The sequence below is a fragment of the Chryseobacterium sp. Leaf394 genome, from assembly GCF_001424105.1.
In the GTDB taxonomy this organism is placed as follows: Bacteria; Bacteroidota; Bacteroidia; order Flavobacteriales; family Weeksellaceae; genus Chryseobacterium.
The window spans coordinates 2,061,442-2,119,112 of sequence record NZ_LMQH01000011.1; the positions used below are offsets into that span (position 1 = coordinate 2,061,442).

At 32.7% G+C, this 57,671-nt stretch carries 40 protein-coding genes and 1 pseudogene; 16 read left to right on the forward strand and 25 right to left on the reverse strand.

Annotation, left to right across the window (positions count from 1 at the left end):
* Positions 1-1,016 precede the first annotated feature (1,016 nt).
* The 12 genes from ASG21_RS14125 to ASG21_RS14175 all read right to left on the reverse strand — a co-directional run bounded on the left by ASG21_RS14125 (position 1,017) and on the right by ASG21_RS14175 (position 19,616).
* Positions 1,017-1,301 (reverse strand): hypothetical protein, encoded by a 285-nt coding sequence (locus tag ASG21_RS14125; protein WP_056081393.1) that lies wholly within the window; start codon positions 1,299-1,301, stop codon positions 1,017-1,019.
* A 681-nt stretch (positions 1,302-1,982) separates the two neighbouring features.
* Positions 1,983-2,342, reverse strand: coding sequence for an immunity 22 family protein (locus ASG21_RS14130; RefSeq protein WP_056081397.1), 360 nt, complete (start codon positions 2,340-2,342; stop codon positions 1,983-1,985).
* A gap of 22 nt (positions 2,343-2,364) precedes the next feature.
* Positions 2,365-2,985: a hypothetical protein gene (locus ASG21_RS14135; RefSeq protein ID WP_056081400.1), complete on the reverse strand. Its 621-nt coding sequence runs from the start codon at positions 2,983-2,985 to the stop codon at positions 2,365-2,367.
* An 11-nt stretch (positions 2,986-2,996) separates the two neighbouring features.
* The gene (locus ASG21_RS14140; protein ID WP_056081403.1) at positions 2,997-4,775 is read right to left on the reverse strand and encodes a hypothetical protein; all 1,779 of its coding nucleotides are present in this window, start codon (positions 4,773-4,775) and stop codon (positions 2,997-2,999) included.
* 118 nt (positions 4,776-4,893) lie between these two features.
* Positions 4,894-9,003: a hypothetical protein gene (locus ASG21_RS20085; RefSeq protein WP_128414307.1), complete on the reverse strand. Its 4,110-nt coding sequence runs from the start codon at positions 9,001-9,003 to the stop codon at positions 4,894-4,896.
* A 415-nt stretch (positions 9,004-9,418) separates the two neighbouring features.
* A complete protein-coding gene (locus ASG21_RS14150) occupies positions 9,419-12,049 on the reverse strand; it encodes a hypothetical protein (protein WP_056081406.1) in 2,631 nt (876 codons plus the stop codon).
* 484 nt (positions 12,050-12,533) lie between these two features.
* Positions 12,534-13,571, reverse strand: a complete 1,038-nt coding sequence (locus ASG21_RS14155; RefSeq protein WP_056081409.1) for a patatin-like phospholipase family protein — start codon at positions 13,569-13,571, stop codon at positions 12,534-12,536.
* Positions 13,572-13,656: 85 nt separating this feature from the next.
* Positions 13,657-14,157, reverse strand: coding sequence for a M15 family metallopeptidase (locus tag ASG21_RS14160; protein WP_056081414.1), 501 nt, complete (start codon positions 14,155-14,157; stop codon positions 13,657-13,659).
* A gap of 730 nt (positions 14,158-14,887) precedes the next feature.
* Positions 14,888-15,904, reverse strand: coding sequence for a nucleotidyl transferase AbiEii/AbiGii toxin family protein (locus tag ASG21_RS14165; protein ID WP_056081415.1), 1,017 nt, complete (start codon positions 15,902-15,904; stop codon positions 14,888-14,890).
* A complete protein-coding gene (locus ASG21_RS14170) occupies positions 15,894-16,583 on the reverse strand; it encodes a DUF6088 family protein (RefSeq protein WP_241773499.1) in 690 nt (229 codons plus the stop codon). Before ASG21_RS14170 ends, ASG21_RS14165 begins: the two co-directional genes overlap by 11 nt.
* Positions 16,584-16,757: 174 nt before the next feature.
* A complete protein-coding gene (locus tag ASG21_RS20625) occupies positions 16,758-17,645 on the reverse strand; it encodes a hypothetical protein (RefSeq protein WP_241773500.1) in 888 nt (295 codons plus the stop codon).
* Positions 17,646-17,732: 87 nt separating this feature from the next.
* Positions 17,733-19,616: a DEAD/DEAH box helicase gene (locus ASG21_RS14175; protein ID WP_241773501.1), complete on the reverse strand. Its 1,884-nt coding sequence runs from the start codon at positions 19,614-19,616 to the stop codon at positions 17,733-17,735.
* A gap of 1,483 nt (positions 19,617-21,099) precedes the next feature.
* On the opposite strand from ASG21_RS14175, the gene ASG21_RS14180 reads away from it, so the two are divergent.
* The 3 genes from ASG21_RS14180 (at position 21,100) to ASG21_RS14190 (ending at position 23,286) form a co-directional block, all read left to right on the forward strand.
* Positions 21,100-21,696: a hypothetical protein gene (locus ASG21_RS14180; protein ID WP_056081418.1), complete on the forward strand. Its 597-nt coding sequence runs from the start codon at positions 21,100-21,102 to the stop codon at positions 21,694-21,696.
* A 4-nt stretch (positions 21,697-21,700) separates the two neighbouring features.
* Positions 21,701-22,033 carry a hypothetical protein gene (locus tag ASG21_RS14185; RefSeq protein ID WP_056081421.1) on the forward strand — a complete coding sequence of 111 codons (333 nt, stop codon included), beginning with the start codon at positions 21,701-21,703 and terminating at the stop codon, positions 22,031-22,033.
* A gap of 71 nt (positions 22,034-22,104) precedes the next feature.
* Entirely contained in the window at positions 22,105-23,286 is a 1,182-nt protein-coding gene (locus ASG21_RS14190) for a DUF3883 domain-containing protein (RefSeq protein ID WP_056081425.1), read from the forward strand.
* Between the two features lie 458 nt (positions 23,287-23,744).
* Here the strand turns inward: ASG21_RS14190 and ASG21_RS14195 are convergent, their stop codons facing one another.
* From ASG21_RS14195 to ASG21_RS14205, 3 genes are all read right to left on the reverse strand, one after another.
* On the reverse strand, positions 23,745-25,319 hold the full coding sequence (locus tag ASG21_RS14195) for a hypothetical protein (RefSeq protein ID WP_056081428.1): 1,575 nt from the start codon (positions 25,317-25,319) through the stop codon (positions 23,745-23,747).
* Positions 25,319-25,963 carry a hypothetical protein gene (locus ASG21_RS14200; RefSeq protein WP_056081431.1) on the reverse strand — a complete coding sequence of 215 codons (645 nt, stop codon included), beginning with the start codon at positions 25,961-25,963 and terminating at the stop codon, positions 25,319-25,321. The genes ASG21_RS14195 and ASG21_RS14200 overlap by 1 nt, the downstream gene beginning before the upstream one ends.
* Positions 25,964-26,051: 88 nt before the next feature.
* Entirely contained in the window at positions 26,052-26,585 is a 534-nt protein-coding gene (locus ASG21_RS14205; protein ID WP_056081434.1) for a hypothetical protein, read from the reverse strand.
* A 178-nt stretch (positions 26,586-26,763) separates the two neighbouring features.
* On the opposite strand from ASG21_RS14205, the gene ASG21_RS14210 reads away from it, so the two are divergent.
* From ASG21_RS14210 to ASG21_RS14235, 6 genes are all read left to right on the forward strand, one after another.
* Complete coding sequence (locus tag ASG21_RS14210; RefSeq protein ID WP_056082434.1) at positions 26,764-27,168, forward strand: helix-turn-helix transcriptional regulator; 405 nt, start codon at positions 26,764-26,766, stop codon at positions 27,166-27,168.
* Between the two features lie 214 nt (positions 27,169-27,382).
* Positions 27,383-30,397 (forward strand): DNA methyltransferase, encoded by a 3,015-nt coding sequence (locus ASG21_RS14215; protein WP_056081437.1) that lies wholly within the window; start codon positions 27,383-27,385, stop codon positions 30,395-30,397.
* Complete coding sequence (locus tag ASG21_RS14220; RefSeq protein WP_128414308.1) at positions 30,378-31,097, forward strand: hypothetical protein; 720 nt, start codon at positions 30,378-30,380, stop codon at positions 31,095-31,097. Before ASG21_RS14215 ends, ASG21_RS14220 begins: the two co-directional genes overlap by 20 nt.
* Positions 31,098-31,529: 432 nt before the next feature.
* Positions 31,530-34,796 carry a helicase-related protein gene (locus ASG21_RS14225; RefSeq protein WP_056081444.1) on the forward strand — a complete coding sequence of 1,089 codons (3,267 nt, stop codon included), beginning with the start codon at positions 31,530-31,532 and terminating at the stop codon, positions 34,794-34,796.
* Between the two features lie 7 nt (positions 34,797-34,803).
* On the forward strand, positions 34,804-38,475 hold the full coding sequence (locus tag ASG21_RS14230; RefSeq protein WP_056081447.1) for an N-6 DNA methylase: 3,672 nt from the start codon (positions 34,804-34,806) through the stop codon (positions 38,473-38,475).
* Positions 38,475-40,340: an ATP-binding protein gene (locus tag ASG21_RS14235; RefSeq protein WP_056081449.1), complete on the forward strand. Its 1,866-nt coding sequence runs from the start codon at positions 38,475-38,477 to the stop codon at positions 40,338-40,340. The genes ASG21_RS14230 and ASG21_RS14235 overlap by 1 nt, the downstream gene beginning before the upstream one ends.
* Before the next feature lie 161 nt (positions 40,341-40,501).
* Here the strand turns inward: ASG21_RS14235 and ASG21_RS14240 are convergent, their stop codons facing one another.
* The 9 genes and pseudogenes from ASG21_RS14240 to mnmE form a co-directional block, all read right to left on the reverse strand.
* A complete protein-coding gene (locus ASG21_RS14240; RefSeq protein ID WP_056081453.1) occupies positions 40,502-41,650 on the reverse strand; it encodes a hypothetical protein in 1,149 nt (382 codons plus the stop codon).
* 276 nt (positions 41,651-41,926) lie between these two features.
* Positions 41,927-42,922: a toprim domain-containing protein gene (locus ASG21_RS14245; protein WP_082482427.1), complete on the reverse strand. Its 996-nt coding sequence runs from the start codon at positions 42,920-42,922 to the stop codon at positions 41,927-41,929.
* 216 nt (positions 42,923-43,138) lie between these two features.
* Positions 43,139-44,299, reverse strand: a complete 1,161-nt coding sequence (locus ASG21_RS14250) for a VapE domain-containing protein (protein ID WP_056081460.1) — start codon at positions 44,297-44,299, stop codon at positions 43,139-43,141.
* Between the two features lie 102 nt (positions 44,300-44,401).
* A complete protein-coding gene (locus tag ASG21_RS14255; protein ID WP_056081462.1) occupies positions 44,402-44,683 on the reverse strand; it encodes an excisionase family DNA-binding protein in 282 nt (93 codons plus the stop codon).
* Positions 44,684-44,807: 124 nt separating this feature from the next.
* On the reverse strand, positions 44,808-45,608 hold the full coding sequence (locus ASG21_RS14260; RefSeq protein WP_056081465.1) for a hypothetical protein: 801 nt from the start codon (positions 45,606-45,608) through the stop codon (positions 44,808-44,810).
* Positions 45,609-45,699: 91 nt separating this feature from the next.
* The gene (locus ASG21_RS14265) at positions 45,700-46,962 is read right to left on the reverse strand and encodes a type II toxin-antitoxin system HipA family toxin (protein ID WP_056081467.1); all 1,263 of its coding nucleotides are present in this window, start codon (positions 46,960-46,962) and stop codon (positions 45,700-45,702) included.
* A gap of 2 nt (positions 46,963-46,964) precedes the next feature.
* The gene (locus tag ASG21_RS14270) at positions 46,965-47,231 is read right to left on the reverse strand and encodes a helix-turn-helix transcriptional regulator (protein WP_056081470.1); all 267 of its coding nucleotides are present in this window, start codon (positions 47,229-47,231) and stop codon (positions 46,965-46,967) included.
* Between the two features lie 187 nt (positions 47,232-47,418).
* Complete coding sequence (locus ASG21_RS14275; protein ID WP_056081473.1) at positions 47,419-48,558, reverse strand: site-specific integrase; 1,140 nt, start codon at positions 48,556-48,558, stop codon at positions 47,419-47,421.
* Between the two features lie 184 nt (positions 48,559-48,742).
* Positions 48,743-50,152, reverse strand: a pseudogene (mnmE, locus tag ASG21_RS14280) (tRNA uridine-5-carboxymethylaminomethyl(34) synthesis GTPase MnmE); the annotation flags it as partial.
* Positions 50,153-50,558: 406 nt separating this feature from the next.
* Here mnmE and ASG21_RS14285 point away from each other — a divergent pair.
* From ASG21_RS14285 to ASG21_RS14300, 4 genes are all read left to right on the forward strand, one after another.
* Positions 50,559-51,125, forward strand: coding sequence for a hypothetical protein (locus ASG21_RS14285; RefSeq protein WP_056081480.1), 567 nt, complete (start codon positions 50,559-50,561; stop codon positions 51,123-51,125).
* A gap of 46 nt (positions 51,126-51,171) precedes the next feature.
* Entirely contained in the window at positions 51,172-51,609 is a 438-nt protein-coding gene (locus ASG21_RS14290; RefSeq protein ID WP_056081483.1) for a hypothetical protein, read from the forward strand.
* Positions 51,610-51,692: 83 nt separating this feature from the next.
* Complete coding sequence (locus tag ASG21_RS14295) at positions 51,693-51,932, forward strand: hypothetical protein (RefSeq protein ID WP_056081486.1); 240 nt, start codon at positions 51,693-51,695, stop codon at positions 51,930-51,932.
* 247 nt (positions 51,933-52,179) lie between these two features.
* A complete protein-coding gene (locus ASG21_RS14300) occupies positions 52,180-53,184 on the forward strand; it encodes a hypothetical protein (RefSeq protein WP_056081490.1) in 1,005 nt (334 codons plus the stop codon).
* A gap of 233 nt (positions 53,185-53,417) precedes the next feature.
* On the opposite strand, the gene ASG21_RS14305 is transcribed toward ASG21_RS14300, so the two are convergent.
* Positions 53,418-55,187 carry an aminopeptidase P family protein gene (locus tag ASG21_RS14305; protein ID WP_056081493.1) on the reverse strand — a complete coding sequence of 590 codons (1,770 nt, stop codon included), beginning with the start codon at positions 55,185-55,187 and terminating at the stop codon, positions 53,418-53,420.
* A 331-nt stretch (positions 55,188-55,518) separates the two neighbouring features.
* Between ASG21_RS14305 and ASG21_RS14310 the strand changes: the two genes are divergently transcribed.
* From ASG21_RS14310 to ASG21_RS14320, 3 genes are all read left to right on the forward strand, one after another.
* Entirely contained in the window at positions 55,519-55,956 is a 438-nt protein-coding gene (locus ASG21_RS14310) for a DUF6526 family protein (protein WP_056081495.1), read from the forward strand.
* Positions 55,957-56,081: 125 nt separating this feature from the next.
* Positions 56,082-56,249, forward strand: coding sequence for a hypothetical protein (locus tag ASG21_RS14315; RefSeq protein ID WP_056081497.1), 168 nt, complete (start codon positions 56,082-56,084; stop codon positions 56,247-56,249).
* 9 nt (positions 56,250-56,258) lie between these two features.
* A complete protein-coding gene (locus tag ASG21_RS14320) occupies positions 56,259-57,362 on the forward strand; it encodes a DNA topoisomerase IB (protein WP_056081499.1) in 1,104 nt (367 codons plus the stop codon).
* Positions 57,363-57,671: the final 309 nt, after the last annotated feature.

A 57,671-nucleotide genomic window follows, 5' to 3' on the forward strand; every position in this document is an offset into this window, starting at 1 on the left:
GTACGGATAGAATAGCTTTGTACGCCTGCATCCTGAAACTCGAAAGAGGTTAGAAGATAGTCTTCAAGCTGAGAATAATCTGCCGGAGTGGTTTCTAATTTTTTAATTATTAGGGCATATCTTGCCAGGTAAAAATCTTTTTTCATTCTGATATTTGTTTTTTGGTCTGCAATCTTATTGCTAAAATTTACTACCACAAATATATTGGCTTAATGCGACAAAACATGTCGTGTTTTATTTTTTTGGGTAAGTTTCGGAATATATTATTAAGCTTTCAAAAAATTGCCTTTGTATTTCTTTCTGCTCAATGCATCATGGCAGCCTACAACAGCAAAACTTATGAAATATAATCCTTCGGGATTATGGAATCTATAGTTTCTACTCATCTTTATGTTTTTTATATGGACAAATAAAATTGCAGTTTTAGAAAACTTTGTCAAAAGAAAAAGCCACAATGTAGAATCGTATGGCGGCAGGGGTATCCCTATTATCTATTCAACATAAAATTCATAAATAACACAAATGCCTGCTATTACTCACACTTTTGGCTGGTTTACTATTTATTTTTCAGCCATTTATCATAAACTTCTAAATAGCTAAAAATAGCTTTAGCAACAGGTTCATAAGTACCATCAAAAGGAATAGGAACATATTCATCATAACAATAATCCTCATACATTATATCATTGTCTTCCTCTCGAGAGATATTTTTTCAATCACTTTAGTTTTGCCGATTACTGCAGTACTAGCATTTTTGAAAAGCATCCAATTGGTTACTCTGCTGGATTAAATCTTTCAATATATTGAGGAATGCTTGAATTTATTACACTTAATAGAAATGTTTTCTCGTTTATTATTGATTTGCTAAAATTAATGCATGAAATTGAACCTATAGGAAGTAAATAATACCCATTATAATAAGGATCTATCTTAGTTGCATGTCTACCGAGAATCCTAAGACATTGTTTAAGCCTTCAATAAATTTACTTAAATTATTTACCCCTCTTTATTCTGCATCATTTTCTGTTCTTAATATTTTTACTTATATCACAGTTTTTATTTTTTAATGTATTAACTTTTACTTCGATATTGAAATTCATATAAAGCATACTACTTTCAGATAAATTGTATTTTTTCATAAATTCATCAGAAATATCCCATTTACTAGCTTTTAGCTGTTTCACTTTAAAATATTGTCCTTTTCCTATGATTCTTCCACTCATGGCTTCGTAGCCCGCCTGTGTCATTACGGTTTTCCCCCGGCTGCCGAATTCTTTCGTGTGGTCATTCTTAAAAATCAATTATTCTAAAAACTACAACATTATTCAAAAGAACTTTTCATCAGAATAATCTATTGCACTGCTGTATCTGTAATCTTCCGCCCGAAAAACCAAACCCGCTTCTACAGGATTTGATGTACATAAATTATTTTTTGATTAATGACATGATTGCTCCAAAGTTCTATAGGTTTGTTATCATGTCTCCAGAATTGATATTGGTTCATATTAGAACTTTTTGAGCCTTCTTTCAGAAAAAAGTCGAATAGAAATTCTTTTCTGCTTCTTTAGGATTTTCTTTGATTGCTTTTACAATTTCTCTGCTCGTAAATCTTTTTAAATCACCAATCAAAAGTTCAGGTTATTGGCCGTCTACACTTCGGAAAACTAAATATATATGGCTTGACATAATACACCATGCATGTATTTAAAACCTTTATTTTTTTGCCAAAATCTTAAACTTTCGAGAAAAATATCTTTGTATTCATTTCGGATAAATGCAATCCAGCCAGCCTACAACTGCAAACTTATGAAATTTAATCCTTCGGGATTATGGAATTTGTAATTTCTACTCATCTTTATGTTTTTTTGTAAAGATAAATAAAATTGCACTTTTAGAAAATTTTGTTAAAAGAAAAAGCCACACGAAGGGATTCTAAAAATAAACGGCAACTTTTGATTGCCGTTGGATTTATAAATTAGAAATTATTTTTTTTTGTAAGAAAAGAACCCTATGAACCTGACATTGTCTTTAAAAATTATTTTTTTATCAAATTCAAAATCATATAGTAAAATGATTGAATTGTCTTCTTTAAAATCATCATTATTTAGATTGTTTAAAAAACTTTCAGCGTAAGAAGCATTATTTAACAGGTTTATCTTTATTTTTTCATTAAAGTAAGCAGATTCTTGAAATTGATTATCAATATAATCAATATTAAAATCTTCCATAAATTTAGAGCTTGAATCCCCTTCTTCATCATATATTTCCTTAATATAGGAACGAAAGTTTTCCTCATTCTCAAAATTTCCTACCCAAATTGATACAATATTTTCTTTTTCCATATATAAATATTTAAATTGTTTATTAATCAAAAAATCCTTTTGGCAAGGATTCCGCTCCTCCTTCAAGCCTACGATTAGACCAATTAATTAGCTTCTTCTTAAAAGACTTAAAGTCTTTAGAACTATCAATTAATTCTAAAATCTCATTATGTGCTGTTGTTGAGCCAAGTCCACCATGAACTCCTGGAGGATTTTTAAAAATAACATGTTCAATTTTTGTCCTTAAATTTTTAATTTCTACCATCGAAACGTTCCATTTTTTAAATGTATCTGCTCGTGAAACCATAAGCCATTCATGAAGTCCTCCAGGGTGTCTTATTCTATTTTGTATAGCTTGTCGTAGCTTTTTTTCACCCCATAACTTTAAAAAATTTTCTAAAGAAATTTCATCAAACCATTTTGTAAAAAATTTTATTCCTGAAACTTTATTGCCATTTTTGATATGACTTAACTCATCTAAATAATCATCCAAAGATTTTAGAGCCTTTTTTGCTTCCTTTTCAATCTTTTCAATATATTTTTCTAAATCTTTTTCAGGAATACCTTCTACAATCTTTACATCATTTCTTAGAATTGAACATACTTTTTTGCCGTCGTCTACTATTTTGGTGTCTAATTTAATACAATTCAATATATTTCCCATAATATTTGTTTTTAATTAATTGGGCACATATTAAAAACACCGTTTTCATATTTGGTAGGATGAAGGCCTATTTTCTCAAAGTATTCTCTCACTTTTAGGCTGAAGAATTCTTCATAAATATCTTTTACAAAGTTCTTTACTTTTCCGCCAACCATAAAGATATCATCTATCCAGCGACTTAATTGCTCAAACAGTGCTTTAGAGCCTTCTTTCAGCTTCTTAATCATAAAGCGTATAAACTCTAAACCTATTACCATAACATCTCCGGCAGTTTTTATTACTTTACCGATAGAAGCAGTAAGATTTCGCAATGGGTTTTTCATAAAACCGGCTACACCTTCTATAAGCTTTACAACGTCTGCCGCTCCACCTGTAAGAAGTGTCTCTACTATAATGTCAATGATCAGCCCTACAATATATCCGAAGTAGTAAAACACTTCTTCTATAGTAATTTCTATTTCAGTAGTGCTTTTCTTAATTCCCATAAACACCTTATGGGCAAGTTGTGCCTGAAAAGTAATCGCCTGAAAAAAGAAATCTACCACATCAAAGTTTCGGATTCCTTCTACTACGCCTTCTACTATCTCCATGAAATATTCCGCATAAAGCATAGGGTCACTTTTTATTTTTTTAACTATTCCTTTTGCTCTGAAGAAAAAGCCTATAATAGAAAACAGCCCTGCCACTACATCTACCAAACTATTGTAAATTCCGCACAAAAAAGCATTTGCTGAGGTATAACTTCTGTAGATAATGGTCTGCAAGCTTGGTATATTATCTGTAAGAAACGTTTTGAGATCACTCACTTTTCCAAAAAATGCAACAAGCTCACTGCTCACAACATTATATAAAGATAATGGAAGATAGGGTTTAGCTTCAGCAACCGTTCTCAATATGGTGGCTTTTTTATCTTCCAGCAAACCAAAAAGTCCGTTAATTGCTTCTGCTACTACCTTTTGTCCGTCATCATAATTTTTCGGTGGACTTGCAGAAGCTTTATGTTCATAAAAAGGTTTCAATTCATTCCATATTTCCTGCGGTATCAGTATGGGACTAAACTTACCTTCCTTAGGCTTTGGATTCCATCCTGTTTCTTCTACTTTTATACTTTCTATCGCTTTGGTGACCGTGTTTCCAAAGAAATCTGCAGCACCATCATATAGCTTTTGTGTGAATTTATCTCCAAAAAAATCAAAAACATCAGTAATGGGTGCACTAACAACCTTGAGCAACCAAGCCCAAAATGTTTTTTTATTACCAATTAAACCTTTTTTCAAAAGATTTTTCATATCATCAGGCGAAATAGTAACACTGTGTTTTCTTACAAAATTCAGAATATCTGCAAAAGGAACTTTAGAAGAGTCTGATAAATCCTTTCCGGCTCTTATATGCATTACTGTATGAAAGTTATACTCGTCATCAATTTCTAAAAATAAAACTATTGTTTTTTCTTGTGGTTCAGTAAGCTCCTGAAATCTTTGCAAAAGAAATATTCCGTCCTTACTTGTAAAAAGTTTCACCTTAATATCACCGAAGACTTGTGTGAAGTGGTGATACATTAATACTTCATCTATCTCTATTTCTTTAATAGGGTCTGTTTCATCTGTGTACACTTCATAGTTTTCCGATTTGACAACAGGTTTTCCACCAAAATAGGTGTCTGCCATTTCCTGAGTTGAGTATTGCTTAAATACAAACCCGCCGTCTGGTTTAGAAATCCCTAGATCTTTCCATTTTGCTTTTGAAAAAGCATCAAATGACGGTCTTTCATCTATTATATTTGTTTCCATTTTAATTGTTTTTTAGTCATTAATATTCTCATTTTTTGGTATCAGATTACAGGGCAGCACTTTCACATGCTGCCCGATAAGCTCAGGTTTTTATCCTGTTTAAATACTAAGTTTCAGATTAGACTAAAAATTTGCTTAATGGAGCCTGATTTTTATACTCGTCGTAAGAAAGAGCCTGTTCGTTTTTATCCAAGACTTTTGAAAGTCCAAAATCAAGATGTGGTGAAGTTATTTTTACGTAAGTATCTGCATCTGTAGAGAATGCGAGCATTTTTTCTAAAGGATCTGCATCCACTTCTGCAAACTCAAAGTTTTTGATAAGCCTTGCGTCTACTTTAAAGGTAATACCATTTTCATCTGTAGAATAAGCTTCTACACCTTCAATTTTTGAAATTTCTTCAGCAAGAGCTTTATAAAATTTCACTGAGGAATCTGTATCTGCCCAGCTTGATGAGTAATCTATGTCAATGTTGTTTCCAAGGCACTGATACTTTCTCGGGAAGAGATTATTATCTCTCAGGTCTTTTACTGTAGTGTAAGACACATCATCCATCTCATTAAAACTAATTTGCACCCATTTGTCAGATGACTGACCAATCTGGTTATTGTTGAGCGCAAAATTGCTTCCGCACATTTCTCCCAGCTGATCATCAAACTTCACTCCCGGTTCACAATTGCAAGGCAAAGCTTTTTCAACTTTCAGACCGATAGAATCTGCCTGAAGAATGGTAAGTGCAGTTGGGATTTTTTCTCTCCATGGTTCTCCTTCTTTTGTACCTTCTGCAGATCGAAGTTCGTCTACAATTGATAGGAACAATTCATCATCAATTACCGGTACTTCTCCGCCGTTCCAGATCTGACCTGTAGAAAGATAATGTCTTACAGCTTCTTCAAATCCCGGTCTTACCGTAACAATTACTCTTGCCATACCAGACTGCATAAATGCTCGGAAGGTAGGGTCATTGTCTTCAAACTGATAAAGATCCGGCCATGATTTGTCTTCTCCCCAGTAGAAAGGATACAGGTAATAACTCATAATATCCCACTCAAAAGCCTGTTCCATGAATTTTACAAACGCTGCATACTGATCCAGTTTTTCATCTACTTTGATACTGGTATTCAAGAAAGTTTCTGCCGAACCATTATTGGTTTTATATCTCTTTTTACCAAAAGTAAGTTCAACATTAGGATCCTGATCCAGCATATAAGAAATACAGTTTTTTCTTAAGATGGTATTCTCAATTTTTCTGTAGAAACCAGGGTTTGAACCTTTAATCTGTACTCCCAAAGCTTTTGCTTCTGCTATAGCCTGATTATATTTTTCAAGTTCGATCTCGTAGGCTTCGATGATCTTGTTGAAAGTTTTCTGAAGCCATGCGTTTTTAGCTTCTTGGGTAAGTTGGCATTTTACACTTACGTTCAAATCTAAAATGTGAAGATTGGTAAAACCAACCGAAACAGGGAATTCATCTTTGAACTCTTCAACAGCCATAAAGCCAGTATTTCTTTCCGTGGTATTAGTATATTCATAAAACCTAGTAGCATTTCCCATACTTATAAAAATTGCAGATCCCCAACCAGTATTTCCTCCAGGTCCAGCACAAGATAATGATGCACAAGCTGCAATGGTTTTATACCCTTCCGAAATATTTATCATACCAGATTTTGATTGAGCCTGATTATGATCATTACTTGCAAATTCGAAAGCTTTTCCTAAATAAATTACTTCTTTTGGTTTTTCATCTGCTTCGATGTTGAATTTTCCAGCCCAGTATTTTAGAACTGTTTCACCCAAAATACCTTCCAGTGAAGCGCTATTTTCCATTTTATGAAGATCTGCTGTTCTAGGATCTATAGGTTTCACGATAGTATTTTCGGAACTTTTAGATGTCATTCCTAATTTGTGAAGTTTTGCAGGCTCAGGAATCATGAATTCAAACATCATACGTTTACCATAGTTAAAGATTTGGTTCTTTACCACTTTATCTATCCATCTGTACACACCAACTACATGACTGCTTCCTTTGGTATTATCAAAACCATGCTTATTATTTTCTTCGTATTCTTCAAGAATTTTGTCAATACGTTCTTCTTTCACTTTAGTTACGATTCTATCTAAAGCTCTTGCAGTAATATCTTTTGCTTCAGTCACTGCTTGCCTGTTGCTTTCCTCTTTTGAGTTGTGAGTTGCATAACTGGCATTGGCGTTTGCAGAAAATCCGGCATCACCGATTTTCCAATTTGCTATCACTCCTGCATTTGCTGCAAAATCTTTTGCTTCCTGCATGATTTTAGAAATCTCGTTCTGCATTTCATGTCTTTCGGTAGAAGAAGTATCTGTAAGCTTCTCTTTCTCTGTTTCAGAAGATGAAGTTGTTTGAGATTCACTTCGCTTTAATCTTCTCGTTGCACGCTCCTTGTATTCACGAGCCATGATGTTTTCAATATGCGCTACATCACCCTCAACATAGCAATAGGTGCTTTGTTCAACTTTACGGTAATCTGCAATACCAATGTTTTTCATGCCGAAGCCTGAAGGGATAAAGAAACCGTCGATCCCTTCATTGGGTAAAGTAGGCACTTCTGGATTTTCAGGGTTCTCAGGTTCTGTAATTTCAGTCTCTCTTGCTACTAATAGTGCATTTCCTTTAAAGTGTGGACTTTTGGTTAGTCTGTCTAAATCAGTAGGGTCTTTTATGAGTGTAACATTTAAAAGATAGGTATTTCCGTCATCTAAAGTAATTTCTCCCTGTAAAGCAAATCCTCCTGTAGATGCAGTTTGAGAAACCAAAATTTTAGGAACATCAAATAGTAAAGTGGTGCCGCTTCCTGTATTGGAAATGCTACTGGAAGTAAAGTCAGCTCCATTAACTGTAATTTTATAATTTCCACTTATAATTTGATTTGTATTTGACAATACAAAGAGAAGGCTCCACTCTGTTGAACTTCGTGAGTATGTTCTTACACTGAATGGGATTTGTCCTAATGGATAGTTTGGAAGATTATTAACAGGAATTACTACACCACCGATATTAGTTGAAACCTGCGTAGGCAAAAATGTATTATTTAACACAGTCTGCTGTAAGAGCTGATTATTTTGCGTGATATTCTGATAAAGTTCATCAAAAGTTGTGATACCTGATAATGCAGCGGTAACAGACGGAGCATTGAATAATCTGCATAATGCATTTTTTTGTTCCGTACTCAATGTTCGTTCAATTGCTGCCGGATCGATTTCTAGAACTTTATTTTCAAATACGAACTCGGGAATTTCAGTCTCAGGATAGCTAATATTCAGAATGTCTTCTTTCAGTCTGTGGAGTTCCATTTCAAGCTCTGCATTAGCATAGAATTTTTCAGGGTCTGCGACGCTGAGCTGGCTGAGATAATTGATTCTTGTTTCGAAGATCTGTTTTCTGTTTTCTGCTGATGCAGTCTCTTTCTGCATTTGTTTTAATGCGGGTTTCGTTTCTGCTTCATATTTTCTGTATGCTGTTTTGTATGCATCATCAGCATTTTTTCTGAATACTTTTTCCATCTTCTGTAAAGAGGTCATCAGATTTTCATTGTCCTGAAGATCAAGATGAGCTTCTGCAGACTTCATCGCACTGCTGTTGAAAGCTGTTTTCTGTGTAATGTTTGAACCAATTCCCGCAGTTGCAGCACCTTTTACTTTAAACAGTTCTTTAGGCAATACAACTTTTGCTTTTTTCATGTCGTTGAAGTTCTGCTCCGTGCCATCGTAATTTTCTAGAATATGATTCAAATGCAAAAACTGCATAATGGTTTCTTTTGCATAAAAATCTTTCTGCGTTACTACCTGATAAACCAAGTTGTCCCAGATATCTGTAAGAGTTGTCAAATTCAGAAGAGGATTTCCTGCTGATTTATAGGCATCTACCTTTTGGTCAAATTCTTCTTTTGTAGCGGTTGACTTATTTCTGGCTACCCAAACTGCAAGATGATAGAATTTTTGTGGCATAAGATCCTTCAAGGAGTCTTCGGAGTAAATTTCTAAACTGTAACCTGATGCAGGATTATCAATTTTTTTTGAAATGACAGATAATGTTTTATCGGTCGGCAGTTTATCATCATAAATGCTTTCATCTGCAGCTGCCTGAGGTCTGAAGATAAATCTCTTATCTTTGTTTTGAGGATCAGATAATTGTGGGTTACGCATGGTCGCAAATCTGAAAAGTGTTTGCGAAGAGTTGTTGTTTGCTGTCATTGTTTTTGTAGGTTTTTAAGATTAAAATTTTTTGGAAGTTCTTTTTAGTAGAATGGTTTCCCGGTTAAGTCTTATTTTTTTTAGTGGTATCAGACTATCGATATCCACCTCATTTTTTATTACTCATATACTAATTTTTTTGACATAGCTCTGGCTGTTCAGCATTCTGTGAATGATAAATTTTGAATATTTCAGTAAGTTTTTTGGATTCTTTTCCGACTTTATTTATATTTCAAAAGTAGTACTGAAAAGCGACAGAACTTGACGTGTTTTATTTTTTTAAAAAAGGTTAAGTGATTTCAATAGAATTTTACCGAAACAAAATTTACCATTTTGCAATAATGTAACGGACTAAAACTTTTATTATATGAAACAAAATTTAAAGCATTGATAATTTAAAGAAATTTTTAGTTTTTTACATATACAATACGACTTCTCCACCAGGTCTTGTTATTATGATCTCGGCATTTTCATTCATGTAGAAAGCCACAACAGAATTTCCTCCAATCGAATAATGGCTTCCCCCATTTATCTTCACACCATAGCTTTCTGAGCGCAAGTTTCGAAATGTCAAAGTTTCTTTTGGCCTTAAGTTTGAGAAATTTAAGCCTATGGAGTGATCTCCTTTTAAAGTTACATTGTAAAACAGAGATTCAGATTTTAAAATATAATCTGATGCACTACCAATTTCATAAATAATGTCAGAAACTAAATTCTCAACATTGTTGTTATTCCAATTATCAATATCCGTTTGGGCGATTGCATTTACAGGATGTGCTTTTGTAATAAAATTGTCGGATGACCAGGTTTGTGTTGCTAAAAATCTATATCCGTCTGTACTATGATAGAAATATGGAGCTTCATTCGAATTACCACTTGTAAAACCTATACCTGCAGCATTTTCAATATTATTGACTTTTAAATCTGGGTTGAAATTTCCATTGTGCCAAACTTGCATCCATGAACTGTTATTTCTTCTAAAAGCCAGGTTATCACCTCCATGTTGAATTGCTAATTGAGCATATTCATTGTCTGTATATTTGAAGTGTAAAACACTTGCATATTCGTAAGGAAGTGTCCCCAAAGAGTTAAATCCCAGATAGTACATCCCTGTTGATCTTTGGCTATTTACATTCCCTATTTGTGGTAAATTTGTACCTAGACCATATTGTTTATAATCTTCTAAATCAGATTTTTTCCAATAGTTAATTAAATCTTTACTTGTAGTATTTTTATTAATATCAACCCAAGGTCTTACAGTTGTTGGATTTACTGTTTGACCATAAGGTGATGTATACCCATTAGGATAAAGAACAAGTGGTGTATTTTCATTAACATCAAACCAATATTTTGAACCTCCTCTAACCCATACTATAGATTCAGAACTTTCGCCAATTTTACTATATCCAATTGCAAAACCATAACTCCAAGATTGTTGCTGAAAATTACAAACTGTAAAATTATCTGTACCTCCCCAGCCATTTCCATAGTCTTCAAACTCATAATAACACCAAAATCCACCATGATGTGTTGAATATAATGGTACCCCCATTGAACCATCTAAATTTCTGTAAACTTTTATTTTTGATGCATAGCTGGTTTGAAGTTTAATAGGAACTGGATAGTAGGTATCCTGACTTAATCCTGTTGCATCGATAAGTTCAACCTTACCAAATATTCTTCCTGATATTCGAGAATCACTACCAGCATTGATTGAAGACTCCGCTGTAATATTTTTAGGAAAATGAGTATTTCCATTTTCATCAAGAATAGTTGCGGTTCTTACAATACTATTAAACTCACCTGAGTATTGACGCGCATAAATAGGTTCATTTCCGTCATCACCTGTCGCAATTTCCAAATACCCTTGGTTTGAACCTGTTGAATTACCATAAACTCGCCAATAATCATTATCACCAATTACTCCTTTAATTCCTCCACTATTGTTTGCGAAGTTGATACTACCAGTCATGGTATCACCAGACTTGCTCAGCTTATAACTTAAATCGTTCTGTGTGGCTGGATTTAAATTCCCATCGTGCCAAATAGTTTTCCATGCTTCCCATCCTCCGTTTCCCGAACCCCTATCAGAACCTCTAAATTTCATTCCTTCTCCATGGCGTCCTATACTTAATTGCTGTCTGCCATCCGCCGAATTCATATTTAGGGTAGTCGTATAATGAAATCCGGAATTAGGAGTTTCCTGCCTGTATATACCTGATTTTGAAATAGAATCTAAGTCATCCGTACGTTTTAAATCTCCGAACTTATTATTCCAATTATCAATAGCAGTCTGAGGAAGAATATGTTCATCCCAAATTCTACCTTTTCCAAATCCCGCTCGATGATGATAAAGACTGTTATTACCCGATTCAATAATCACATCATTCACTGAAGGATTTCCTATGTACAGCTGACTTTGGTTGGCTGCATTAAAAACCAGACCTCCGTCCATCACGGGTGATGTTAATACACTTCCTAAAAAACGATTCTTTGCAACAACACTTTCAGCTGTTAATGAAGCTGCTTCTGAACCATCGGCATTTCTAAAAAGAAAAGTCTTACCATCGTAACTAAGTTGTGATGCATTATTACTTTTAATAAATGTAATTGAAGGATCATAGCCATCTCTTGAACCAATCCACAAATTATTATTGGTATATCTATTTCCTCCTTTTGTGATAAATGTTTTTTTACCATTTACATCTTGATTAGTCCTTAAATCCATCGTAAATTCTAGCGAGTTTATTTGAATATAGCCCGATCCACTCCATCTATACTGAGTATTATCTGTTGTGATAATATAAATTTTTCCTTTCTCTCCTGAGGATGGTAGACTCTGAAATAAATCAACTTCTATAACATCATCTACATAGCTCGGTAATTGACTTGAAGGTACTGTACCATTTACAAGATCTGCTTTTTTTTTCCAGACAGATTCCGGCTGTCCAAAATCTCTGTTTTTATGCCAGAAAGAAACCATAGTTTCCCAAAAAGAAGAGCCTCTGTCGCTAAGATTGTTATTATTATTTTCTTCTGTATTCATTAATTCATATTTTTGTTGCAGGTTTTTAAGATTAAAATTTTGAAGTCTCTTTTTAGTAGAGTTTCTTCAGGTTTTAGCCTTATTTTTTAGGGTGGTTTCCGGCTTCGGATTTCCACCTTAATTTTTAATGTGCATGATATTTTGTTTAATTTTTGACATAATTCTGGCTGTTCAGCATTTTGTGAATGGTGAATTCAAAGGCGATCAGAAAGGTTTTTTGAAATCTTTTTTGTGCTTTGTTTATACTTCAAAGGTATAGCTGAAAGGCGACAGAACTTGACGTGTTTTATTTTTTAAATTTATTTTCATCTTTTTCCTGAATCAATCGATTGATAGTTGGATAGCATTTTTAGTTATTTGTGATGGTTTTATTTTTCAAATCTAATGCATTAAAGCGACAGAATTTGACGTGTTTTAAATAATTAATTCTTTTTCTCCAATATAAGTTAATTCACTTATATTTGATATTTATAAGCTTTTTCGCTTATATTTTATTTCGGATTAATTTTTGAACAATCTGATTTAAGTTTTCACGGTTATCGTCAATATAGCACATGCCTGCCTGGATCAGGTTTTCAATATTGGATCTCCTTACATTATCCATTGCAGAAGAAGCATTTTTGAGTGAAGGATTTATTCTTAAATAATTCTTCTGGTTTCTCTGACCTAAAGTCTGAAACATCTGCGTAAGCTGATAATCTACGGTCTCTGCATTGGCAGAAAGAAGAATGTCAATAATAGGATTGATCCAACCGATTTTCCCTGACTTCTGCATTTTTTTATATGAGTAAGGTTTTGACTCGATTCCAGTTCCTACTGAAACAATAATCATATCATTAACTGTAGGATAATTGGCCTTCTGATGGTTTTTCAAAACTTCCGCAAAAGGAATTTTTCGGGCTTCAGCATAAGCACATAAAGCAGGATTGTTGGCAAACATTCCTCCGTCAATCAGACTGAAAATCTGCCCGTACATTGATTTGATCTGAGCCGGACTGAAATAAGTGGGCGCAGCCGAAGTAGCCCTGCAAATATCTTTGACATAAAAATTGTCTGCATTGATGTTGGCATTATAGGAGTTGAATAATTTGGCTCTTCTGTTTTCAATGTCGTAGCTCGTGATGAGACAAGGTTTTATAAATTCTTTCAGTTCCAGATTCCCAAAGAAGTCATTCAGATTTTTTTTGAGAGACTCCTCAGATATTTTTTCATTTAAAAGTCCGAAAGGATTTACAAGTCTTTCCCAAAATGAAACCTGAAAAATATCTCCTCCTTTCTCAGCATACAATTCCAAACCTTTCTGAATGGAGTATTTTGCTTTCCGGTGTTTATCAGGACATAATATTATTGAGGCTATTAAAGCTCCTGTGCTGCTTCCGGCAATCAGATCAAAATAATCTCCGAGCTTTGCATCTGGTTTATCGTGTATCTGTAACTGTTCTTCTATATAGCGTAGAATAATGCAGGTAATAATCCCCCTGATTCCGCCGCCGTCTAAACTTAATATTGCGATCTTTTTCATTGCTTTTTTCTTTGGTAAAGCAAATGTAGATGGGGCAGGCGACAGAACTTGACGTGTTAAAAATAATATGAAACAGGAATGATAATTAAGCAATAATATAGCCTTCTTTATCTCTTTTTAACTTCGCAAGGGTTCTCCAACTTGTTTTGATTAAACCTTGTTTTGTGGTAATAGCCTTTTTCTCAAAATGTGGAAGATCTTTAAATGTTTTCCAATTTCCGCCCCAGTCCCAGCCGTATTTTGCAAAGATTTTTACACACTCATACCAATCTGCAACTTTATCATTGTCCCAATCTTTTACGGTATCCCAGCTTGCTGTTTTTTCATCGATGATCATACAGATGTCAACGGCTAATCCATAATTGTGAATACTTTGTCCGGCTTTGGCGTTGGTTACTTTTTTCCCGGAAGTAATTCTTCCGATAGCATACAGTTTTTCCTGTTCTTCAAAACTACGAAGTCCCTGAGTAATTCTGACCTTAGCTTTTCCCGTTAATGCGTCATCGCATTCTTTGATAATCATTTTTACTTCTTCCCTAACTATAGGATGAAGTTTTTCAATTCTTTGTAATGTTACTTTGTCCATAAATTTTTATTTATGGCGCAAAAATAGAGGACGGCGGCGACAGAACTTGACGTGTTATTTATAATAATTTTTCAGAAATATATTTTATTAAATGTAAATTAAAAAAGCTTATTTTCTGGCAAATAACAATTTAAAATATTCTTAATACATCTAATAATTTTTTGATTTCGTTCAATTCGGAAAATTCAAAGCAGATGAAAATTGATAGTAAATTCTGTCGAAAAACTCAAAGCATAATTGAGCCAAATTTTCTAAACAGAAAATCCTGACTGAATCTTAATGGAAGAAAAACACCCGCATCAATTTCGGATTACATCCTGAAAATATCGACACGATACAGTACCTATAGAAGTCTTTATTGATGGTAGTTTAAGCAAATCGAGGTATACAAAAGTGGTACACGATTAAGATGCTGCAATATCTTTTTTTTCTAAATATTCACCAGAATATCGTCATCGCAAACACCGATGAATAAAGGGTTTTAACTATTTTAGAGGTGAAATAAAAATAGCATTTGTACTACTCCTGTACATCTTTAACCTTGTAACATGCAGTAAATTAATTATTTCACATTTCCCGACTGCACCGATAATAATTGATACATTTCGCCTGTACACCTCAATTTTAATTTATTTTTCGAATATAGTTTTAAGACCTTAAAATTCGTATTAAGTCATGTAAAAGTTTTGCGTGCTTTTTCTTAAGATCATCATTTTCCTGAGGAAATTCTTTACCCCTCAAAAACCACCCATTCCAATTTATTAATTTCGGACTTTAGTTTTTCTAGCGTTTTAATGATTTCAGAAAAATCAGGTCGGTGGTCGCTGTACAACATTTCTGATTTCATGGTTTCATAGTCTTCTTGCCATTCCTTAATAATTGTATTCGGAGGAATTGGATTTATTGTTTGAGGATTGTGTAGTAAATAATCAACACCAGCAACTTTCGTAAATTCGATTCTGTGATGAACAATAGTTTTGTATAAATCCTCATCTTGTAGTGCCTTATCTTTAAACTCAGAATGATAAAGAGAATAAATATCATATAAATGTCTACTCAGACGATTTACTCTAATTTTATCACTTGGTTTCTGAAATTCTTCATGTAATAAGAATATTTTCTCCAAAAAAGTTCTCTCAGGATTGACAGAGGGCACGAGAAACTCATCATTTGCAAAATCTAGATCTTTGTATTCCTGATCAACAAAAGAAGAAATTAAACAATCAGAAAAAGGTTCTTTTAGTGATCTGCAACCTATTTCAATTTGTACTCGGGGATTTAAATATCCTTTAGTTTCAATGATTGAAGGATAGTAAATATTAATGATTCGTGGATCTTGGTCTGATGACTGAAAATCTTCTAAGGTAAATGTAACACCTTCGGCAATGCCTTTTTCTTCAAAACATTTCTGTAGCTTCGGATAAAACTCTTCAGATACGAATTTTCCTGATTTCTTTCGAAGATTAGTCTTTCTTTTGGTTATTTCAGTAAAACCCAAAAATTCTCTATCGATAGCCAAATCAATATCTTCGGAAAACCTTTGAATTAAATTCCACGACTTACTTAATGAAGTACCACCTTTAAAAACTAAATATTTAGCTTCGTCCATTTTAAATACTATAGATAAACTTTGCGTAACCCACCAGTCTTTTTCAACAGCAAAAGGTGTAATCCCTTTCTTTTCTGCAACTTGATTGAATGCATTAATTCTTGTTTTTTCCGGTAAGTTTAGAAATTTATTTTTCATTTGATTTAGTCAAAGCTTTACGCATTATTACTCTGATCCATTCAGGAGCTAATTTAATGTCATGTTCTAAACGGTATAGCTCTTCATTTTTCAAGTGATTTAAGACCGTTTGAATTTCATCATTTGTTACATTATCTTTTCCTATTTCTCGTAGAGCCTGAATTACTATACCACTAATGTTTCCAATTACAGCTAAATTTTTGGGGCTTGCTTTTTTAAAAACAATATTTCGATTACCTACTTTAACAGTTCTAGCTGATCCGTCTGTATGATAAACCAGATTCATTGGTACTTGTGACGTCAATCCGAGTTTATTAAGAGCTAACGTACCTGTCGGAATAATTCGAGCTTTGTCCCTCTTTCTTATAGATTCTGCAATCTTTTCTGCCGTTGGCAAAATCTCACCTAAATGAGGGTCCTGCTCTAAAATAGAAAAGATACCTCTTGCAACTCTATAAATTCTCTTTTCGTTAACCAAGCGCTCCAATGCCTTGGAAACAGCTTTGTAGTTACCAAAAGATAGAAAATCTTCAATATAAAAAAGCGAACCCCTCTTGGCTTTTTTTATCTTATCAAGTATTTTATTATCAATACTTTCCATTGTTTTACGGTGTATTTTTGTCGCAAATTTAGCAAATATTTGCGACAAAATAGCGATAGATTTGCTATTCTGCTCCATACCCTTTAAATTTGTATCAAATTTAAAGGGTATGGATAGTAAAATCGCCCTTCATTTTTGGGGCTTTCTCATAGAGTATCTTTTACTTCGCGCTTATCCAACAGTACGCACAATCTAAAATTTTCTCTAAAACTAGTAATGAAAGTTGATTTATAGTATTATTACAAACTACAGCTAATTTAGCCGTTCCTCCAACAGCCCTTTCCAAATTGAAAACCCCTTATTACTGCCCGAATAATCGTGTATAACCCTTGAAAAGTTAATTGGAATGGTTTCCAAATAAGCTTGTCTTCCTTTTTCTTTTATAATATTGAGTTCTTTATCGATTTGTTTTATGGTGTCTATCAATGCGGATTTGCTTTTTTCTGAATGCCAAATATAGGTTGCTTCTTCGGTATCTAAAGTTTCTAAAACGATGTGATAGCTTTGAGTTCCTGCTAACAAAAAGACAAATGAGAAAGGCTGTAAAACAAACCGTAATTTCATTATACTTCGTTCGTGTCTGTCAGCTAAAAACTGAATATGTTGTGAATGTTTATATTGCTTTCCTTTTAACAAATCGTCCAGAACATTCTCAGGGTTCGTATAAAAATTTTGATTATTTGTAACTTCATTTGTTGTAAGAATATTTTGTTTTAATATAGGAATTTGACAAATGAAGTTTTTATTCAGAAATTGAAACTTTACGCTATCAATAAATTCTTTATTGATGTTTTCAATATCGGCAGAAGTCGCCATTTGTGATAAGATTACTCCATTTTCTACCTCTGCATAAATTTCAATATTAATAGATTTTGATTTTAAAATCTTAATAAAATAAGGTTTAAGAACTTCAAATTCCGGTCTAAATTCTTCATTTTCAATTTCAAAATCAAATCTTTGGCTGCTTTCTTTATCATTGTATTCAAAACCAACATTACCGTATCTGAAATCCAAATCTTCTATTGCAATTTTGATTTGTTTAGTAATAATTAAACTTTGTCTTTCAGTAATAAATTCGGTTGGTTCGTCAAATAAGCTTGTGTGTTTGGTTATTTGACGATAATAACTGTTCCGTTTCAAAAACATTTTGTTCAGATAATCAATTTTGATGTCCCGATAATCGTAAATAGTAGGATTGATTTCCGAACGTTGCACTCGACCAATGTATTAAATTAATTTGCCTTTGAATGAAAACGGATATACTAAAAATAGAGAACTGATATTGGATAAATCCGAACCTTCGCCAAAATATTGTCCTGTAGTAATTAAAACTTGAAAATTGCCTTGCTGTAAGGTTTGCCATTTGGATTTCCTGTTATTTTCGGAATCATCCCCGCTTAAAGTAATAATTTCATAAGATTGCTTCAAGAAAAGATAAAGCGTATCAATATGCTCTTTCCTTTCAGTGATAATGACGATTCGTTTTCCTTTGGAAAGTTCCGTTATTATATCATTTAGAATAAGCTTGTTACGTTCTGAATCGTGAATCAAAATTTTTGAAAAAGCTTCAAAATTGTCTGTTTTTGAATTAAATGGCACATCCAAATCGGTAGTTTTGATAATGATTTGAGCGTGTTTGAAATTTTCGATTTCATTGCTTGTAACCTCTGAAATCACATCACCCAAATAAGCAGAAATAAGTTTGTCGTCATTGTATTTTCTGAATGGTGTCGCCGTCAAACCATACAAATGAAATGTTTCCAGTTTTTCAATCGTATTTCGAAAAGTTTCTGCAGGAATGTGATGACATTCATCTACTAGAATTGTTCCGAATAGATTTTGGATTTGTTCTATTTGTTTTGGTAAACTCTGAACCGTAGCAATAGTCACTTGCTTTCCAATCTTAGCTTTTCCTTGACCAATAATACCGATTTCGTGTTTAGAAATTCCGAGAAATGCCTGAACTCGTTCCTGCCATTGTTCCAACAACTGTTTGCGATGTACAATTATTAAAGCTGGTTGTTTTCTATCCGTAAGAATTTTTAAACCCATAATTGTTTTACCCGAACCGGGTGGAGCAACAATAACTCCAAAATCCTTTTTTGAGACGGTTTCTAAAACTTTATCTTGATGATTTCTCAATGTTGCATTGAATGTGAATTCAATTTCTTCTTTCAGTCTTCTATGGTCTTGAAAATCAAAATCCAAATTTTGTTCTTTGCAAAATCGAAGCAATTTCCCGATAAAGCCTCGGGGAATGATGATTTCATTTTCTGTTTCCTCGACGAGCTTAAAATAACGTTCCGTTCCAAAAGTGTTTTTACCTGATTTTTTCTTGATAAAGAATTCTGAATTGGCAAAATTCAACTCTTCTTTGAGAAAATTTATTAATGGAGTTGTCAAGCCATCTCTTTGAATACGGATATTTTTTTGGAGTGTTATTGATAGTTTTCCGTTATCGCTTTTAAAAATTGGTGAATTTTGTGTTGTTGAAATTTCCTGAAATAAATTATCCAAAACATCAATGCAACCTCTTTGAATTTCATTTAGAAATTGCCATTGATTTGAATAAGGTTCAAAGGTTTCCAGATTAATGAAACAACTACTTCCGTTTTCCATTGCAGGTTTGAAAAATGGTAATGCAATCAAATTACCCAAACCTTTCCCTGAAAGAAAATCCTGATTAGGAAATAATCGGTCAAAACTGGAACTTTTATCAAACATTGAAAAAGCTCCCGATTCTTCTAAAATTGAAATAAAAACTTTTCTACTTCGGATTGCAGGATATGGTCTGTCAAAAAATATCCAAACGTGTCCGCCATTTCCCGAACGTGAACGTTCCAAATATGCAGGAATATTTTTTTCTTTGCAAGAGTTTAAGAAACTGATGGCTTCCTCTCTCCAATTGTGTTTATCAAAATCAGCGACCAAAAAATAAGAAGTATTGTCTTGCAACAAAGGATAAACACCAATTTGTTGAATGCCATCTAAATGTTTTTGAATTTCATTATCGGTAAGTGGTGAAAAATTTTTGTGCGGATAATTTGAAAAAGTACCGCCATTTATTTTATGTGCACGATAATGATATGGGTCGTATTGATATGCAGGCATATAACCAGACTTTCCTGATTTTTCCCAACGAACGGCAAAAACGTCCTTTCTTCCTTGAAATTAGGAACGGACAGTGTTTATTTGCACGTTAGGATTATTATTCATAAAAGTTTAAATAATATACACTTTTAAAAGCTTCTGAAATGATTTTGACTCTCCAATTCTTTTTTTGTTGTACATTCAACAAAATGTAATTGTTACCATTAACAAAAAACGAATCAGGTGTACCTTTACTTGTTATCTCTTTGCCAATAACGGCACCGGGCGAACCGATAAATTTTATTCCCTTCTAAATGCAACATTTTTTAGATATAGCATTTTAATTGAGAGATTATAAAATTATGAAAAGAAAGCCATACATCAAGATAATTTCCCTACGATTTTTCAACTAAACAATTTCTTCAAAAAATTGGGATAGAGTTTTTATATTCGCTGAAATCTTGTGCGCCGCCCGATACAGTATCTATAGAAGTATTTATTGATGGTGGTTTATGTAGATCGAGGTGTACAAAAGTAGTACACGATTAAGATGCTGCAACATCTTTTTTTTCTACTTTTCCGCACGAATCTCGTCACGTTAAGCAAGTGTAAAACAGAGCTTTACAATTTTTAAGGATAAAATTCAAATGCACATTTGTACTACTTTTGTACAACTCCAGCCTTATAAGATTCTGTAAATTAGACAATTAGTATTTCCCGACTGCCACAGTGATAATTGATAGATTTCGCCTGTACACCTCAAAATTTTATCTAATTTTAAGGACGAAAATAATGTAAAATTCTAGTAAGTATAGCTCAAATTTTATAGTAAATGGTTTAATAAATGACGAACTATCAAACATGCTTGAGGTTAAATTCTATAACCAAAATTCACTCCTATAATTATTTCTCTGCTTACTATTTTCATTTTCTAGCTCCTCGTTTTTTAATGTAATTTCCCTCTGTTTTTAAGACATTATCAAATAACACAATAGTATTATTTAATGTAAAAATATAGTGATAAATAACATTATTATATTACAAATATGGAAAGTCTTGAAATATGGATAGTGCAAAAATAAAACAGATGATGAAATACTAAATATAATCATATCTATGAGTATATAAAAATAATTATTTTCCGTGCGTGTAGCAACAATAAATCTTGAAAGATTTTATACTATTAAGAACCTAATTACGAAAAACACTTTATTCGCAGTTGGAAAAACGCGGTACAATCGCAGAATAATTTTTAAACAATATATTTTAAACACTATTATAAACCAGTTCTCAGTCCTCCAACTCCACTTAAAACCATGTAAACTACTGATTTACAGGGTTTTTATTTTTAGGTGCTAGATTAAGTGCTAATCTTTTTAAAAAAAAAAATTATCTTATTAATATTGTAAATAAAGTTCAAAATAGGAAATTAAATACTACTTTCGTTTAAGGTAAATACTTACAAATTTACTTTCAAATTTTTTCACCTTTTAAATCCCTATTGATGAAAAGCTCCAACTTAAAAGCTGATGCACTAGAACAAATTCAGAATTCGCCACTACTAAAGGAATATTTTTCAATAGCGGAAAGTGATTTCGAGAAACTAAACGGCTGGACAATTATAGGAATACAATTAGTTGAAGCAAAAACATCACTTGAACTTTGTGAGAAAATAAAAGAATGGAAAAACCTTTCTCAGATAGAAGAAATTGTATTATCTAATGGAATATTCAAAAATTTCATTTTAAATTATAGTAAATGCTTTTCTAGTTCTGGTAAAAATAGAATTTCATTGGATGCAAATGATATTTATTCTCAAAAGTTGGATTTAAAAAAAATACATACAGAAATTCTTGAAATTAGAAATAAATATGTAGCTCATAATGATGATGAAAATGGTTATGACATCGCACTCGCATTAACTGCAGAAAATCAAAAAGAGATTAAACTTGCTCAGACGTACACTCTTTTAATTCCATATGGAAGTTTTAATCTTTTTAAAGAAACAATTGAATATTCTGAAAAGAAAATTATACTAAAAGTTAATAAGATTGCAGATAAACTAGAAAAAAAAATTGGAAAAAAAATAATATTTAGCTAAAAAAATGGCAGGACAAAGTTTTAACTTAACAATAGATAGTAATATTCTAACATTGAACTCTCCTAAAGCATCAGTTGGGGGGCCATATAAAGTTGTATATAAAAACATAGATGAAAGATGGGTAATTGTGGCAATGGACTGGGAGTTAGAACCTCGTTTAGCAATAAGATGGTTTTGGGGAAATGGCGGTAATCCGTTTTCAAGTGGAAACCCTACGTGGCTTGTGATACCAAGTTCGCTATCTAACTCAATATTAAATGGGTTACCGTTAGATTTTAAATTTCATTCTAGATTAGTAGATTTTTTAGCTGGAAGAATAACAGGAAGTCAAATATGAAAATTGCAACTGCTTCGACTCTAAAACAGTTATGCTAACCAAGAAAGCATTGATAAATTAAAAAAATATAAATGAACAGTAAGAAGGTTAAGGAAATTATTACATGCTACAAAAGACACTTCGGAGATATTCATAACGAAGAGATCTATAAGTGGCGTGCTGTTAAATGCTTCCAAGAAAATTGGAATATTGACGCTTACGACTTTTTAATAATGTTCGATAAATCATTTTCCAGTACTAAAAATTTACTCGACTCTGGGAAATACTTTCCCAAACGAATGCTGCATGAATATGCTAAAAGAGAACCGGAAATTATTAGACAGTTGTTCAAAAACCTGTATAATGAAGATGAAGACCTAATATATAGAGTAAGTACTTTTAAGAGTCAAATCATTGCACTTCATAACAATCTTAAAATAAAAGTACCTAACAATTACCAAGATCATAGAGCAATTTTAGTCTACTTGTGTTTGCGTTATCCTGATATATACTACCTTTTCAAGTTTAAAATGTTTAAGGATTTTGCTCACCTTGTTGACTATCCATTTAGACCTAAGTCCAATGACATTCAAACAGTTTTAGAATACTTATCACTTTGCGATATCATAAGAGCAGAAGTGATAAAGGATAAAGATTTACTACAATTACACAATACTAGGATTAAGGATAGAGAATATGCAGATACTAGTTATCATATACTTACACAAGACATAATATATGCTGCTGTTAAGCACATTGACAAATTTGAAAGTAGAGAGCTACAAGAGCCAGCATCAAGTAGATTAGTAAAAGTAGATAAAACTATTATACCTAAGTCTGATAAAGCTATTTTAAAGGGCACATTTACAAATTATATTGAAAATGAAAAAGAGAAAAAAAGGATTGGAAATTTGGGAGAGCTTCTAGTCTTACAATTTGAACAAGAAAAACTCAATTCACTAAAAATAAAGAAAGAGCCAATTCACATATCAAAATCACAAGGTGACGGACTTGGATATGATATTCTATCGTTTGACGAGAATGGCAATGAAATTTTTATTGAAGTTAAAACAACTGTACGCGGTATCAATACACCTTTCTATATTACTAGAAACGAATTGGAGAAAAGTACACAGCAGAGTGATAATTTTTTACTTTACCGACTTTATGAATTTGACGACAAAGAAAACAAAGCAAAATATTATGAAAAGCGAGGAAACTTGCTTGATTTATGTGTAAATCCAATTCTATATCGTATAGTCTTAGAGGAATAAACAATTTCCAAGAATACGAAATTTTTTGAATTCAGAGCCATCATCTTTACTCATATAATAAAATAATTCTCTATTTATCCCTTACTATGTATCAACTTACCCCCTTCTTAAATAATCTTGTAAACTAATTATCAAAGTATTTTAGAATAACACTCTCTGTAAGAAAATAGAGAAATTCCATAATTAATTCTGCCTCCTCTTTGGTGACAATCACACCTTCGCTTTTAAAGTGCTCGAGCACCTCCTCTATCGGTATTTTTTTTATTTCTTTTAATTGAGACATATAATTGGATATTTGAGTTTTGAATTAAAAAATGCTACGATCATCAGCATGCATTATATTTTGAATTTTTTTGTTAATAATAGACCGAGAAGTAACTTTCAATGAATTTTTGATGATTTAAAACTTTTAAAATGTCTTACTGATGATTTCATTTTGAATAGTTTTGTTTTTTCAGTCAATTTTCCTGTAAATTTTGCATTAGTTTTTCGACAATCACTTTCATTTGAGCCACCTCTTCTTTTTTCAAATGCGTGATATGATGATGAAGAACCATGTGGTACTCTAAATACGGAAAAAACTTAGTCCAGAATTCTTCAAATAGGTAATTGTATTTTCGCAATTCAGGATTTGCAAACTCACATAGTCGCCACAAACTATAATTGGATAAATAATTCGGCATATAGTAAAGCTTTGCATATATATATGTTCTGCAAAATGAAAGAAAAAACAGTGTAAAAAAATATGGTAGACCCTGATAGTTTTCTTTCTCATCTTCAGATAGTACAAGGAATTGTTCAGAAAATTTCCTGGTCGCTTCAAAGTAATAGTCAAGATCGGCATAGGTATGATTATGTGGATATTGCCAATGAGGCTCCGGATGAAACGGATGAGATTGGTAAATTTTATTTTTGCTTTGAATACCATTTGCAAAGAAACTTTGATAAAAGTACAGATTCTTCTGAATCCAATATCGGTCGTGGCTGATCAAAACAAAATCAGACTGATTACCAGTGTGACTTTTAAGTGACTGTGTTATGGATTTCAATTTTTCATTACCAATATTAAGACCAAGCAACAGTAAGTAATAAGTTGCATTACTACCATAAACAGCTTTGTGAAAGATATAGATTTCTTCTACTTCGATGGACTTTACAATTGCTTCCACAGCCATATCTAGAACCTCATCTTTATCGTTAGCCTCTTCCGCTTCATTAATTTCCTTTTCAGAATAACCTATTTTTATCATTTTCTTTAAATGATGCAAACGTTTTTCAATCATTCCAGAAAGACTATCCTCAGCTATACGGAACGCTTCGAACATTTCACTTTTAAAAAACAGATCATCTTTCGACGCTTCTCTCGCTTTTCTAATTAAATGAATAAGGTAATACTCGCTTCGGCTTTGACAGACAAAATGGCTTTGTATTTCTGGAATATGTTTTGAAAGATTCCTTATTCTTTCGTTCAGATTTTCTGAATTGCAACTATTTCCAGTGTATAATTCTTCCAAGTATCCGAGATCATATTTGAAAACATTTTCATAAGTCAACAAGGCACTTATTGATGATTCGTCCGTGACAAATCCTCTGACCTGTGCTAATAATAGATCGTGATCGTGAAACAGAGAATCTTTATAGTCCTCAAACTTATTACTGAATTTTTTCCAATTCCTTTTAATAGTCAATGGTTTTCCATAATCAATATTTTGATAAAAAATTGCTGATGGTCTACAATACAGTTCAATGAAAGGATCTCCAAGAGAAAATCTGTGGCGGATTTGTGAAGAATAAAACACACAGACTTTGACTTTGTACTCTTTGAAAGCTTTATCTACCCACTTTTTTCGCATTAACTCATCAACATCGTTTTTGTGTTCCACAACAATTATGAGATGAGCGCAGCCTGAATCATCAGTTTGGTTAAAGAATATCTGAATTATAAGATAATGTTGTCTAAAAAGTTGATTGATTGAACTATCTATAAATTCGTGACCAATCTGTGTAAATTGAAATTGATTTGAAGTTTTCATTATAATGATTTTTTGATATTGTGATTTTCATCATTAAAATAAAAATAAACAGATTCTAAGAATAATCGCATCACTGCAAACCATGCCATCAGATCGATGTGTTCATTCAACTCTCCATCATTCTCAAGATGAAGAATGTCTTCGTTTGAAAAATTCTCGCTTGCTATTTTTTGCTGAAATGCCGTATAGTATTCAACACCTACTATAGAAATTATGCTATAAAGCAAATATTCTAAAAGATCATCTAACACAATAGAGCTTATAATATATTCAATTACTGATACAGCAATATTGTCTTCTGGTATGTCGCTTAGTGGAATCATTCTTCCTTCATTATCAAAAAGTTCTGAGCTGAAGGCGATTAGTGCCAGTTGGCAGGACATTATTGCTGCTGTCTTGGTGTCAAGCCTGCTTGCATTCAGCACTTCAATGTGTCCATAGAGAAGATCTTTGAGGTCATAATTCTGTATGAAATCTTCATAATGGTTTAAAAGTCTGTCGATCTCGGGATTTTCTAATTTTTGAATTAGTTTGAATATCCAGTCTATCAGTTCTTGTCTCTGCCGTTTCTCCAAAAGTATTGGAAAAGTAATTTGCGTTTGATCAATATTTTTGATCAAACGGCTTTCTGTTTTCTTTTTCATATCATTTTTTTTATTTAGATAAAGTTGGGAAAGCACGAAAGCCTATTCAAGTTTGAAAGTGTATAAATTATTCTAAAGAGTTAATATTTTACTTTTTGATCTTTTCAATCCCACGTTCACGAATGATTTGTGCGGCATCCAGCATTTTGTTTAGGTGGATAAAAAGGGTGATGATATTAGCTTCCGGTTCATCTGAATATGCTCCTAAAGAGAAGTAAACAATTTGTGTATTGAAATACTCAAACTCCTGCAAGGTAAATTCTTTAAAAGCGTTCTGGAAAACAAGAAATGGATCGTCATACTCGTCATTGGAAAGTGAGCCCTGTAATAATCTGGATGTATATTCTGGAGGATCATTCAATTTCCATCTTTTTGCTTTGAATTGTAATACATAACTTGCCCTAATAAATGAGCGCATACAGAGGTAATAATGAAAGATGAGCGAAGGATCATCCTTCATCAGTACTTCGCATTTCGTTGAATAGTTTATCACATCATTTAGTCTTTCTCTTACAGCGGACAGAAAATCCATTTGAAAAAATGCATCTATCAGTGTCAGACAAGAATGCTTTTGATGGCTGTCCCAGAACTCAGCTTCAAAATCTATTTTTTTCTTTTTCATAATATTTAAAGTTTTATCTTGATACGAATTACCGTTATCCCAAGTGGATAATCAATACAGAAATTGAATATTACATCTACTGAAATGGATATTTTACAGGATAATTTTTTAACTTTACATTTCAGACGATTTAATAGAAATGGCTTTATCTTTAGGCCTTCAAAATTTGATAACCGCTATGGAACAAAAAATACATCAGGGACGAAATGTAAAACGCTTTAGAGAAATGCTAGGCATCAAACAGGAAGCTTTAGCTTTTGATTTGGGTGATGAATGGAATCAGAAGAAAATTTCTTTGCTTGAACAAAAGGAAGAAATAGATGAAAATTTGCTCAAGGCAATATCTCAGGCTTTGAGGATTCCTATTGAAGCTTTCCAAAATTTTGATGAAGAGCAGGCAATCAATATTATTTCAAATACATTTGATAATTGTCAACAACCAGCCTCTGTATTTTACAATTCTACAGTAAATCAAATCGACCAATTTGTGAAGCTTCACGAAGAAAAGATTGCTTTATACGAAAGGATGCTGAAAGAAAAAGATGAAATGATGGATCGGCTTGAAAAACTTATCAATAAATAAAAATATAAGTAATTCGGGATAATTACTTTTTCATAGGGAAGGCTCAATCAACTTGGTTGAGCCTTTTAGTTGAAAACACGATTTGTTATTGTACAAATTTAAAATTTTGATAAATCCCTGACTAAAACTTTTTATAAAGGATTTCATTCAAATTTTCAGTAACTTTACCATTCTTAATTAACAACCCCTAAAGGTTATAAAAATAACATTATCAATGACTTATGTAGACTTCTTTACTAATTTAGGCTTTGACTTCAATTCTGATTTGAAGCTTAAACATATTAATATTGATAGAGAATCTACCTTATCTCAAAAACTTAAAAATTCTGTTTTTTTTTATAAGAATCCAAACAATACCAATACCTCATTCTATCTAATAACATCTTCATTAGGAACGCTAGAACTTGTAGAATTTAGAAAATATGTCTGGAATAGAAATGATGCAGATATTATTTTCTACTATCCTCCTGAAGCTGAAAAAGTTAAAATGCTTTATGCAAAATATTCTCCTAAAATTTCGAATAGAGATAGTGTTTTAGAGGTCTTTTCAACTACTCAGAAAGATGCAGATACTATTGAAAAGATTAGACACTGGCAATTTGATAGTGGAGTTTTTTGGTTAAATTATCATTCGTTTATTAATAAAACCAAATATAAAGGAATTGATAAAGAATTGGTTACTACTTTGGAAGCACTCAAAGTGCAATTGAGCAAATTGTTAATACTATCGATTTCCGATGAGAAGATAAGAAACAATGTGGTTCAGGCGTTAATTGACAGAACTCTTTACATCAAATATTTAGAAGATAATCATATCATTAACTCATATTTTTTCAGTTATTACTTTAACGACGGAGCGCTCAATTATGAAAAATTATTAGTAAATAGTTCCAATAGGGATATTAACAAGTTATATAGAATCATTCACGAAATATTTAACAATGCACTTTTTGATCAGCCCACGATTGATGATAAATATTTAACAAGTGATGTACGCATACTTATAGCTAACTCATTTAATCATAATGTAATTACAGGTCAATTAAGGTTATTTGATTTCAGGTTTGATGTTTTACCCGTTGAATTTATTAGTTATATTTACGAAGTCTTTCTCTCAGAAAAGCAAAAAGAAAACGGTATATACTACACTCCGAAAAAATTAGCACAATTAATTGTAGACGATGTCATCATTGAAGATAAAATAGGTCCAATTTTAGACCCGTCGAGCGGCTCAGGAATGTTCTTAACAGTGGGATTCCAAAGGCTTTTGGAAATTGCTCAAAAGCAAGGCTTAGAACCTGAAAATAATATTGATAAGATCAGGTTTAGAACACGACTTCTGTCAGATAATATATTTGGAATCGAAATAGAACCTACGGCTCAACGTTTCACACTCTTTTCCCTTTCTTTACAAATTTTTGAAGGAATTAATCCTTCCGATATAAAGCATTTTATTGCTGATGAATTAGTGCAGAAAAACGAGATAAACTTATTTAATGAGTTTAATTTTTATAAAAATATTATTCGTCAAAATGCTTTAGACATAGAGAATAAAGTTTTTGAGTCCATAAAATTCAAATATATTATAGGTAATCCCCCATTTGTAAGAAAAGGGATTAGTGATGATGCAAAAAATTTCACCAATCAATATGAATTGATTATTTCCGATAAAAAAATATCTGCGAAAGATGTTATTGATGGATATCAAATTTCACAATGTTTTCTATTAAAAATTAAAGAATGGAGCGACGAAAACACCAGATTAGGTTTTATTTCAAACAGTTCTAATTTTTATAATGAAGCACAAAAATTCCAAAAATTCTTTTATTCAAATTATGGGATTGAAAAAATATATGAATTATCAAGAGTAAAAAAAATATTATTTGAGAATGCAGATGAAAGCGTTGTTGCTATAATCTTCACGAATGTTATACAAAATAATATCATTAATTACTATCCTGTAGATAAGGGTGTGTTCTCTGAAAGTCCTTTTGAATTATTAATAATACAAGAAGACAAGATTATTAAAATCGACCAAAAAAGATTATTTAGTGATCATAAACAAATACGCTTGAGAGATTTTCTTGTCAGCAATATTTACGACAATGAGTTGGTTCTAAATATCAAAAATAATTCAAGAGTTAAAAATTTTTACTCATCAATAGGTAGAGGATTTCAAATATGGGGTGAAACTGCAAGAAAAAAAGAATACAATTTATCACAGAAAAACTGGAACAAACTAACTAAAGAACAGAAAGATGAATATTTGAAAATTTTTATTGATAAATACTTTAGTAGTACAAAAACAGATTTTTATAATAAACCATACATAAAGCCTTCGAACCTTAAGCCATTTTTAAAAATAGATCCGAATAAGTTTATCAGTTCTTTAGAAAATTTTGAAAGACCCATCAGCAATTCTGATATTTACATTGGAGATAAGTTGATGTTTTCCCGAATAGGAAGTAACTTAAATTGCGTATATTCTAAAGATACAGATTATTTTGATTTTTCAATTTACACAATAAAGCTAAAAGAGCCACACTTATATTACCTATTCGTTGCTATTTTGAATTCTTATGTGATACGTTTTTATTTAGATTTCTACCTTCGAAAGAGAATGTTTGATTCATTTTCTCGGATTGGAAATGATGATATACTTAATATCCCTATCCCCAATAACCTAAATGAGAATATTGTAAATCAAATATCCATAATTAGTGAAAATTTAGCAAATCATAAATGTACCTATTCTGAGAAAGAAGATGAGTTAAATAATTTAGTTTATGATTTATTTGAACTTTCATACTGGGAAAGACAACGAATCAAAGATTACTTTATTCCAAAATCAAGGATTGGACGAAAAAAAAACGCATTAGATTGTTACAAGATTACCCTAAATGAAGTAATTGAATTTTATTTTGAAACCCATATAAAGATAGAGGAAGCATCTGCAGGATTTAATTTAATTGTAGTAAAAATATCATTTGGCAATAGTTCCACCAGCCCTGATATTAATAAAACAAAAAAGTTTTTACTTAACGAGATTTTTGAGCAAAATCCCGAAGCAAACTTTTTAGCAAGTCAAGAAAAGATTTTTGGAAAAGATTGTGTATATATAGTAAAAGAAGATATTAATAAAAACTGGACAGAAACAAAGGCCTTCGAAGATGGACAAGATATTTTAAAAAACTTAATACCTAATGAGAATGAAGAGAGATTACATTAGGAATAAGAAGCCTACCACATTACCATTCGACACTCGCCAATTAAAAACCTTAGATGATGAGTTTTGGAAAAAATGGGCTTTTTACTATTTGCTTGACTTTTATAAAAATTATGACAGGAATGAGTTAAAGTCAATAATAGAAGAAGAAACTAAAAAGCAGTATCCAAGAACTGAAAGAGAAATTGCAAAATTTCTACGCTTAAAATTAAAAGCAAACAGACAATTTGGTTTAAATTTCTCAGTGAAGGGTGAGGAAACTAATGATGAGGACGTTGAAGGAAACTATGACATTACAATCCACAATACATATTGGAAAAGTCAAGATTTCTATTTTGAATGCAAAAATCTTGATGGCAGTCAAGATTTAATTAATAAGTATGTTTGCTACAATACTTACAAGAAAAACAAAAAAAATGAGAATATTTTTGACGGAGGTGTCTTACGTTATTTTAATGGAAAATATGCGCAAAATCTAGTTTTTGGCGGTATGATTGGTTTTTTGATACTTGGTGATAAAGCTGAAATTAAACTTAATCTGTTGGCAAAATTAAATGAAAAACTAACAACTTCTCCAGATGGAGATCTAATAAAAATCAATGACAATTCTATTGATGGCAACAGCTTTACGTTTGATAGCGTTCATAGAAGGTTAAACGATGAATTCACCTTACACCACCTGCTTTTTGATTTTTCCGTATAGTAATTTATGTTAAATAATTCTAAAAGGTATATCAATATTTAACATCCTAAATTAGATATGTATTCTGCATCTATTTACAAAATTCTAAATCTAATTACACAAAATATACTATGTATTTTTGTACTGTTAGGTTCAAAACTATTGTTAGTTTTGGAATGCAAAAGGTTTCTTAGTTTGAGAATGCAATCAATAGGTAGCAAAATATGTATTTATTATATTTGCCATTATAGGTAAATTATAGCAGATGATTTTGACTAAACTATGAAAGATTACAATCAAAAAGGAAGTAACTGAAAAACAAAATCCTCAACTTGACAAAATTTAAAATAAAACATAAAAAATAAAGATTTCTAACAGACTACTAAATAATGGATGTTTTGAAAGAAGAAAAATATCTGATTAAAGTCTGATAAATATTAAGATAAAATAATAATGTCAACTAAATTTTTTACAAACGAAAATGATAATACCCTACTAAGCAAAATTGAGGGGATATTTAAGCATAGAAATATCCATTTTTTCGATGCTTTAGTTGGATATTTTCGTGCATCGGGATATTTTCGTATACGAAATTTTGTCGAAAAAGCAGATGAGATTAGAATATTGGTTGGAATTAATGTTGACAATCTCATATTTGAAGCCAATAAAAAAGGTTTGTTATTTGTCGAAGATCCCACAAAAAGTAGAGATGATTTTTTTGAACAAATAAAGAAAAATATACAAGAAGCAGAATATGACAAAGAAGTGGAAGATGGAATGTTTGGATTTATTACCGACTTAGCTAGAGGCAAAATCAAAATAAAAGTGCACCCTAAACAAAACCTTCATGCCAAAATCTATATTTTTAGAGAGAAAGAAAAGCATAATCACGGGTACGGTTCAGTTATTACAGGATCTAGCAATTTAACTGATAATGGGCTGTCAAGAAATTTTGAGTTCAACGTGGAGTTAAGGGATAACACCGATATAGACTTTGCAACTTATACTTTTGATAAACTGTGGAATGAAAGCACTGAAATAGGTCAAGAATTCGTTGAGAAACTAAAAAACGAAACCTTTCTAAATGATGAGTTCACTCCATTCGAAGTTTATATGAAATTCCTAATTGAATATTTTGGTAAAAACATCGACTTTGACCCAAACTCAATTCAGGATTTGCCACAAGGATTTAAAAAGTTATCTTATCAAGTAGACGCTGTAGCTGACGGATACAATAAAATGATGAAACATCGTGGTTTCTTTCTGTCAGATGTGGTTGGACTAGGAAAAACAATTGTTGCTACATTGATAGCGAAAAAATTTTTCTATTCTAACGGCTTTCCTTCTTATCTATCTCAGACTCTAATTATATGCCCTCCTGCACTAAAAGAGAACTGGGATGATACATTATCCAAGTTTGGTATACATAATTACAAGATCCTTACTTCTGGCAGTTTGCATAAATTAACCAAATACCAAGATTATGATTTAATTGTTGTGGACGAAGCTCATAAATTTAGAAGTGATAGTGCGGAAATGTATTTTCACTTACAAAATATTTGCAAATCAAATACACGTAAGATATTGCAGGACGGCACATCTGAACAAAAAAGAGTCATTTTAATTTCTGCTACCCCACTAAATAATCGACCTGAGGATATAGCTAACCTAGTATATTTGTTTCAAGACGCTAAAAACTCAACATTAGAAGTAGGTAATTTACAACACTTCTTCCGTGGACAAATTGATGAATACAAAAAATTGAAAGCAGAAGTAGATATTCAAAAATTAACCATAGGCGTAAAATTAATTTATGAGAAGATAAGGATAAAAGTAATCGAGCCACTAATGGTACGCCGCACAAGAACTGACTTATCTGAAAACGAAGAATATGCAAAAGATTTAAAAGAACAAGGGGTAATATTTCCAGCGGTAAATAAACCAGAAAAAATATTCTACCAATTAGATGAGCATTTAGATAGTATTTATGATAAAACTATTTTATATTTAAGTCATCCAACAAAAGGTCTTACTTATAATCGTTATCAAGCTATAAAATTTTTAAAACCACATAAGAAATCAAAATATCCGAAAGCCGATCATACATCAACACAATTAGCATTTATAATGAAAACGATGTTGGTGAAGCGTATTGACAGTAGTTTCTACGCTTTCAAGCAATCATTAAAACGTTTTTCAGTCGCAACCAATGCTATGGTACAAATGTTTGAGAACGACAGAATATATATTGCACCGAATATAAGTGTTAACGATTACATCAACGAAGGAAAAGAAGAGGAACTAATAACTTTATTAACCAATTTAGCAGACACTGATCCAACCATTGAAATTTGTAATGCTGATGATTTTGAACCACACTTTTTTAAAGGATTAAAAGCTGATAAAGTTTTATTAGATGAATTAATGGGTTATTGGTCAAGTATTATCCAAGATCCAAAACTGGATGAATTTAAAAAGTATCTTGAAACTACTTTGCTTAATAAATCCATTAACAAAGAAGGAAAACTAGTAATTTTTTCCGAAAGTAAAGAAACAACTTCTTACCTATCAGAAGAACTTAAGAAGTCAGGATTTGATAAAATTTTAGTGGTTGATAGTAAAACTCGAAAAGATAGATTTCCTATTGTAAAAGCAAATTTCGATGCCAATATTCCTTTGTCAGACCAAAAGGATGATTATAATATTGTCATTAGTACAGAAGTATTAGCAGAAGGCGTTAATATGCACCGTGCTAATATAATTTTAAATTATGACACACCTTGGAACAGTACTCGATTAATGCAACGTATTGGCCGTGTTAACCGGATTGGCTCGATGGCAGATAACATTTACATATACAATTTCTTTCCCACAGCAAAAGTTAATAAAGATATTGAATTAGAGAAGAAAGCGATTATGAAGCTACAAGCTTTCCACAGTGCAATGGGCGAAGATAGTCAAATTTATTCTCAAGACGAGGTAACAGAAAGCTTTGGTTTGTTTGATAAATCCATAAACGAAGAGAAGGATGAAAAATTAAGAATTTTATTAGAATTGCGAAGATTCAAAAGAGATAATATTAGCTTATTCAAAAAAATAAAGAATATGCCAATGAAGGCAAGAGTAGGTAGAAAAAATTCTACACTTACAGGAGCAACTATTACTTTCATTCGAAACGAGAAAAGAGATGCCTTTCTGCTTGTAGATGATAATGGAACTGTAGAAGAATTAACTTTTTTACAAGCTGAGCGGAAATATTATGCTAATGTGACAGAGAAAAGTATTCCGCTCAACCACCGCCACCATGAGCAAGTAAAAATTGCAATTCAGCTATTTACAAATAGGATTGAAGAAGAAAAAAACAGAGAACGAAAAATAGATACTACACAAGGTCCTAATGAAAAAAAAGCATTGGCTTTTTTAGATGCCTTAACAAATGTAGAGACAGCTAATCATAATGAAAGAGAGTTGCTGCAAAATGCTAAGACCGCGATTCGGTTAGGTAAATTTCAACATTTGCAACGAGATATAAATAAAGTAGCAAAAACCCTAAAGACGACACCACTAATACCTACAATATTATTGGAGGAAGTTATAAAAGTATTGAACAAGTATCCGCTTACCTTAATAGTGGATGAAAACATTCAAGTTATTCAACCTGTCTTTAATTTGAAAGAGTTTAAGCCGGAAATTATAATTAGCGAAAGTTTTAATAACTAATAATAAAATGCAGGAACGAGAAATTAAAAATATTCTTAGTAGTAGTTATGACTTTGAAAAATGGCATAAAGTTATTGACTATGTTTTTCCCAAAGTGAACTTTGAAAGATTAATTGTTCAATTGGATGATAATTCCGATAAAACCAAATATATTCATCAAAAAGGAACTATAGAACTCACGGATGGTAAAAAAATAATTATATTAGAAGTAGGTATAAAGAAAGAAAATAATATTGCAAGAAGTAAAGTTGGATTTCATAATCTGACTTCAAAGTATATAGATCAGGCAAATAATCACGGCATCCTTGTTTTTTATGTCTCAGAAGATAAATCTCACCCAAATTACAGGCTTTCTTTTATCTGCAAACAATCGAAATTTAAAGAAGATGGAAGTTTTGAGGAGTTCAAAACAAATCCAAAACGATATACATACCTTTTGGGCATTAATGAAATATGTACCACAGCAGCTAAAAGATTAAAAGAACTCTCAACAAAAAAAGATGGTTTTGATTTTAAACTGGAAGATGTAATTGAAGCTTTCTCCGTAGAAAAGCTTAACGATGAGTTTTTTCGCAGATACAAAGAACAATTTCATATATTTAGTAATTATCTTATTGAAGATGAAAAAATTAGATATGGTGTTTTTGGTATCAATAAATATGAGAAACAGGAGGATCGAATAGATAATGAACTTCCTATCCGGGATTTTACGAAAAGACTTTTGGGAAGATTAGTGTTCTTATATTTTTTGCAACGTAAGGGATGGATGGGTGTATCTGCTAAAACTACAGGAAATGAAATGATTTGGAAAGATGGGTACAAAGATTTTGTATATCGTCTTTTTAAAGAAGCTAAATATCCAGAAAAATTTCATAGCAAATATCTGTCAGCACTATTTTACGAAACACTTAATAATGAAAATAGAGAAGGCTTCGTTTTTCTGATTGATGGTAACACACCTTTTATTGACGGCATAAAGAGATGTGTTCCATATCTCAATGGTGGACTTTTTGAAAATAATTTTCTGAAAGGCAATAAAGTAGACTTTCCAACAAATTTATTTAAAAGTCTTTTTGAGTTTTTAGAACAGTATAATTTTACAATTGATGAAAATAGTCCTGAAGATCACGAAGTAGGTATAGACCCTGAAATGTTAGGACATATTTTTGAGAATCTTTTGGAAGATAATCGTGATAAGGGAGCTTATTACACACCTAAAGAGGTTGTACATTACATGAGCCAACAAAGCATTATTGCGTATTTAAATCATAAATTAAATTCAAATTCCAATGATATAGAAATATTTATCAAAGAGAATAAGATATCAAACTACATCAAAAAACATATTACCGATCTAAATATTTTATTAAGAGAAGTAAAAGTTTGTGACCCAGCTATCGGTTCAGGAGCCTTTCCTATGGGAATATTAAAGGTTATTTATAGTGCCTTACAAATACTGCACAATATTGTCGATGATCCAGAAAATTTTGACGAAGCACAAACTAAACGTGATATTATTCAAAATAGCATTTATGGTGTAGATTTAGAAAGAGGGGCTGTAGATATTGCCCGTTTACGCTTTTGGCTAGCTTTGGTAGTAGACGAAGACGAGCCACAGCCACTACCAAATTTGGATTATAAAATTGTAAGCGGCAACTCATTGATACATCGCTACAGCATTGATATTGAATTAAATGAAGCCTTTAAACAATTTAACAAAAAAGTTAAATCAAAAGATTATGATAATCAAAAAATAAAAGATTTGCTAAATAATCGAAACGTTGATTTAGGTTTTTACAAGGAGATAGTCAATGATTTTCTAAACGTTTCGTCTACTGAAAACAAGGAAGTATTCAGAGAGTTAATTTCCGAAATAAAAGATGCGTTTAAAACTACTTTTTCTAATAAAGAAAAAGATAAGCTAGCAATAGCAAAAGGTGCAGTTGAAAAATTGAAAGCAATTAATTTATTTGGGAAAATCTCAGGTACGAAATCTCAGATTGTAGATGCCGAAAAGAAATATCAAAAATTACTCAATGAAAGAAATAAAATTTTTTCAGAAAAAATTTATAAAAATGCTTTCGAATGGCGATTTGAATTTCCAAATCTTTTAAATGATGAAGGATGGTTCACAGGATTCGATATAGTCATAGGTAATCCTCCATATATTAAAGAACATACAAATAGAAAAGCATTTGATGGTATAAGAGACAGTCCCTACTTTATAGGTAAGATGGACATATGGCATTTTTTTGCCTGTTACTTTATCGATATGTTAAAAAATAATGGAGGCATACAGTGCTTTATAGCACAAAATAACTGGATAACTAGCAGTGGTGCTTCAAAATTACGTAGTAAGATTTTAAAGGAAACACAGATGATTTCTTTTATTGACTTTGGCAACTACAAAGTATTTCAGAATGCAGGTATTCAAACAATGATTTATGTTGTAAAAAAAGTTTTATCTGTACCTGAAAAATATGACGTTCATTACTCTAGGCTCTTTGTAGATAACATTGATAAAACTTTTTTAGATTTCTTTCTACAATCTTCTGTTGATACAAAACATAATAACTTTGAAAAGATTAATTTTGAATTTATTCCAGAAAATTACTTTAACGGTTACATCACATTTGCAAATGATGCTAATAGTAATATTTTACGAAAAATTCAATCGATACAAAGTACAAAGTTGCTATCCAAAGAAGTCGCTTCAGGAATCGATTTTACGCAAGATTTTTTGAGCAAAAAAAATGCTGATAAATTAGGTAATGATTTTAGAGTTGGTAATGGTGTATTTGCATTAAGTGATAATGAATTAAAAAATCTGGAATTAAATGATAATGAAAAAGAATTAATACGACCATACTTTACAACAGAGCAGTTTGGGCGATTTTTCGCAAAAAAAGAGAATAAATATTGGTTAATATATACTGGATCAAATTTTAAAAATGCAGATGCTATTATTCCATATCCAAATATTAAAAAACATTTAGATCATTTTAAAGATATTATAACATCTGACAATAAACCGTATGGATTACATAGAGCTAGAGAAGAGAGTTTTTTTAAAGAGAAAAAGATACTTGCATTAAGAAAATGCGCTGGAAGACCAGTATTTACTTATGCGGATTTTGATACTTATGTAGCAAGACCCTATTTGTTAATTAAGACTGACAGAATTGATCTTAAATATTTAACAGCCTTGCTCAATAGCAAATTGATTGCATTTTGGCTAAGAAATAAAGGCAAAATGCAGGGAAACAATTACCAAATAGATAAAGAACCTTTATTGAAGGTGCCAATTGTGATAACAGATTGTGAAGACATAGTTGCTAAAATAGTTGATTATGTTCTACTTGTGCATCAACCTCGTAAGGAGCAGCTAATTAAATACATAAGCAACGACTTGATCATTCATTCTCTGGAAGAAGTCATTGACCAGATATTTTACGAATTATATTTTGGTGACGAACTTGAAATGCAGGAGCTGAAGATTTTAAAGTATCTGAAAGACTTAAAACCGATATCAAGTAAATATGATGACAAGGACATAGAAATAGTGATTGGTTTCTACCACTGGCTACATGAACAGAAAAATCCAATTCGTACCGCATTATTAAAAGCAAATATTGTAAGCAAGGATATTATTGGCGTTATCAATTCAACTATTACGTGATGAAAATAAAAGAGTTACAATTATATAATTTTAAATTTTTCACCGACAAAGATAACATTCTTCCTATAGATAGTAAGAATGTTTTAATATGGGGCGAAAACGGAAGTGGTAAATCTTCCATTTACTGGTCAATTTATACAATTTTACAATGTAGTTATAAAGATAACACAGGTATTGACGCATATTTTACAAACGGTCACGAGAAGAGTCTTAAAAATATTTTCGCAAGAAAAAATGCAAGATCTTTTGTAAAAATGACTTTAGATAATGGCAATTCTTACAGAATTGGCTACAATGATTATTCCGTAGTTGATAACGAGGAATTGCAACAAAGTGCTATCAGTACCGATTTTATTGATTATAATGCCCTTTCAACTTATCTCCGATTTATGCATCAACACATTCCGGATCAATTTGGTTTGTTTGAAGAGCAGCTTTTCAGGTTTATGCCTTTTAATGCTCCCGCTCCCTACAATGCCGCTCCACTTAAGATTGCATACTTTGATAAAGCTTGGGAAAAAGTAGACAGTGATTTACAATTTGACCCTAGTACAAAAAAATATCCATCAGCAGGCTCTACGGCTTATGATAATTATAATGCATTAGTTACATCTTTTAATCTACAGTTGAAACAGGAGCTTGGATTGATGAACGTGAGAGCAAATGAATTACTTCAAAAAAAATTTGAATATCCAATTGAAATTGAGCTTGAATATTCTCCTTTTAAATTTGAAATTAATAGATCACGTACTAAATTTCAAAAAAATCGACCAACTATAATTCTAAAAATAAATGACTATTATGGGAAGAAAGATGCTGTTTCCCGTCCGCAATCGTTCTTAAACGAAGCAAAAAAAACGGCTATAGGCCTAGCTTTAAGACTGGCATTATTGGAAAGGAGGTTATTGGCAGATAAACTAAATGTTCTCGCTCTGGATGATTTACTTGTGAGTTTAGATATGAGCAATCGCCAAATAGTATTAAAACTTCTTTTAGAAGAATATCAACAAAATTATCAGTTACTAATATTCACTCACGATAAGCAATTTTACAATCTTGCTAAACGAACTATAGAAACACAATATAAAAAAATAGATTGGTTATTTTGGGAAATGTATGAAAATAATATTAACAAAAAACCTAAGCCATATTTTAAACCTGAAATAAATAGCATCTTAATTGCAGAAGATTTTTTAATTCAAAACGATTTTCCCGCAGCAGGTATTTATTTGAGAAAAGAAATAGAAAGATTGCTTAAAGAACTCCTTCCCGAAAAATTTAAGAAAACTTCTAAAACAGAAGATGGTGTTACAAGAATGATTGATAATAAATTGAATGATCAGATTATAGCACTAAAACATTTTTGTCAAGAAGAACATATTGATTACCTACCTTTCATTGATTTGAAAACGTACAAAGATTTAATTCTTAACCCTTTGGCTCATAGTGATGATGAAACTCTTTTATTTAGGGATGAGATGAAAAAACTTATCGCAATTGTAAAGAAATTACAGAAAATTAAAAGAGGTAAGCAAATTCTAAGCTCAAATAAAAATATGAATTTCAGTCTTAATAAAGATAGTGGTGAATATTTTTCTGTAAGAATGAAAACGCAAGAAAAATTGGTACTTATCGAAGAGGAGGGGAAATCCCCAAGGATTTCAATTTATTGTAAATGCATTGTAAATGGTATTGACAATAACGGAGCAGTTGATAATAATGCAGAACAATTTGACACAGTTAAGGATGCTTATGACGAAATGTGTCGAAGATTTGTATATACAGCAACGGGTAACTTCTCAGAAGTATTTACTTATGACGGAAAAACGTTTGAAAATAGGCTATTAGATTTAGATATTCCTTAGAAAAATGCTTCTGCAATCATCTTAATTAAATAATTGAAAAATAATTTAAATAACCAACATTTATGCGGCAAAATTCTGAAATATAAAAACCTAATATATAATTGTAGAAAAATTTATTTCGGAGCAAAAAAATTATATATTGCTCCTAATAAAAAGTGTCATCATCTAATATTTTTTTTATTTTTTATAATACTCTGAATTTCATATTCATTTTTTTCGCTAAATTTTAATAAGGAGAAAAGCTGAGTAACCATTTCAGCATCTTTAAAAATCTCATTGAAGGCAGCAAAAGGAATGCTGTTTTCCTGAGAAATTTTTTGTGCTATTTTTTCCATTTCCGATATGAGCTTTTGCCTATCTGTTCTGTCAAGATGTGGATTTTTAAATCTTGCAAATTTGATTTCCTTCTGTAGACTATTAATTATAGAATCCAGATATTTTTTCTTTTCAGAAGCAAATACGGTCGGATTGGATAATAGCACAGAGTTTTTGGTTTTGAAAAGATGAACTTGCTTTTTTAAATCATCCACCTTTGTATTGAGCTCAGTAATTTGTTGTGATTTAGATTCCAACTCCGTTTTATGTTTTAGAATTGTGCTTTTATACGTTCGAAAAGCTCTTTCATAATTCTTAATGGTTTTGTCAGTCTTAATTTTTTTAAAACCTAGAAAATCATTTTCCTTGACAACCAGCTCCTCCGATTTCTTCGAACCCATCTCAGATTTCATCAAATGATATCTTTCTTCCAAAACTTTGAGATCTTCTTCCTTTTGCCGAATCTTAAACTCAATCGCTTCTAATCTTCCTCTGGAACCCGAAATCCCTCTTTCCATATTCAGACATTCAGCTGTCAGATCCTGCATTTTTGAATAATGAAAAGATTGGTGTTTGAGTGTTTTACCAGTATCCAGATCCTGCCAGTCAGCTACCAAATGAGCGTGGTAATTGGGTTTCCATTCTTTAGTGTCTTTATCGGTATGACCTTCGTCTTTATGAATAGCAATCTGAAAAACACGAATTTTCAATTCTTCTTCCAGCCTCTTGGCTAAGTTCTGAAGTTCCAGCATCGTTGTGTCCTCTTTGATCACAACGACCGCTTCCCTGACTGGCATTGCATTCTTCTGCAATTTCCTTCCGGACTTTTCTTTGCAATAGGCTTCGATCTTTTGAATCCTGTCAGCTATTTTCTGTTCCATCCAATATTCATTCTTAGGCGTCAGATCTTTACGGATGTAATCAAAAGTTTTTTTTCTGAAATTATGGGTTTCAGAGTCCGATTTGACTGCTTTGAAATTAATTGAAGTCTTCACCAGTTTTCATCTTTTAAGTTTGTGTTACATATTTCCAATCAAAACCGTTGTATAAAAATTATACAGCAATTAATTTTACCTGCACATTTTTTACGCACCTTCGTTAATAGACCTGCGTATTTTTTATGCACGTTGTTTCCAGTCAAAGTATGTATTTTACTCAGGTTAGAAGCCTCGCAGAGCGTATTTGAAACTTTGTTGGGAGGCACGACCTTCAAAGTTGCGAATGCGCTCCTAACTTCTGCGTGTAGTTGGTAAAAAACACAGCACGTTTTATCAGCGTTTCCTTTTAAAACCATTTGAATTTTTGATTACCGGATTCTGATCTCGTACTTTTTGTTTATCATGTTCTGGAAATTTTCCAGATTGTTTTCCAGATTGTTTTCCTGCCTTATTTGACACATTATTTTTAATCTTTTGGATCAAAAATTCGTTAAGATCTTTATGATTGGAATAAATTCCAGAATGATCTTTTGCCTCGGAAAAAGATCTTATGATCTCAGATCTGCATTTGATCCCTGCATTATCGTTGTCCAGAAAAAGATGGATATCAGGATAGTTTTTAAGATGCTCTATGGATTTATTTAAAAGAGCAATCGAATTCATCACAAGGATATCTCCTGCAAAAGACTTTTGCAACTCGATAAAAGACAAGGCATCCATAAAACCTTCAAAAACTGCTACACTTCTGACATCTCTATCTTGAATATTTGATTTATCCTGAATTTTGCTGCTGAGATCTATTATTGAAACATCTTTTTTCAATAATGAACCTTTGAAAAAAGCATTACGCAATTCAAAACCGCCAGATAAGTTCTCAAAACCAATGGCATAGAGTTTCTTACTGCCGATGGTAAATCGTACTTCTTTTATATAATCATAGACCTTAGGACTTAATCCACGTCCCTGCAAATAGTGTTTCAGGTTAGGATTCTGGAGATCGAGTATCTCATCGATTCTGTAATTCGGTTCTGACTTCTTTACGTTTGGTAGCTGATGAAAAGAAGAAAAATTCTGCTTCTCTGCCCATATCAAAACTTCATTGACCGAAGTGTTCAGATATTTCTTCATAAAGTCGGTGTTATTCCCACCGACACCTTCTGAATGAAGATACCAGGCATTAATTCTTTTATCCAATTTGAAAGAGGCTTGGGATTCTCTGGCAAAAGGATTGAGATACCAAGCTTCTTTTTCATTTTGTTTCGTGGGAAGGTGTCCGAGAGAAAGGAGGACTTCTTCCAACGATATGCTGTTAAATTGTTTACAGTTCATTTTTGCTATGTTTTTAATTAAATACTTACCTAGTTACCAATCTGTTGATCATCAAATCAATGATCCTCTTTTTGTGACTACCTGGATCTACCTACTTACCCAATGTTATTATAGAGGTAACTTAGGTAGCTTGAGAATTCTCTACTTACCTAATTAAAATATTTACATTGTGTCACTTAAAGCTCTTAGGTAGGTTGGTAGAATAATTCTGTGTAATTATTTTATGGTCTTTAATCGGATGAGGTAACCATAGATCTGTCTTTGTGGATGTTTGACCCTTGGAAATTTGAAAGAAGATAAAGCTCTCCCGATCTTTAAATGATTTAACCGGACACCGTGAGAATTCAGATCGATCATCACTTCTGTTGCGGTCATAAATTCTTCCAGATGATCGGAAGGTTCATAGAACTTGTTCACGATCTCCTGTTCCAGGGTCATTTGCGTAAATCTTTCATTGCGTTTTTCATTCTCCAGAATATCTGTTACAGAGAGTTCCGGATTGTAATTTTTCCTTTTAAAAGCATTGAAGTAGGCTTGAGCCCAAACCTTGTCAATATCGATCTCAGAGGAATAATTGAAGTTGATCTTTTCGATCACTTCGAAAATGATCCACCTGACACTTCCTGAATCATCAGTTAAAAAATCTGTTTTATTGGTAGAACCAACAAAGCTGCATATCCGCTCCAGGTATTCTGATTTCCTTGCGTAAGGCAATCTCTCGTTGATATGAGTTTTCGATATATAGGCCTTCAAAGAATTAATGTCTGCTTTGGCCAGAACTGACAATTCATCCAGATTGATGATCAGATTCTTGCACAATTTAATCCTGCTGTCTTTGTCCAGACCGATATCTTCAGAAATGTAATTCATCAGTTTTCCAGGAATGAAAAATCTTAAAAAAGTTGATTTTCCACTATTCTGGATGGCATTCGCAAGAACCAGACAATGTTTGTTTATCCTTTCTTTTTCCAAAGCACAGAGTACTGCTCTGGTAAACCATTTTTCAGTATGATAGAAAAATGAAGCGTCATCATTGGTTTTCACATAAGAACAAAGCTTCCTGATATGATCTTCACCATCCCAATCTTCCAGACTTTTAAAATATTCTGAAATAGGATTATACTGTTCGATCAAATGACTTCTGACCAGGATCTCCAGTTTATTGATCGGGATATCAATTCCTGACTGAATAAGTTCGATAAACAGTGAGTTCAAATTAAGATCTGACCATTTCTTATCTGAACTCAGTTTGATTTCAAACTCCAGAGATATGGTATTAAATCGAATGGAATATTTAGAATTGAGATAATTCAATGCCCGGTCAAAGATGGTTTTAGTTTCTGTACCGGTCTGATACAGCGTTTTATTCTCTTCCATAAACATTTGGGATTGTGGAAACGGAACAAATAACTTTTATATCTGAACTCTACTTCCAGGTAAAACAAACATCTAAAACCTAACTGCTGCCACAGTCAGGTTTTATTTTTTACGCAAAGAAAATTCTATGGCTTCCTGTTGAATTTCATCATTTGATTTATGACTGTTTTTCAACAGCCATTCATCAATTTTTGTTCGTTCAAAGAATAGAACTTTCCCATTAGGTTTAGAAAAAGGAAGACTGTTAGTATGAACTAATTTATAGATATAGGATTTTTTAAATCCTGTATAATCTGAAAGTTCTTCAACATTAAGAATAGATTTGAGACCGACAATATGCTTTTCAATTCGGCTCAGCTTGTGAAGGATGATTTCGTTTTCCATTGCTTTACTATTTTAAAATTTGTGTGGCAAAGGAAAACAAATGACAATGTCATTAAAATACTCGGATAGTCAAAACGCCTTTTAATAAAGGGTTTTACAGTATAGAATTTGAATATGATCGATTTTACAAAACGAAATTGGTGTATGCACTGTTTAAGCTGCCATACGGAATCTGAGAAATTTCTCCTTTCTCATACTTTACAAAGTTTGCTATTATGAAGTCCATTAAGCTTCGTCTTTTTGCTCTCTCGAATTTGATGTCGCCACCCTCAAGAACAGAATGTAGCAGAGAGAATAATTCGGTGTAGGTGATTACATTTTTTCCAGATGTCCCGATCCATTTAATTTTATTCTCAACCTCTTCTCCTTTCAACAGCTCTTCAAGATCGCCCAATGAACTCTCCTCAACATTTTTAGTATTTGATCTGATGACCTCCTCAATTTCGGATATTTTCATTTGGCGTAGCGAGACACTTTGAGTGACAAAATTCTTGATTTCAGGCAGAAGCGCAGATTCAAATCTTTTGGTCCAGATCAATCTTCCAAGCATCACAGCACCAACTACCAAATAGAACAGAATGGACAGCCGATAGAAGAATAGGACATATTGATTGGAAATCGAAATGTCTTTCAGCGTCATCAATAAAATACCGAAATAGATAATGTAGATAAAAATTCGAGGTCTTTCGATCCGCGCGACCCACCATTTACGATCAATGCAAAAAAAATAGTAGAGAATCCATTTTATGTTTACTTTACAGAAAGGGTAAAGAATAAAAACAACTAAAACCAGCGCAATTATTTTAAATAAAGGAACCCTTAAGTTGAAAGGAATGAGATAAACTCCCAGTAGCGTTACTAGCGAAATAACAAACGAAACCAGAATTAATAAGGTTGGTCTGCTTTCTAAATTTATTTTTCTCATATTTCAATATTTATCTAAAAAAAATCTTTTATAATCACATCTTACAATCGACCAGGTTTATAAAAATTTGTGCAGATGTTTACACTAACTTTTATAATTGAATAAATTCAGATTCGATCTTATCAATAACCTTTCGAGGTATGCCTTGCTTTTCTGAGAAAGGTTTGAACAATTTGGTTGCTAAAAGTACACTGTCAATGACCGCATTGGGATTTTTAATGGTAAACTGATCGGCAATTCCTAATAGATCTTCTCTGCTAATAGAATTTCTTTTTCCATTGATAGACATGGCTCTTGAAACTCTTACATAATTTTGTAAAGCATCGAGTGGATAAGTCAGATCATATGCTGGAGCCAGGTTCCAACGGTCTTTTTCAGTGTTGTATATGAAAGAAAAATTCTTTAAGTGATCATCAATATTCGAAAAAACCAAATTGAACACCATTCGCTTGAATAGCTGTTCAATATCTCTGTGAGGAAGCCTAAGGTCTACTGACAATCTATAGAGGTTTTCGTAAGTAGAATTTTCCGGCTTTTTAAAATCCCAACCCGTCATTCCTGAAGCGGTAAGAATATGATATTTCTGGCCATGCTTTCTATCAAATCGTAAAGTAGCGAAATGCTTATCATCAATCATTTTAGAGTCCATCATTTCAATCCCTAAATTCGTAGCAATTTGATAGTAAACAAACTCTACTTTCTCCTTAGAATAACCTTCGTTCTCGTCGACCGAAAGTTTGATCAGGTAGTGATTGTAATCTTCTGAAGTTTCTATATCACCAGCCTTTAATACACCGGTTTTCTTGTTTTCTGAAACCAAAATTTTAGGTCTCGCACCGCCAGCCGAAGTTCCGATCTTAAAAATATTCAATAAAGCAAAATCACTCAATCCCTTTTCTTCAATAGATGTTCTGACATCTAAAACCTTTTTCACCACGTCAGTGATCTCGTCAATATTAATTGAACTGTCTGAAGTAATATCTTTGGCCGGAGCAAACTCTAATGCACCCATTCCTCTTTGACCAACATAAGTAAGCTGTTCCAATGGAGAAATACTGATAAAATCTTTTTGAGTAGCTTCCAACCATTCTTTAAAGACAATATTTCCAAAATAATCAGGTAAGGAATCTGCAATCATTGGAGGTAACCCCCTAAAAGCTTCGCCTTCAAATTCTGAAAAAACCTGAACATTTGGACTTCTTCTAATAAGATAAGGAAACAGCCTTTTATACAGATCCATTTCCAAAAACGCAGGATTATATTGGAAAGATGATTTGCGTTGATTTTCATCATAGCCAATCTTCCCAATTTCTAAACCTCGGAAATGAACAGATATAATTTGATTTTTAGCCATCTTTAATACAAGGATTGATTATCATTAAGATTTTTTGTTTTATCAGCAACAAATTGATTCAACGATTTCATCTCATCAAAATACTGTAATACTTTTAGTAAGGTTTCAAGTGTAGGATTGTCCCCATTCTCAAGTTTTGCGATAGTAAATCTCGAAAGTTCTAATTCCTCGGCTAATTCCTGCTTTGTAAGATTTTCTGCTTTCCGCATTTCCCTACACCAACTTCCGATATTGTTTTTAACTTCTTTTATTGTAATAAAATCGAGCATACATTTGTTTATTATAATAAACAAATGTAATAAAATTAAACAAAATTGATTACTATAATAAACAATATTACTTGATGTCAACTTAGTTCTATGTTAAATCGAATAAGAATAATCCCGGCAGAGCTAAAAGCGAGATAACAAATGAAAATAGAATTAATAGAGAGGTGTACTTTCTATATTTATTTTATCATATCTCAATATTCAATTCCGGAATAATCTCCGCCGCTTCTTTCATTTTGTTATCGACTATCTTTGCATAAATTTGAGTTGTTCTCAATTCTCGATGTCCCAATCTTTTGGAAACTGTGTAAATATCGGCACCATTTTCCAGGAGTAAAACAGCATTCGTATGTCGAGCTGAATGAAAAGTAATATGTTTCGGAACCGCAGCACGATTGCACCAGCGGATAATTTCAGTATTGTAGGTCATACTATATTTCAAACCTTTGAAAACTCTTTCTTGTGGATCCTGTCTTTCGCCCAACAATTCTCTGGCTTGTTTTGAAATATAAAGATATTCTACACCATCTGTTTTTACCTGTCGGAAATTGACTCTGGAAACATCACCTTCATCACGAACTTCTTTCCATGTCAAAGTGTTGATATCAGACCAACGTAATCCCGATAAACATGAAAAAAGAAAAGCTTTTTTCAAAACAGGATATTTGCATTCCGCTTTTGCTAATCGTTGTAGTTCATCAAAGATCAGATATTCTCTTTGGCTTTCAGCCTGCTCAAATGACTTAATTTTTTCTGCGTAATTTATCGTCAAATATCCATTATCGAAAGCATGTCGAAGCGCAGCTTTAAACTTGTTAAAATAAGAATACTTTGAGTTTTGAGAAAGAGGTAGATCACTCTTACTGATCGCATCCTTTTCAAAGTATTTCCGAACTTTTTTTATGAAAAATTCATCAATTTCCTCAAAAGTTAAATTCTTTGGAACTACTTTTTTTAGATGCTGGTATGTAGAGAACCAATTACCATAATTATTTGACGAATCGAGCGTTCGTTTTTCCTCAGCAAGATCAGCGAAGAAGTTTAAAAATACCCGTTTAGCTTTCGCAGTATTTTTCAACTCAAATCTTCCTTGAGCATATTCAGCTTTTCGAATTGCAATTACATTTTCTGCAAATTCCAAAGCTTCTTTATTTTCTTTTTTTTCTTTGGCAGTCTTTGGATCAACAATTAGATAGGTATCTAAATTCTCAAAATTTCTCAGATGCTTTCTTTTTCCGTCCTCAGTAATTTCAGAACCACGGTAAAACTCGATTGACAGACTAATCCTGCCGTCTTTCAATTTTCTTTGACTAAGTGATATTTTCATAGATTCGGTTTTGTACTACTTTGTACTACTTTTGACTATTTTGGAGGTCTCAAGTAGTACAGAAGTGGTACAAATATACAAATATAGTCTAATAAGAGAAAATAAAATTCAGCTAAATATCTGATAATCAACTAAAAGAAAGGAAAGGAAAACATAGAAAAAGCTAATTTATTTCCCGATACANAAACTTAGAAAAAATATTCCCCAGCACCTCATCATTCGTAAACTCACCGGAGATTTCACCCAAGTACTCCAACGCGTAGCGAAGTTCATAAGCCAATAATTCAGTTGAAATTTTTCCTGAAATGGCATCTTCTACCCTTTTCACGGATTCTAAAGATTTCTGCAACGCTTCGTAATGACGTTGGTTCGTGATAATGGTGCTTTCCTGAGTTTCCAGATTTTGGATGTAGTCGGCAAGTTCGGTTTTCAACTGCTCGATTCCGGTTTTGTTTTTTGCTGAAATTCCGATGATCTGCGAAGTATAATCGGGAAATAATTGCTCTTTCAATTCTGCATCAAACTCGTTAACGGAAGAAGTTTCCTGCAAATCAATTTTATTGTGAAGAAGAAGGATCTTTAAATCTTCACGGTAAAATTCTTTGATGAAATCTGTTATCTCATGTGTTGTAGAATCAAACTCATCGTACAGATACAGAAGAATTTTTGCGGTTTCAATCTTTTCCTTCGCTTTTTTAACGCCAATTTCCTCGATAATGTCGGTCGTTTCACGAATCCCAGCAGTATCAATAAATCTAAAAGCTGTTCCTTTAATATGTAAAACTTCCTCGATCGTATCGCGCGTTGTTCCCGCAATTTCCGAGACAATGGCACGCTCTTCTTTCAGTAAAGCGTTCAGCAAGGTAGATTTTCCGGCATTCGGTTTACCGATGATGGCTACGTCTACTCCATTTTTTATCGCATTTCCGTATTGGAAACTGTCTATCAACGAACGAAGTTTCTCTTCGGTTCTGTTCAATGATGCTTTTAAAGCGGTTCGGTCTGCAAATTCTACATCTTCTTCAGCAAAGTCGAGTTCCAGTTCGATTAATGATGTAAAATTCAATAAATCAGTTCTTAAAATGGAAATTTCATTGGTAATTCCACCTTTCAACTGATTCAAAGCGACTTTTCTTGATGCTTCATTTTCCGAAGCAATCAAATCGGCAATGGATTCTGCCTGGCTCAGATCAATTCTCCCATTCATAAACGCACGCATCGTAAACTCACCGGCTTTCGCCATTCTCGCACCGTTTTTAATCAAAACTTCCAGAATTTTCTTGGCTATATGCGGCGAACCGTGAAAAGAAATTTCCACAGAATCCTCTGCGGTAAAAGTTTTCGGTGCTCTGAAAACGGAAACCATCACCTCATCGATGACTTCGCTGTTGGCTTGTGTCTCCCCACTATCATCTACCATCTTCCCATCCACAATAAACCCGTAATGAACCGTATGCGAATCGGCTTTTTCAAGATTTTTTCCCTGAAAAACCCGGTTGACAATTTCAAAAGACTGTTCCCCCGAAATTCTGATAATTCCAATAGCTCCAATTCCGTTGGCAGTCGCCAGTGCGCAGATAGTGTCGTGATTCATGGTGCAAAATTACGGAATAAACATTTAAAATTTAAGATTCAAAATTCAAGTTTTAAAACACCATTTTCAATCAAAATTCAACTGCTCAAACTCCCTGCAACTCTCAACTCCCTCCCTCCAAACTCTCAAACGCTCAGACACAAATACTCTCCAACTCTCCCACATTTTAGGAGCCGGAAACCTGCTTTCCGCTGTATCTTTTTTGCGGCAGACCCCTTCCGAAGTTTCACGTTTCTTCCCACGCAAAAAAGGATGCCGCTGCAATCAGGGCTAGTTACACACGTTATCTTTTTTTTAAATATCCCCCAAAAATGAAAAAATCAATCTCTTTTTTCGTAATTTAGAACAGAAAAATACAAATTCAAAAATCTGAAAACGGTGAAACTAATCAAATCTAAAATCAACGATGTTTAAGGAAAATTTGATATTATTCGCAGTTTTTGTAATGACTTTGGTGAGTTGTAAAGAAACTGAGTACAGACAAAAAACAAATCAGAAGGAGCCAGAAAAAGAGCTTTCAAAAAAAATTCCGGAAAAGAACATTCTAATTGTTGAGGCGATAAAAAAGTTCGGTCCTGAAATTTCATCAACTTACGAAAAAGCCGTCTGCACAGAATTGGTCATTCAGATTATTGAAAAATTCCATCATTTGGAAGAAAGGGATAAATTTAGAATCAGAATAATAACGGACGGGAATATACAGGATTTGATAAAAGAAAATTCACCGATTCCAAAAGGAGTTTTTTACGCACTAACTGAAAAAGGAATTGGAATTCCTATAAAAAAAGAAGACGTTCTGGAAGGAGATTTTGTGCAATTCTGGACTCCAACCTGGGGACATTGCGGAATTGTAAAAAGCATCAGTTTAGAAAAGCAGGAAATGGAACTTTACTCATCATTTCCGTCCACAAAAGGATACGGGATTCAAAAATTCAAGATCCCTGAATATACATTCTTTGTGAGAGTAAAATAAACTTCAACAAAATGAAAAACAAAAAGCCTTCATATTAATTTTAACTGTGATTTTACTTACTGCAATCCATTCTTGCATAAAAGAAATAAAGACCGGGCATAAAAACCAAACAAATGCTGAAATTAAAAAACCGGTTGATAGTACGAAATCAGTATATGTAGAAACCTCTGTCAATGCTCATCACTACGCTATTGTTGTTGAGAAAATAGATTCTCTGCAATATTATTATGTTAAAAAAAAGACAGCTCTGACTAAGAAAAAACTTTTAAAAATCACAGACTTCAGGGAAGCTAAAAGATTGTTGAAAGGGATTGTTGACTTTGATGAAAATCCTGATTTTGGCAACCATCCCGCAGTTAAGAAAATACATTTTAGAAACGGAAAAACATATGAAAATATAATGATTTTGATTACAGTTTTTTTATCGCTTACTTTCCCGATGAAGATATTTTACTCTCTGAAGGAGGGCATTCCACAGATATAAGCTTTAATTTAAGAACCGGACAAGAAACCGAGGAAACTGGAAATCCAGACATTTTTATTTTTTCACCCAATGAAACTTTCCGCGTGAACGGAAGTTACGACGGACAGGAATGTTCAGGATATTTTATTCAGAAAAAAAACAATGGAGAATATCACAAAATCATCAATCTTGAAGATGAATTTAAAAATCTAACTTCCATAATGCTTTGTTATATTAAAGATGGTTTTTGGACTGATGAACATACTTTTATGCTAAAAAAATTCAATTTTGATTACGAAACCGGAAAATTCAAATTTTTTAAAGTGAAAATTCTGGAAAAGTAAATTATCTTTCAGGTTCAAAATACTTTTAAAGGTCATGTTCTTAACCAGATGAAAAATATTCTGCATTCTCCTGTTATCACCGCTCTTGTTGCTCAGCAATACGGCAAAACTGTGGAGGGATCGCTATGAACACTCAGACAATATTTCAGTTAAAAAAAGAAAGTTTCATGTGTTGCACATAATAATTTTAAAATGAGAAAAAATTGAGGGATTAACTAAAAAACAACGTTTCAAAACATTTACACAAATGAACGCAGTAATTACACTATCAGTCTTTTTAATTTTCCTTTTTTCCTGCAAAAAAGAGAAAGTTGCCTCAGCTGAAAACATCCCTGTTTCCGAGAAAAATTTAAATAAAAAAACACTCGACTCACTCCGGAGTCAAAGCATTTTTGTTCAGGAAAATGAAAACATTTTAACAAGAATCTGGGTTAAAAGCAACGAAAAACGTGGCAATTATTTCTACTCAGATACTTTAAATGTCCTGAAGATTTCAAAGTATCAGTTTGCCGGACAAAAATTAAATCTGATTAAAGAAATTAATTTAGAAAAAGCAGAATGGTCTTACTTGGAAATAGACAGCACAAACATCAAAACCAGGAAAACAGGTAAAAAGAATTATCTTTTTCTCACCCATCAAGTGTCGAACACGGGAAAAGCAATGAGAGTGATAAGTGTAAATTTCTCTATGATTAATTTAGACAATATTGTAGACAACTTCAGTTTACAGTACTTTGGTTACCCTTCAGATTACTGTAATGGGTGCATTCGCGGAAATTTCGGAGAAAACTCTAAACTGAAATCATCTGCATTTGCAAAAACTGTGCTTCATCAATATGCGCGTACTTCCAAATTTATTTACCATCCGTCAGATGAAGAAAAAAATATTACTCATTACAAGAATTTTGGAGAGAAATGGGAAAAAGATAATGCTACGGATAATAATTTCGGAGCAGGATATGCAATCATTCCCGATATCATTTACTCAACCTATTATGATGAAAATCTATTTAAACTTACATCGGCAAGTGAAGAATTTGTAGAAAATGAAAACTACAAAGTTCAATCTGTTTTCCGAGGAAATCTTGTTGGATTTGATAAAAAGAAAAGAAAGTATTTTCCAATCATCGTTGAAAGCTGCTCGCATTTCTGCAACAAAAATATTGAGTTTGTGGACGCGCAAAAATTAAAAATTACGTATGAAGATGATCAGTCTTTTGAGATTAATTTAAATAAGATTGTATTTAAATAAAAATCATCCCATTACTGAGATGATTCAATTATAAAAAAACGTATATGAAGTGAATGTGTTTGGTTTCGTTTACAAAACTACGCCACTTTCACAGCACTTTCATCAGTGATTTCACTAGATCTTTACCGTAAAAATACGGGGATTCTGATTTAAGATTTAAGATTCAAAATTCTTTATTTGAGTTTTAAAATTTGAAATTTAAAATTCACTATTGACAATTAACAATTCACTTATTAAAGCGGACTTACGAGTTCCAAGAACCAGTCCTTCCCTTCACCATCTAAAAACGGAGCTAATTTTTCTTCACAGGTTTTGTGATAAGCATTCAGCCAGTTGATTTCGTCTTCTGAAAGAATTTCTTTCACAATATCATTTTTGAAGAACGGACAGAACGTCAACGTTTCAAACTCATAAAAAGTTCCTGATCCCGTAGTTTCAGACTCTTTTACGGCAATCAGATTCTCATGACGGATTCCGTATTCTCCTTCTACATAATATCCCGGTTCGTTTGAAACAACCATTCCTACAAGCAATTCCTGTGGGTTTAAATCTTTTCTGATGTTTTGCGGACCTTCATGCACATTCATAAAACTTCCCACACCGTGCCCGGTTCCGTGATTATAATCTTTTCCGTTCATCCAAAGCGGAAGTCTGGCAATGGCATCCAACTGTACGCCTTTTGTTCCTTTCGGAAATTTCGCCATTGATAAACGGATCATTCCCTGCAAAACTAAAGTTGAATTGATTCTAAATTCTTCAGAAACCGCTCCCAATGCCAAAGTTCTGGTAATATCTGTCGTACCTTCAAGATACTGACCGCCGGAATCCACCAGAATACTCGCGTCGTTTGTCACCTCATTACTTCCTTCCGCTTTCGCCGAATAATGAATCACGGCACCATTATTTTTATACCCGATAATACTTCCGAAACTTTCTCCCACAAAATTCTCTCCCGCAGCACGGAAATCTTTCAGTTTCTGTCCGACTGAATATTCATTCATCGTTTCTTTTCCTGCAGAATGAGTCAACCAGTAAAGAAATTTCACCATTGCAACACCATCTCGTACCATCACTTTTCTGAAACCTTCCAGCTCCGTTTCGTTTTTCTGAGCTTTCATCAGATTTCCCGGCACAGCTCCTTTTACAAATTCATTATCAATTTTTAAAGCTTCAAAAATCGACTGATTGCTGTTTGGAGAAACCAGAACCTTCTGACCTTTTACTGTTTTTAAATGATTGTAAAACTCTTCATAAGGCATCATTTTCACCCAGGCTTCGTCCATTTGCTTTCTGCTTTCAACGTCGAGTTTTTCAAGGTCGGTGAACAGATGTGCATCATTTTTAGTGATGATGATGTAACCTAAAAATACAGGATTGCTTTCCACATCGCTTCCTCTCAGATTTAATGTCCATGCGACATCATCAAGACTTGAAATAATATGAACTGAAACTTCCTGCTCTTCCATTTTCTGACGGATGGCCGCGATTTTATCTGTCACAGACTTTCCTGCTCTCTCAATTGGATGGGTATAAATCGGATTTTTTGAAGGCGTTCCTCTTTCTTTCCAAACCTGTTTCAATAAAGGAAGATCAATTAAATTTAAATTTTTTGCATTCAGTTTTTGATATAAAAGTTCCCAGTTGGAATGGGAAGTTGCAACAGCATTTACGGCTACCTTGCCGTTTTCGGGAATTTCAGAAATGATCCAGTCGATGTAATTCGGAGTTCCTTCCATCCCATCTTTGAAAAGGTCGATTCCTGATCCCTCCAGTTCAATGGGAGCCTGCGTGAAATACCGTCCGTCTGTCCACAGTCCGCCTTTATCTTTTGTAATTACGACAAAACCTGCCGAACCAAGAAAACCTGACAACCAGGCTCTTTCCTGCCATTCTTCAGGTAAATATTCACTCATATGAGGATCTGCAGAATATACTATAAATGCATCAACATTATTTTTCTGCATCTCTTCACGAAGTGCAGCTACTTTTTCCTTTGAAGTCATTATTTATTTATTTTTAAAAACGTGAAGTTACGGATTTTTGGGAATAAAATATGGAAGATGGTTCCGGCATACGAGTTTCGGGATGCGGATCCACAGTTCAAGGTTTAAGGTTATAGATTTAGGAAGTCATGTGAATTCACTTTTAAGATGTCATCAGCAATTATTTATAAAAAGCACTGAGACACAGATTCTCATAAAAATAAAATACTTCGTTCAGAAACTTCCATCTCCTACCTCCCTCTTTCCCTCGTCCAGCACCCATCATCCAACACACAACACACAGACATACCACACAAATTCATTTTGGAAAGATTATTGTAATGCTATATTTATGAAAACGCAGAATTACCAGAATCACCGTAAATTTTATGCTCCCCATCATTTTATTTATCTCCCTTTAGTAATTTTTTTACAGGACTTTGGGGTTTATAAAATTTTCAATGATTCTGTAAATCAACTTATGTGGATTCTATTTTCGGCTGTTATTTTCCTGATTTTATTTTTGGCAGTTATGGTCCGTCAGCATTATGCTTTGGGACTTCAAAACCGCATTGTAAGACTGGAATTTAAACAGAGGTATTTCGAATTATTCAGTTTAAGGTCTGATAAAGTAGAAGAAAAATTAAACTTCAGTCAGATTGCAGCATTAAGGTTTGCGTACGACGATGAATTTAAAATTCTTCTTGAAAAAGCTTTAAAGGAAAACCTTTCCGGCGACGAAATCAAAAAATCAATAACAAACTGGAGAGCAGATGAACACAGGATTTGAGATTTGAGATTTGAGGTTTGAGATTTGAGATTTGAGATTTGAGATTTCAAAAACGCCAAAAATTTTACATCCGGCATCCAACATCCATCACCCAACAATACTATAAATATCAAAAATAAATTATTATGAAAAAGCTAAGTTTCTTATTTATGTCTCTATTTGGTTTAATGCTTCTTACAAGCTGTGAAGCCATTGAAACAATTTTTAAAGCAGGAATGTGGTGGGGAATCATCGTTGCTGTCGGAATTATAGGTGTAATCTTATGGTTATTCTCTAGGGGTAAAAACTCATAATCTGTTGATATGGAAAATTCAGATCTTGAAATTATTTCACATCTAAAACCTTCCAGGATCATCAAAATCATGAAAGATCCGGTGGCTTCTGCAAAGGCTGTAAATTTGATTTACACTTCCGATGCGGAAGCTTCCGGTATTATTCGCCGTAAAAGAGGAAAGAAATTTCAGTATTTTAAAGGTGATGAAAGAGTAAAAGATAAGGAAGAAATCAAGCGCATCAACAGTCTTGTAATTCCGCCGGCCTGGGAAAATGTGTGGATTTGTGCTTTAGACAACGGTCATCTCCAGGCAACAGGTTTTGACATTAAAAAAAGAAAACAATACCGCTACCATCCACTTTGGAGTGCACTTAGAAACCACACGAAGTTTTACAGAATGCTTCAGTTCGGTTACGCCTTACCCGAAATCCGTCTGCAGCTTGAGAAAGATTTGGCTTTGAAAACCTTTGAGAAGCGGAAAATCATGGCCTTGATTGTTAGTTTAATGCAACGTACCAACATCCGTATTGGAAATAATATTTATGAAAAACTATATGGTTCTTTTGGTCTTACCACTTTAAAGGAAAAACACGTAAAGATTGAAGGTCAAAAAATAAATTTCTCATTTAAAGGTAAGAAAGGTGTCATGCACAATGTCAATCTCAAAAGCAAAAGACTGGCAAAACTCATTATGAAATGCAAAGAAATTCCGGGAAAAGAACTGTTTCAATATCTTGATAATGAAGGTAACAGACATTCTATAGATTCGGGGATGGTGAATGATTATATTAAAGAACTCAGCGGAGAAGATTTTACTGCAAAAGATTTCAGAACCTGGTCTGGAACTGTTAATGCTTTGATCGCTTTTAAAGAAATCGGTTACGCTGAAAATAATACCCAATATAAAAAGAAAGTAAAAGCCGCTTTGGACATTGTTGCCGAACATCTCGGAAATACCAGTACTGTTTGTAGAAAATATTACGTTCATCCTTTAGTCATCAACCTTTACGAAAACAATACCATCAAAAAATATCTTGATGAGCTTGAAGTTATAGAAGAAAATGATGGAAAAGCAGGCTTGACACACGAGGAGAAATTAGTTTTAAAAATTCTGGAAACAGAGAAAATGTGAGAAAGTGAATTGTAAATGGTCAAATCGCTTCGCATGTCAATTTTCCAATTCATCATATCATTTATTGGAAATGATTGAATCATTAAAATTTTGGAGCTGATAAGATTATTTACGTTTCAAATAAACCTAAATTAAGCGGTCTGCATAATGTATCTGCGGATATTATCTTAAACCACCTTAACTATTTCATCATCTTAATGGTTAAAATTCACTATTCACTTGCAAAGCAAAATTCACAATTGACCGTTTCGCTCGCAAAGCAAAATTCACTATTCACATCCCTTCATCATAAATTTTAAAAGTTGTAAA

Bases quoted from the DNA above. Each gene is read 5' to 3' on its own strand.
- ASG21_RS14130 (WP_056081397.1), bottom strand. From the start codon at position 2,342: ATGGAAAAAGAAAATATTGTATCAATTTGGGTAGGAAATTTTGAGAAT.
- ASG21_RS14135 (WP_056081400.1), bottom strand. From the start codon at position 2,985: ATGGGAAATATATTGAATTGTATTAAATTAGACACCAAAATAGTAGAC.
- ASG21_RS14140 (WP_056081403.1), bottom strand. From the start codon at position 4,775: ATGGAAACAAATATAATAGATGAAAGACCGTCATTTGATGCTTTTTCA.
- ASG21_RS20085 (WP_128414307.1), bottom strand. From the start codon at position 9,003: ATGACAGCAAACAACAACTCTTCGCAAACACTTTTCAGATTTGCGACC.
- ASG21_RS14150 (WP_056081406.1), bottom strand. From the start codon at position 12,049: ATGAATACAGAAGAAAATAATAATAACAATCTTAGCGACAGAGGCTCT.
- ASG21_RS14155 (WP_056081409.1), bottom strand. From the start codon at position 13,571: ATGAAAAAGATCGCAATATTAAGTTTAGACGGCGGCGGAATCAGGGGG.
- ASG21_RS14160 (WP_056081414.1), bottom strand. From the start codon at position 14,157: ATGGACAAAGTAACATTACAAAGAATTGAAAAACTTCATCCTATAGTT.
- ASG21_RS14165 (WP_056081415.1), bottom strand. From the start codon at position 15,904: ATGAAAAATAAATTTCTAAACTTACCGGAAAAAACAAGAATTAATGCA.
- ASG21_RS14170 (WP_241773499.1), bottom strand. From the start codon at position 16,583: ATGGAGCAGAATAGCAAATCTATCGCTATTTTGTCGCAAATATTTGCT.
- ASG21_RS14175 (WP_241773501.1), bottom strand. From the start codon at position 19,616: ATGCCTGCATATCAATACGACCCATATCATTATCGTGCACATAAAATA.
- ASG21_RS14180 (WP_056081418.1), top strand. From the start codon at position 21,100: ATGAAAAGCTCCAACTTAAAAGCTGATGCACTAGAACAAATTCAGAAT.
- ASG21_RS14185 (WP_056081421.1), top strand. From the start codon at position 21,701: ATGGCAGGACAAAGTTTTAACTTAACAATAGATAGTAATATTCTAACA.
- ASG21_RS14190 (WP_056081425.1), top strand. From the start codon at position 22,105: ATGAACAGTAAGAAGGTTAAGGAAATTATTACATGCTACAAAAGACAC.
- ASG21_RS14195 (WP_056081428.1), bottom strand. From the start codon at position 25,319: ATGAAAACTTCAAATCAATTTCAATTTACACAGATTGGTCACGAATTT.
- ASG21_RS14200 (WP_056081431.1), bottom strand. From the start codon at position 25,963: ATGAAAAAGAAAACAGAAAGCCGTTTGATCAAAAATATTGATCAAACG.
- ASG21_RS14205 (WP_056081434.1), bottom strand. From the start codon at position 26,585: ATGAAAAAGAAAAAAATAGATTTTGAAGCTGAGTTCTGGGACAGCCAT.
- ASG21_RS14210 (WP_056082434.1), top strand. From the start codon at position 26,764: ATGGAACAAAAAATACATCAGGGACGAAATGTAAAACGCTTTAGAGAA.
- ASG21_RS14215 (WP_056081437.1), top strand. From the start codon at position 27,383: ATGACTTATGTAGACTTCTTTACTAATTTAGGCTTTGACTTCAATTCT.
- ASG21_RS14220 (WP_128414308.1), top strand. From the start codon at position 30,378: ATGAAGAGAGATTACATTAGGAATAAGAAGCCTACCACATTACCATTC.
- ASG21_RS14225 (WP_056081444.1), top strand. From the start codon at position 31,530: ATGTCAACTAAATTTTTTACAAACGAAAATGATAATACCCTACTAAGC.
- ASG21_RS14230 (WP_056081447.1), top strand. From the start codon at position 34,804: ATGCAGGAACGAGAAATTAAAAATATTCTTAGTAGTAGTTATGACTTT.
- ASG21_RS14235 (WP_056081449.1), top strand. From the start codon at position 38,475: ATGAAAATAAAAGAGTTACAATTATATAATTTTAAATTTTTCACCGAC.
- ASG21_RS14245 (WP_082482427.1), bottom strand. From the start codon at position 42,922: ATGAACTGTAAACAATTTAACAGCATATCGTTGGAAGAAGTCCTCCTT.
- ASG21_RS14250 (WP_056081460.1), bottom strand. From the start codon at position 44,299: ATGGAAGAGAATAAAACGCTGTATCAGACCGGTACAGAAACTAAAACC.
- ASG21_RS14255 (WP_056081462.1), bottom strand. From the start codon at position 44,683: ATGGAAAACGAAATCATCCTTCACAAGCTGAGCCGAATTGAAAAGCAT.
- ASG21_RS14260 (WP_056081465.1), bottom strand. From the start codon at position 45,608: ATGAGAAAAATAAATTTAGAAAGCAGACCAACCTTATTAATTCTGGTT.
- ASG21_RS14265 (WP_056081467.1), bottom strand. From the start codon at position 46,962: ATGGCTAAAAATCAAATTATATCTGTTCATTTCCGAGGTTTAGAAATT.
- ASG21_RS14270 (WP_056081470.1), bottom strand. From the start codon at position 47,231: ATGCTCGATTTTATTACAATAAAAGAAGTTAAAAACAATATCGGAAGT.
- ASG21_RS14275 (WP_056081473.1), bottom strand. From the start codon at position 48,558: ATGAAAATATCACTTAGTCAAAGAAAATTGAAAGACGGCAGGATTAGT.
- ASG21_RS14285 (WP_056081480.1), top strand. From the start codon at position 50,559: ATGTTTAAGGAAAATTTGATATTATTCGCAGTTTTTGTAATGACTTTG.
- ASG21_RS14300 (WP_056081490.1), top strand. From the start codon at position 52,180: ATGAACGCAGTAATTACACTATCAGTCTTTTTAATTTTCCTTTTTTCC.
- ASG21_RS14305 (WP_056081493.1), bottom strand. From the start codon at position 55,187: ATGACTTCAAAGGAAAAAGTAGCTGCACTTCGTGAAGAGATGCAGAAA.
- ASG21_RS14310 (WP_056081495.1), top strand. From the start codon at position 55,519: ATGAAAACGCAGAATTACCAGAATCACCGTAAATTTTATGCTCCCCAT.
- ASG21_RS14315 (WP_056081497.1), top strand. From the start codon at position 56,082: ATGAAAAAGCTAAGTTTCTTATTTATGTCTCTATTTGGTTTAATGCTT.
- ASG21_RS14320 (WP_056081499.1), top strand. From the start codon at position 56,259: ATGGAAAATTCAGATCTTGAAATTATTTCACATCTAAAACCTTCCAGG.